The following is a 57,671-nucleotide window of genomic DNA, read 5'->3' as shown; positions in this document are numbered from 1 at the left end:
TTCCCATAGATCCGCCCGATCTAAAAGAGTATTTTCGATTAGTAGAGAAAGGGGAAAAACAGTTACCTGACTTGTTATCTAACATCTTGATCCGGCGCACTCGCAACCACATTTTACGCTGGTACGGCTTTGATGCCAAGACTCATAAACCCGTAGATGCAGACAATTTCAAGGATTATTTAAACGGAAATCAACGCGCTTACGTTATTGTGGGTGGTAAGCATCAGTTTTTTCCCAAAAGAGAACTACAAACCATTGAATATAGTATTGAAGATACCTATCAAGGACTTTACCAAGAACTGCGCCAATATTTAGGGAAATCTCGCCAACAGCAACCAGCTAACCCTCGTAAAAATGAACTTTGCTATGCTCGTTATGTTTTGGGAAATTATGTATTACCAAATAAGCGCAAACAAGAACCATTACTCAGTTTACAAACTGGGGGAGCAAATTTAAGAGGACTGATGCGAGTCCTGTTATTCAAACGCTTTGAATCTAGCGTTTATGCCTTCCAACAAACTGTTAAGAAATTACTGCAAGTCCATCAACGCTTTCGAGAAGCTTTACGCCAAGGAATTATCCCCGCCGGGGAAGAAGCTCAAGCAATTCTCTGTGAACCAAACAATGGGGAAGAACAAGACATTATCGATGCCTTGAGTCAGGCATCTGGGAAGTATGATCTAGCTGATTTTGATGCCCCAAGATTGCAGAAACACCTCGAACATGACATCCAATTGCTAGAGAGAATTTTGCACTTAGTTGAGCCAATTACCCCAGACAAAGATGCGAAATTACAAACCCTTAAAAGCTGGTTGAATAAACCTCCGCTGCAAGATAGCAAGTGCCTCATTTTTACTCAGTATGCTGATACCGCCTCTTACTTATATCAAAACCTCAATCCTAACGGCGATCGAGAGGATATAGAAGTCATCTACAGTGGCGATAAAAATAAGGCGCAGGTAGTGGGAAGATTTGCCCCCAAAGCCAACAAATACTATAAATTGACCCCGGGAGAGTCGGAAATCAAAACTTTAATTGCTACCGATGTTTTAGCCGAAGGTTTAAACCTACAAGATGGCAACCTAATTATTAATTATGACCTGCATTGGAATCCCGTCCGACTCATTCAAAGGTTTGGTCGGATTGATCGGATTGGCAGCGAGAATGATGTGGTTTACGGCTTTAATTTTCTCCCAGAGACGGGATTAGAGCGTAATCTAGGATTACGGCAAAAACTCAAAAACCGCATTCAAGAAATTCATGAAACCATCGGCGAGGATGCGGCAATTCTTGACCCCACAGAACAGCTTAACGAAGAGGCTATGTATGCAATTTATGAAAAAAGTGGTAGTCATCAATTAAGTTTGTTTGAAGATGAGGGAGAATTTCTCGACCTCAATGAAGCGGAAGAAATTCTCAGACAACTCCAGCGAGAAAATCCGGCTGAATACGAACGGATAGCTAACCTGCCTCACGGCATCCGAACGGCTCGCTTTTCTCTCAATAAGGGCATAATTGTCTTCTGTGAAGCTTCTTATCCGAACCGCAAAGATTGGAAGGGCTACCAGCAATTATATTGGCTCGATGAACAGGGAGAGATCATATCAAAAGATACTGCCCGCATTTTAGGAATGCTCAAAACCAACCCAGAAGAAGCAGCACTGCCGCTGCCCAAAAATTACAACCAAGCAGTCATGCAAGTCAAGATTAAATTTGCCCAAGAAGTCCAACACCGCCAATCGGAACGGGAGTACAGCCGTTCTCTGACTCAAGCACAGCGCTACATCTTGCGAGAATTGGGACTGCTGTTCAAAACCACTCAGGATGAAGAAATCCGCAAGCAGGTTAACCTATTAGAACAGGCCTTTCGCCAACCGATTACCACTGTACTCAAGCGCGAGTTAAACCTGATTAAGCGCCGTAGCCTGACAGGAGAAGCTTTGTTTAGCGAACTGAAGAAATTATACAGCCAACATGAGATGCGGGACTGGTTAGATCGCCGTCGCTTGCAAGGTGAGGAGCAACCAATTCCCATCATTATTTGCAGTCAGGCTTTAGTTTAGAAACGGCAATCGGTCAAGGTATAGAATTAAGTTATTGGTTAAAATCCCGCCCGCCTTATCTCTGCAATTGTGAGAAAAAGCTACAATTAATCAATCCTAAAATACCGGGAAAAGTCATGACAGCCCTAGACATGATCCCAGATGTCACCTATCTCCCCACAGATTTATGGAGTGATGAACCACCCTTGGAAAGTGATCTACATCTGCAACAGATCATCATTCTCCTTAGTTGTCTAGAATTATTATGGCGCGAGAGGAGTGATTACTACGCTTCTGGAAATCTAACCATCTACTACAACGAGGAACAACTAAAAAAGCGCAATTTCTGGGGTCCCGATTTTTTTGTGGTTTTAGATACCGAAAAACGTCCCCGCAAAAGTTGGGTGGTTTGGAGAGAACAGGGTAAATATCCGGATGTAATTGTCGAGATTCTCTCCGATTCTACGGCCAATATTGACCGCAATAACAAGAAAATTCTCTACCAAAATACCTTTCGCACTCCTAATTATTTTTGGTTCGATCCCAATAGTTTAGAATTGCAGGGATTTAGACTAATTGAGGGACAATATCAAGCCATTTCTCCCAATGAACAGGGTTATCTGTGGAGTGAACAGTTAGGATTATATTTAGGCATATTTGACCGTAAACTGCGTTATTTTACCGCCGATGGTCAATTAGTCCCCACTCCTCAAGAAGCGGAATTACAGCAACGACAGGCAAAAGAACAGGCTCTTTTAGAAAAAGAGCAGGCTCTTTTAGAGAAAGAAAGGGAACGTCAGGCTAAGGAAAAATTGGCCCAAAAATTGCGAGAATTAGGCATCGATCCCGATACAATTTAGGGGAAATATTATTTTCTAGTAGCTATGGTGACAGCAGCGCCCCTAGTGGGTGTAATTATGGGCAGTGATTCCGACTTACCCACCATGAAAGAAGCGATCGCAGTTTTAGAGGTTTTTCAGATTAGCCACGAAGTCGCCATCGTCTCGGCCCATCGTACCCCCGAAAAAATGTTTGAATACGGCAAAAACGCTCATAATAGGGGAATAAAAGTGATTATCGCCGGAGCCGGCGGGGCAGCCCATTTACCCGGGATGGTGGCATCTTTAACTCCCTTACCCGTGATTGGGGTTCCCGTAGTCACGCGCACTTTACAAGGGTTAGACTCTCTCTATTCAATTGTACAGATGCCCGCAGGCATTCCCGTGGCCACGGTGGCGATCGGTAATGCCAAAAATGCCGGACTTTTAGCGGTTCAAATTCTCGCCACTGGTAATACTGATCTTTTAGAGCAAGTTATCGCCTATCGTCAATCCCTCACCGATTCCGTCCTCGAAAAACAAAGCAATCTTCAACGACTAGGCTATCAAGACTATCTAGGGCAGAGTTCACCTAAGTAGGGTAGATTGAGAAAAGATTAAGTAACAAATTATGAAGTAATTATGCGTTGGATCACCGCTTGTGTATTGAGTCTATTACTCTTTTTTGCCCTACCCATAGCGGCCTATGCCGATAGCCCGACTATTAGCGAAGAACAGATGAGAGAAGGGGAAGTTATCGCTGAAAAAGCCCTAGAAGCTACAGAAAAAGGTGATTACGCCCAGGCCGAAAACTATTGGACCGAATTAGTCGCCAAATTCCCCACTAATCCCGCCGTCTGGAGTAATCGCGGCAATGCCAGAGTCAGCCTCAATAAATTAGAAGATGCGATCGCTGACTTTAACCAAGCAATCGCCATTACCCCCGATGCCCCCGATCCCTACCTCAATCGTGGCACCGCTTTAGAAGGAGAAGGCAAATATCAAGAAGCGATCGCCGATTATAATAAAGTTTTAGAACTGGCCCCCAATGATGCCTTTGCCTATAACAATCGCGGCAACGCTGAGGGCGGTTTAGGGGACTGGGAAGCCGCCGTCAAAGACTATCGCCAAGCCACTCAACTAGCCCCGAATTTTGCCTGGGCGCAAGCTAATCTGGCCCTGGCCCTGTACGAATTGGGCAGATATCCGGAAGCAGTCCAAAAAATGCGGAATATTGCCCGCAAATACCCCATGTTTCCCGATGTCAGAGCCGCCTTAACCGCCGTTTTATGGAGCCAAGGACAACAGGGAGAGGCGGAAAGCAATTGGGTAGCCGCCGTCGGCATGGATACCCGTTATCAAGACCTCGATTGGGTAAAAAGCGTGCGACGTTGGCCGCCGAATATGGTTCTAGCCTTAGATAAGTTTCTTAACTTAAAGTAAAGAATTACTAAATATGGTTGGCTGAATAAATCTAAAAACCTTGTTGGCTAAGACTTTTAGACTTTTTGTCAATCAAAAAGTAGCAAATATGGGAGTGATCGGGGGGAAAATTCAGGGACTTTTTCCCTGAAAATTAGGTAATTGACCCCCTCAAAATCGGTAAAACCCTACACCCTACACCCCACACCCCACACCCCACACCCCACACCCTGTCCCCACGAAAAACTTTTTCAGCAGACCCTAAATAGTAACTTTTCTAGCAGTAGCGGGGCTGAGAGTCCAATTATCCTGAAATCAGCCATTAAGATACAATTGAGGCCTGATAGTTCCATTATCCTCGATCGAATAACCAGGCTCTGGAAAGGAAAAGGAATAGCTAGAACGGGCCAATGGCTCAATGCTATAATCCAATCACAGGGATAGATTGGACTCTATCAGTATCCGCCGCTACTGTACACCTTAAATCTTAGCCAGAATGCCAGATTTACACTTGCTTAATTCTCATCCACAGGCCCTAGAAACCGCCTTCATCGCCACTGCCGACCGGTCTTTTTCCTCCCCTCTATCCCTCGACCTCGCCAGAATTAATCAACGTTTTGACTCCGCTAACGCCGCAGAAATCGTCGCTTGGGCTGCGGCCACCTTTGGGGAAGGTTTGGTGATGAGTACCAGTTTCGGCATTCAAGCGGCGGTGATGTTGCACCTCGTCACCGCAATTATCCCCGATATTCCCATCATTTGGATCGATACCGGCTATCTTCCCCCAGAAACCTATCAATTTGCCGAAGAATTAAGCCAACGCCTCCATTTAAACCTGAAAGTTTATCAATCTCCCCTCAGTCCCGCCCGCATGGAAGCAATCCACGGTAAACTGTGGTCAAATAACGATCTCGACTCCCTCAATCTCTACGACAAAATCCGCAAGGTGGAGCCGATGCAACGGGCCTTGAAGGAATTAAAGGCCACCGCTTGGTTAGCAGGTTTACGTCGCGACCAAACCGACCACCGCAAAACTCTCCAATGGGTCAATCAACAGGGCGAACGTTACAAAATATTACCGATCCTTGACTGGAATGCCAAAACCATCTATGACTATCTGACTAAATACGATCTTCCCTACCATCCCTATTTTGATCTAGGTTATGTCTCCGTCGGCGATTGGCACTCCAGTCGGCCTTTAACCGCCGATGATAGCAACGAACGAGACACCCGTTTCAAGGGTTTAAAACAAGAATGCGGTCTTCATTTGCCCTTAACCCCCGGAGAAGCACAAAGTCTCGACGCAAGCTCCCTTTAACTGCTGGGGTGGAAAATTTGCTGGTGCGATCGGTTCCTAGACGTTAGACAATGGTTAATGATTATTAATCCCCCATTAACCATGGCTATTTTAGAAAATTTTCTCGAAGTCGGCTCTCTCAAGTGGTTTTATCGACAGGTTAACCCCGCTCAACAACCGGATACAACCCCCGTGATCCTACTCCATGGTTTACCCGCCCATGGCTATATTTGGCGGGAATTATTGACCAGTTTAGAAGAATATAACATTAATGCCATTGCCCCCGATTGGATCGGCTCCGGTTTATCCGCTAAACCCGATGCCAGAGATTTCGCCTACACACCTAGCGCTTTTTGTCAAGCCTTGGCCGATTTTATTCAAGCTCTCCAATTGCCGAAAATCTCCCTCATTGTCCAGGGTTTTTTAGCCTCCGTCGGTTTACAATACGCCCTAGAAAATCCTGATAAAATTGAGCGCTTGATCGTTTTAAATACTCCCCTCTCCAGTGATGTCAAATTACCCTGGATAATGAAACAATGGGGGATACCTTTCCTCGGAGATATGGCGACTCAAGACCCCTTATTAGTCGATCGTACTTTAGAAACTGGTAGCGGTTTTGTGATTAGTGATGCAGATCTGGCTATTTTCCGTCAACCTTATCTAAAAACTTCGGCAGTGGGTCGCGCTTTACTGGCCACGATTCGCAATTTAAACCTATCGAAAACTATGGCAGAAATTGAGACAGGTTTAGAGAACTTTGAAAAACCTATCCTTTTTGTCTGGGGAATGGCGGATCCTTGGTTATCTTCTGTCACTGTCGAAAAATTAGCTACTAAATCAGGAGTGGAATTAATCCCCCTCGCGGAAGCGAAACACTATCCCCAAGAACATTGGTCAAAAGAAATTAGTCCCCAGATTATTAATTTTCTCGGACGCAAAACCTAAACCTCGATACTTTCTGGGAATTGATAGCAAAATCTCCCTAGAAAGTATTGATCAAGTTATCCTTAGTATATCACTGTAGTTCTGCACTGGTCAAAGCATCTGGAAACACTAGCTTTAGGAAGGATAAATATAACAAATAATCCCCCAGATATTAATAATTTAACCGATTGGGAGCGAGTTAAATCGATGGGTGATCTAGAAATCGAGGCTAATGCTTTGTCATGCTAAATCTGGTTATTAAAGACTGATTATTTATTCCCCTTTTTGCATGAGTGCATGAGTAGAAAACGGGTTTCTCGGAGAAACCCGTTTTCTGTGCGTTACTCAACGGATTTAGTATAAGCTGCACTGCATTTAAACTGCCTACTGAGGAATTTTAGTACAAAGGCTAGAAATCTCAACCCCAGAAACCTCTCCTCCCCACTTTCCTATACTTTTGAAGTGGAATAAAGTTTTAGCTTAATTAATCTGGCTACAGGCCTGTTTTTGTCGTTTCTAAATACCCCTGATAACTTGACCGGAACTGTTCGATCGATAAGTCCTTTGTCCAATATTCTACCAGAGCATGACCCCAGGCCCAAGCTTCCTTGTCGGCAGTGCTAGAATTCTCTAATAGTATTGGCCAAAGTGCCAATAAATCAAAACTTTTATTCTCTGGATTCAAGAGAGAATAAAGCTCGTAGGCCATCTGTAATTTACCGATCGCTACTGGTAATTGTTCCACAGGAATTTGTTCAGCTAAAAGATAGGCTAAAGTCGGTCTTCCCGTGGCTAAAGTGGAGATAAAACCTAGAATAGGACTTTTTAATAGGGCCGTTAAACCTTGCCCCGTGGCCATCTGTAAAGTATAGCGATCAATTATTTTCGCCGCTGCCAGGGTTCGAGTTTCCAAATCCGCTAAAAAACGGGCTAAACGCAACTGTTTTGCGGGTGAAATTGCCCCCAGTAAAGCGATTGATAACTCCTCATCCCCCCAAGCTTCTCTATCCGGCTGTTGACTGACCATCGGCAAAATGCGATCGCAGAGATCCTCGAATAATTCCGCCCGATACTGCAAGCATTCGCGGATATTGACTTCTTTGGGACTTTCTCCCGTCAGCCAATTATAGGGAGGTTGCCACTCTCGCACTGGACGCAGGCGATCGACTTGGGAAACACACACTATAACTGGTAAATTGTCAATAGTTTGTTGCAAATCTTTAAGAAAAGCCTCATCCATGGCCAGCGCGGGATCGAGGGCGGGGGTGACAAGAATTAATAAATCGGCGTTTTTGGCGTAATTAAGAACTTTTTGCCGATAATCAGCCCGATTTGACTGTTCATAGCCCGGAGTATCCCAGAGGATTAACTCGTCCCCTTCTGGGGTTTGCCAATGGTAGGATTGAATCGCATCGGTACTGGGCAATAGATCCACTTGGGCTAAATCGGCCCGAAAGAGAGTATTAATTAAACTGCTTTTGCCGGCCCCGGTGCGTCCAACCAGCAGAATATTAACCGGTTGGCGATCGATTTCCGTGATCGGTTCAGCTTGGGCGAGGATTTCCTTGAGAGTAGTGGTGGCGATTTTCGTCTTGGTGGGGAGAGTTGGGGCGAGATTGCCGCCACTGTAGAGTAACACCGCTTGGCGAGAGAGGTTTCTTAGGGCATTTTCCCGCAAAACTTGCCCTAAATTGACTAATAATTGCTGATCCGCTTGATCGCTGTATTTTTGACTGGCAACTTTAGCCACAGCCGCAGCGGGATTGATCACCCATTGCGCCCAATTCCAGACTTGCCAAAGTTTCCGGGCTGAGGGTTGCAATTTTTGATAAACTTCGTAGGCCTGATAGGCTTGGCCGATGGTGATTTGATTCAGGGCCGGGGAAAGATTCTGCATCCAGCGATCGCTATCATCGACGGTTCCCCGAATTAAACCGTAGGCCTGGGGAATGTAAATATTTAATAAGGGGTACTTGACATCGGGGTAATATATATGAGCGATGGCACTGACCAAATCCTGACAGCGTTGCCAAAAAGTCGCCCAATCTTCCCAAACCGGGCGATCATTGCGGGCCTCGACGATAATCCTCTCGATAATTTCCTCGACATTGCCCCCGGAATCACCCTCAGGAGGGGTTAATTCTGCCTTAATTTCCCCGATGGCGGCTTCAATTTCCCCGACTGCTGGGCGCGTCCATTTGACCAACAGGAAGCGCCAAGCAACAAAAATCAGGGTAAAAACTGCCCAAATCCAATTCAAACCCCATTGATTGATCTGGAAACTGGCGGCCACGATCAGAAAGATGACCACGGCGGCGATCGGAACTGCTAAAATCAACCCTTGCCAAGTTTTTAACCGTAACATTGCTCGATCTGGTTTTTTTCCATTCTACCGATCTCTGATTCTGGGTTAGAGGGCAGTCCTGATGCCAAAGTCGGCACCGCCAAGCCTGAAAATATTCTGATTGACGAATTGGCGTTATTTCAGCTTCTATTTTCCAGTCAGTGCCTCTCCTGATATGTAGCCTATACTGAATGGATTTAGCGTTACTTCCCACTTGATTCACTCAATCCAAGCTTTTGGGGGGTTCTACCCCCCAAACCCCCCGCGCATTAGTTTTTCGGTGGGATGCTTACACGCAGCTGCTAATACATTGGTAATCATTTAAGAGTCACTCCACTTGCAGGAGTGCCTCTCCTGATATGTAGCTTATACTCAACGGATTTAGTATGATTGACGAATTTGCGTTATTTCAGCTTCTATTTTCCAGTCAGAAATTAGACAGTGGCATCAATTTGGGCGAGGATTGCCGTGGACAACTGACAAAGTTGTTGATGACAAGGACCATTACTAGCCATGATCCCCCCCCATTGCCGCACATCGCCGCGATTATAGCGCACCGGTTGACCGTCAAAATAGGAGAATTTGCCGCCGGCTTCCGTTAAAATCAACTCTGGAGCAGCAAAATCCCAGTCTTTAGCCGCCGATTTCCCCGATAGGGAGATATAAACATCGGATTTTTGTTCGAGGATCGTGGCTATTTTACAGCCCACACTGCCCACATAATTTTTACCGAAGAAGGGTATTTGACTTAATAAATTATCAAAACGTTGGTCGCGATGGGTACGACTAACCACCAGATAGAGGTCGGTAATTTTATCTTTATTGGCAACTTTTACCGGTGTAATATTTCCATCGCTAGTTTCTAGAAAAGTACCTTTTCCTTTTTGGGCAAAATAGAGTTTTTCTTGATCCGGTAGGGCAACCACGGCGATGATCGGTCTTCCTTGATAACATAAGGCGATATGTAGGGCATATTCTCCCGTTTTGTCGATAAAATCGCGGGTTCCGTCCAAAGGATCGATAATCCATACCCAATCTTTCGGGATAGCTTCATTACCCTGATGGGTTTCCTCGCTTAGATAACCAAAGTCGATATCAGAAAAATTGGCTTGTAATTCCCCTAAAATATAATGATTTGCCGCTAAATCCGCCGCCGTCACCGGTCCGCCTTTTTTCTTCTCGTTGACGGCTAAATCCTGTTCACCCCGGTGGTAGGATTGGAGAATTTTAGCACCACCCCAACCCACGGCACGAGTCACAGCTAAAATGCGATCGAGTGTTTCGGTATCTTGACAGGTTAAATTAATCATAAAATAGCCTCAGTTTTTCAGACCTATTATCTACTAAATTGAAAGACTGGCATCTTAGCTTACCATCCCTTGCTTCCTAACTCCTGACTGGCTTAATTTTGCCCTTGCCAAAAATAATCGGCGGGTTTTTTGGTTTCTGCTGGTGATGATTGGGGAGCGTCTCCCAAGAAAACCGAACGCTGCATGACGCGATCGCCTAATCTTCTTTGGACTCGACTGGGAATGCCGTAACCGTAGGCAATATGACCTTTTCCTGCTAGGACGATGATCTGATATTCGGGATGAGCTTGCCAGAATTTAGCGATCGCATCGGCCATGGTTTCATCCCAGAGAACCTGTGCCAAAAAAAAGCGATCGAATCCCTGACTTTTGCCCCCCGTGTGTTGCTGATAAACGGCTAAGATCTGTTGACGGTACTCCTCGTTATCCTGGTTTATTTCGCTTTTAGGGGGAATGTAGGTCATTTCTGAGGTGGAGAGGCTTTCTAAGCCCTCCTGTGCCACTTTTCTAGTGATTTCCGTGGGTGTATTTAGGGCGATCAATGGTAGTTTTTTCGCCTTGGCCAAGCGCAGGATCGGGGCGTAAAATTCCCAATCAAATCCCCAACGTTGGTCGTATTCACTTTTTTCTCTTAACTGATTTTCGCTAATTTTGCCGGCTAAATACTGATCCAAATAGATTTGGTAAGGACGTTGAAACATCTCGAAAGCGATGGCTATTTGGGGATTATTAGCCTGTAAATACTTGATAATAGCTAATTGGGCCTGATGATCGGCTTGACTATCGTGTCTTTCTCCCAGATAAATAATCTCGGCTGTTTTTAAATCTGCCAGAATTTGTTTTTGGCTATTAGTAAAACTCCAGGCCCGGGGCAGCAAAATAAACAGTAAGCAGAGGGCAAGGAAAACAGGAAAAAAGCGTCGGGAGAATTTCATCTTTGTTAAAGGCCTTTTAAAAAACCGATCTTAACCGAAGCCATAACAAAAAAGGTGGGCAATGCCCACCCGAAAAAATTTTCAGGGAACCTTTCTGGTTTAGTAGGTTTCTACGTGCCAGCGATGTTCTTTTTTCAGTTGTTTCTGATAGACAGACCAATCAGCGCCATTTTTAGCAGCAGCACCACTGATAGCATCGTCGATACCATCTTCCATCCCTTTTAGTCCGCACATATAAGCGTGGGTTTTGGGACTTTGGAGTAGATTCCAGATTTCGTCAGCGTGTTCGGCTACCCGGTGTTGAATATACATTCTGCCGCCCTGGGGATTTTGCTGTTCCCGGCTGATGGCATAGGTGAGACGGAAGTTATCGGGGAACTCCGCCGCTATTTGCTCTAATTCTTCTTGATAGAGAATATTGGCCGTTTTGGGAACTCCGAAAATCAACCAAGCTAGACCTTTGAATTTATAATCTTCGTGTTGTTCCTTGAACATCCGCCAGAGGAAAGCTCGGAAGGGAGCGATTCCCGTCCCGGTGGCCATCATAATGATAGTGGCATCTTCATCACCCGGTAGCAGCATTTCTTTACCCACCGGACCAGTAATAGCCACATCGTCCCCCACCCCTATATTACAGAGATGGGTGGAACAAACTCCATAAACGGTTTCCTTGGTTTCTGGGTGCTGGTATTCTAACTGACGCACGCAGAGGGATACGGTTTTATCGTCTAATTTATCACCATGACGGGTGGAGGCGATCGAATAGAGTCTCAATTTATGAGGTTTGCCATTAGCATCGGTACCCGGGGGAATAATACCGATACTTTGCCCTTCTAAATAGCGTAAATCGCCCCCAGAAAGGTCAAAGGTGACGTGTTGTACGATACCGATACCCCCCTCATCAACGAGAGCATAATTCTCGATACATTTGCCGATAAAGGGTTGGTTCGGACGGTAGATATTGACGGGGATATCTGTTTTTTCTTTCGCTTGAGTCATGGCCTTTTTCTTGGTCTGTTCGGGGACGGGCGATGATTGAGCGATTGGCTGTGGTGTGGAGGCACTAGAAACAGTTGCTACGGGGGCAATCCCATTTAAGGGTTTGATGCTGACGATACGACCACCTAAACGGGTAATCCGACGCATTTCTTGATTCATGCGACTGTAGGGAACCGTGAAAAACACGCTTCCACTCTGACGGATTGAATAATCCAAGCTGTCAGTATTGTCGTTTTGATTGAGACCCGCCACTTCGTAAACAAATAAACGGTTTCCCGCTAGTGTACTCGGACTGTACATTAAATATAACTCCCAACTCAAGTCACGATAATCGTTCCATAGTTTAGCCTACCATCGGTACACTACACCTAGGCCTAATTGAGAGTTATCTTAAAAAAACCACAGACATCGCTTTTATCTTTGCCTAAGGATAGGTTAAGTCTCTGGTTAAAATCTGTTACATTTGCAGCATTTTACTTTTTATTAAGATTTATGCTACTTTTTCCCATTTATGCTAAAAATCCCCCTGGTTGGCCTGATGAGGGCAACCAGGGGGACAAATATTAGCGATAATTATTTTATGAACTACTCGGACGCAGCAGCGTTTAAGGGTTTAATGCTGACGATGCGAGCGCCTAAACGGGTAATCCGACGCATTTCTTGATTCATGCGGCTATAGGGAACGGTTAAAAAGACACTGCCACTCTTACGGATAGAATAATCTAGGTTATCAGTATTGTCATTTTGACTCAAACCGACGACTTCATAGACAAAAAGGCGATTTTCTTTGGCACTAGAGAGACTTTGCATCGAAATGGCTCCTACATTGATGTTATAGTTCTCTAGTTTAGCCTAGCAGGGAGACTAGCAATCTAGTTAGGGTTTGCGGCAAAAAGTTTCTCGTGGGGCCAGGGTGTGGGGTGTAGGGTGTAGGGTTTTATTTTAAGGTACTTTTCCCCTGAATTTTCCTCCCGATCCCTCCAATGGCTGGCACTTTTTGATTTTCCAAAAGTCTAAAAGTCTTAACCAACAAGGTTTTTAGATTTATTCAGCCAACCCTAGTTAATGGCCGATTTACGGCCGTTCATTGTACCATGACGCTCGATCGCAATTGTCCACAGGCCGCATCGGTCGCTAAACCTCTCGAATAACGGACAGTAACGGCGACTTTTTCCTGTTCTAAAATAGTTTTAAAAGCCTTAATTCTCTTTTCATCAGGCCGTTGATAATCCACCTCCTGAATAGGATTATAGGGGATTAAATTGACGTGAGATTGAAAACCTTTCACCAGTTTTGCTAATTCCCCTGCGTGTTCGGGTAAATCATTTACTCCCGCTAAAAGAATGTATTCAAATGTCACCCGTCGTCCCGTGATTTGAACGTATTCCTGACAGTCTTGGATCAGATTAGTTAGAGGATAATGGTCGGCACTGGGGATTAATTTAGCTCGAACTTGTTGATTAGAAGCATGGAGACTAACAGCAAAAGTTATTTGCAAATTATGTGCCGCTAATTGCTTGATTTTCTGGGGTAATCCCACGGTAGAAATCGTTAAACAACGCTGACCGATACCCACATCTTGATTCAGGGAATGAATCGCTGTCACCACTTCGGGGATATTTAATAAAGGTTCCCCCATACCCATAAATACCACATGACTAACTCGCTGCTGAAAATCCTCCTGTACTGTTAACACTTGGTCAACGATTTCATACGCTTTTAAATTACGAGTAAACCCCCCTTTTCCCGTGGCACAAAAATCACAGGCCATGGGACAACCCACTTGGGAAGAAACACAGACTGTCAATCTTTTTTCACTGGGAATTCCCACCGCTTCGATGATTAAACCATCGGCCAGTTTTAGCAGATATTTACGAGTGCGATCGGGTGCTACACTGCGATAATGTATAAGGGAACGACCGATAGGATAATCCGCCAGCTTGCTGCGCCATTCTTGGGGGAATACGGAAATATCCGCCAAAGAATGCGCCCCTTTTTCGTATAGCCATTGGTGTAATTGTTTACCCCGATAAGCGGGTTGTCCCTGGTCTTTTACCCAGTCGGTCAGTTCCTCTAAAGATTTCGCTAGTAAAGTCATAAGTAGGTAGGCGTTAAAAATTATCAGACACCCCCGTTATCAAGGGTAGGGTTGATTCATGAATCAACCCTACCTTATTAAGGGGGGATTAAAGGCAAAATCCATTTTTAATTTAATTATAACCAGCTACTTAAACTGAGCCTGACGACAAAAATAAATCTAGTCTTAAGCTTGATCTTTTTTACCTTTCATTTAACTTAACTGTTCAAGGGGAACTGTCAGCGCCATAATGATCGATGGACTTCGATCGAGAACAGAAATTTTATGAGTTGCCAGCAAAAAAAGTCAATATGGGGAAATAAGGAGCTATTCAGTTGTAAAAGCAATATTTAAGCGAAAATTTATGAAAATCGCTATTTTATCGCAAGATGCTTCTCTTTATTCCACCAAGCGACTGAAAGAAGCGGGAGAAGCTCAAGGCCATGAGGTACGAGTGATCAATTATTTGCGCTGTTACATGAACATCACCTCCCATAAACCCACGGTTGTTTATAACGGTAAACCCTTAGAGAGTTTCGATGCGATTATCCCCCGTATTGCCGCCTCAAAAACCTTCTATGGAACCGCAGTAGTCCGACAATTCGAGGTGATGAATGTTTTTACTGCCAACGACTCGCAAGCAATTTCCCGGTCGCGGGATAAATTGCGTTGTCTGCAAATCCTGGCCAGGGAAGGGATAGGTTTACCGGTGACGGGAATTGCTCACGCAACTCAAGATATCGATGGTTTAATCGAAACCGTCGGCGGCACCCCTCTAGTGATTAAATTATTAGAGGGAACCCAAGGTATTGGCGTAGTCTTAGCGGAAACCGACCAAGCAGCCAAGTCAGTTATTGAAGCTTTTCGGCAACTAGAGGCTAATATTCTAGTACAAGAGTATATTAAAGAGGCCAGTGGGGCAGATCTGCGCTGTTTTGTCATCGATGGAAAAGTGGTAGCCTCGATGAAGCGACAGGGGGCCGAAGGGGATTTTCGTTCTAATCTTCACCGCGGTGGCAAAGCAGAAAAGATAAAATTAACCCCAGAGGAACGCAGTACGGCTATACGGGCCACTAAAGCCATGGGTTTACGGGTTGCGGGTGTGGACCTATTGCGGTCTAATCACGGGCCTGTGGTTATCGAGGTGAATTCCTCTCCCGGTTTGGAAGGAATAGAAGCAGCCACCGGTGTGGATGTGGCCAAAAAAATTATCGATTTTGTCGCTAAAAATGCCACCCTAGTCCTCAATCGCGATCGATATCAATATTAGCTGTCAGCCTTGCATCAGTTATCAGTTATCAGTTATCAGTTATCAGTGGGTAAGTTATCAGTCAATAGTATTAAGCGATAAGCTCGGAGCTGCCTTTTTACTAAAAAAAATCTCCCCACACCCCACACCCCACACCCCTTAAACAGGATTTAGTATCAGTTATCAGTCGGCAAATACACGGACGCTATCGGGAATAATTGATAGTTTTACCTTTGTACCGATGTCTAATTGGGTGTTAATCGTTGTTCTAGCGTGGATTTGGCTGCCGGTGGCCGTTAGCAGACAATAACGGTATTCCCGCCCCAAAAATTGGCGATCGCAAATAACCAGATCTCCCGTCTCATCTGGCTTAATTTTGACATCTTCCTCTCTCAGCATCAATTCCCCTTTGTCCAAATCTTGACCATCGGCAATTTCCCAGACTCCTATCTCGGTTTGCCATTGTCCACCCTTCCGTCTAGCGGGGAGAAAGTTAGCTTGGGTGACAAACTCAGCCACAAATCGCGAGGCCGGATGACTATAAATTTCTTCGGGATTGTTAATTTGTTCTAATTTTCCTTGACAAATGACCGCAATTGTGTCACTGATCACCATTGCTTCCTCCTGGTCGTGGGTGACAAAAATGGCCGAGATACCAGTCGCTTTCAGGATATGACGGATCTCGTGCCGTAAGCGTTGCCGGACCTGCACATCGAGATTACTTAAAGGTTCATCTAAGAGGATTAAAGAGGGTTTTGGGGCTAAAGCGCGGGCGAGGGCGACTCTTTGCTGTTGTCCTCCCGATAGCTGATGGGGATAACGTTTTTCTAGTCCTTGCAGTCCGACTAAATCCAAAGTTTCCGCCACCCTAGCGTTAATAGCTCTGCTCGATAATTTCTCCCCAGAATTTTTTAACCCAAAGGCGATATTGTCAGCAATGGTTAAATGGGGAAAAAGAGCGTAATCCTGAAAAACCATGCCCGTATTGCGTTTTTCCGGGGGAATAAAGGTTTTTTCGTCGGCAACTATTCGCCCTCCCAATTCAATCACTCCTTGAGATGGTTTTTCAAATCCCGCAATCATCCGCAGTAGAGTGGTTTTACCGCAACCCGACGGACCCAATAATCCGAGAATTTCGCCCTCTGTTAAACTAAAACTGATATTATCGACAGCTAGAGTAGGAGAAGCGGGAAAACGCTTGTTAACCTCGGATAAACGCAGAATGACAGACTTTTTCATGGTGAGAAAGACAATCGCCCAGTCAGTGGCAGGGCTATTTACTTAAGAATTATTCCTAATTAGTTCACTATTATTGTTTATAACATCTCACTGGACTAATTAGGAAACTTTCTCAAAAATTTCATGCTCACACCTGAAGATATTATTCTCGTTCCCCGGGGGGCCGAGCATAGCTCAATCCGTCGAGGATTAAGGAAAATCGGCGATTTAGCCCCGCAAATTATCCCGATTAACCTTGGCGCTCCAGAATTCCTCGACAGTTCCCCAGTCTCTAGGCAATCTCTAGAATTTCTTAATAAGCTCACAGGAAAAATTGTGCTGATGGGATTAGCGGGCAGTCTCAGCGATCGCTATCGAGTCGGAGATGGGGTAATCTATCAAGGTTGTGGCACAGAAACGGGGAGTTATTGGCAGTGCGAACCAGAAATAACCGCAGAAATCGCCCAATTAACCGGATATAGTCTTGTTAAAGGTTTAACCAGCGATCGCCTGATTAGCCGATCCGAGGAAAAACGACGTTTAGGACAAGGGGGCTATGAAGTGGTAGATATGGAAGGAGCAAGGATTTTAGCGGCTTTACCGGGGCAAAAAGTGGCAATTGTGCGCGTGATTAGCGACGAGGTGACGCAGGATTTACCCGATTTAGCCCCGGCAATTGATAATCAAGGTCAGCTGCTACCATTGCCCCTAACTCGACAAATGTTAATCCGTCCTCTCCCGGCCTTCCATTTGATTCAAGGTTCCCTAAAAGGTTTATCCGTACTAACTCAGGTGGCGCGAAAGTTGTGCGGCAGTAATTTTTAAAAGTTGCTTGCAGATTATTTTTTTTCTGTGCTATAGTGATTAAGCTAAAATCAAGCGGATGTGGTGGAACTGGTAGACACGCACGTTTGAGGGGCGTGTGGCTTACGCCTTGCGAGTTCGAGTCTCGCCATCCGCATAAACTTTTATCTGCCCTCTGACAAGAATTGCCCTTGTCACCTATCGTCAGGGATGGATATTTGGCCATCAAAATTTCCTAACTCATCCTTTCAGGTGGCTTAGGTTTGACTAAGTTTAGTTAAGCGGTTGCGAGGGGCGATTTAGCCAAAGCACTAGGTCGTTTAAGGTTGTAAAATCCAACAAAGCCTCAGCCAAGGACTCTAATTGCTCGATTTCTAAAGCCTGAATTCGGGCAGCCAACACCTCATCCACCGCACCAAAGCGACGTTGCAACAGACGCAAAATCAGGGCAGATTCTCCTTCCAGTCGTCCTTCCAGTCGTCCTTCTTCCTTGGCTTCACGATATACCCTTGTATCTGCCAATTGTAGTCCTAGCATCGCTTCCACCTCCTGCCGACTCAAGTTAGTAAATTTATAAACCATAATTGTGGCAATCATTTCTATTATGGCGCGACTGGCTTCTGTATCTGCAATTTGCTCTTGGGTTCGTGCCAGTAAATAGCGGGCTTTTTCTGGTGCTTGGGTTTCTTCCACAGTAGTGAGTACCATCAAGGCAACTCCTAGGGGTAACTGCTGAATTTCGCCTAATTCTTTCAGATAAATTCGATGCACTTGAGGACAATTGAGCAGCGCCCGGTAGGGATGGGCATTACTTTGTTCTAGGCTACGGGTGGGATAGATGACAACAATTTGCCAATCGGTAAATCGTTCTCGCTGACGATAAAAATACAAAAATGATTCACCAAATACCCGTTCATAGAGTCGTTCGTCTTTTTGAAATTGCACTTCACAAAAATAAATCACCCCATTACTATCAGTATCAGGTGGCAGGAATACGCCATCGATCTCAAATTTGGGTTCTTTGACGGCTACGGAGTCAAAGCGGTATTCGGTGGCATTATCTGGCGGGTTTTCCAGTAAATCGAAGAGAAGGGAGGGGGATTGTTGAAAAAGCCGGTAAAATATCGAGTCTCGTTTCATGATGATCGGGATTGCACCATAGCGATCTTCCCATGAAACCCCAAAAAAATAGAGAGAGGAAACCCGCGTCTCCTCTCCCTTGGGGCATTATTTTCTAGCTTTGCGGACAGCACCCCCTAGCATTAAACCGCCCAGTGTGATAAAACCAAGAAGGCTAGAGGGTTCGGGGACAGTGACTGCTGGAGTCGGAACTGTCAGCACGGAGGAGATGCCATATAACCGGCTGATACCAAAGCGGTTGGAATCGTCCATGGTAATCCACTCAGCTGTAATCGAACTGGCGCGCCCGTATCTTACTTGCCCCAGGGAGCCACCACCAAGTCTTCCATTCTCCGCTGTTCCATTGTTGTTGGTCCCTGTCCAGACTAGCTCATTCAATTGCAGATCGTCAGGAGTGCGATTGATAGCGGTTTGGATGCTGCCATCCCAGAGATCGGCATTATTGTTGGCGACCCGGTTGCCATCTATGAGATAGATCGGAACACCCGTACTCAATGTCGGATTAGTACCCGTATTATCACGGGCATCGACTGAAGCAGTAGAACCGATCGCCTTCCAAGTAATCGTATTCGGGTCAATTCCAGCCGCATTTAAAGCCTGATAGAGAGCCGTATCAGTCGTCCCTGGCAATATAGAGAGCCGTACTTGACTGGTGACAAAGTTATTGTAGTCGTCGATGTCGGTGCTTGTTGCATCCCGTTTGCCTTCAGTGACAAACACTAAACGATACTGAGCGCCGGGAGCCAAGCCAGGTGGGACGACCACCAAAGCAGCTTGTGCTGCACTAGCCGTTCCCAGAGTAGCCAGGGCAACCCCAGCGGAGACAATGCCGAGTTGTAATTTCATAAAAAAGGGTTAATGGTAAATGGTTTGAGTGCGTGACATTTCGATTCGGGTTAAGCAATAGGGCAACCCAAAACAATGACAAGCGAATGCTCAAGGAGAGCACACACACTTACCCCCCCCGTATTGTATTAAAAGCTACAATTTAATAAATATTTACATTCTTCTCCCCCAAGGCTTGCGCCCCTTGTATATTGGAGAAGTGGTAGAGTGTAAGCCTTTTCTTCGAGAGGATTTGCCGATCACCGAGACCCCAAGAGAGCCATCTGATCACTTATAAACTGTTGACTATCTAAATTACTCGTTAAGACTGCATTAGAGGTAAATATTTCATGAGCCAAACCATCACACCTTCTTCCTTAAAAGCTAGTTTAGCCCCCAATCCCACTAGAGCAGCAACGGTGGACGATGGGGGAAATGTGCTAGGGGAATTTCTGCAAGAAACTCTGGCCATGACTAAACGTCTGTTCATCCAATTACAACGTCGTCCTTCAACCCTAATCGCGGGGGTAATTCAGCCCTTTATGTGGCTGATTTTATTCGGGGCATTGTTTTATAAGGCTCCCCAGGGTCTATTCGGCAACGATCTCAGTTATGCTAAATTTCTCGCCCCCGGGGTGATTGTCTTTACCGCTTTTTCTGGGGCCCTCAATGCCGGTTTACCGGTAATGTTCGATCGAGAATTTGGCTTCCTTAACCGTCTCTTGGTGGCACCTTTAACCACTCGTTACTCGATCGTGGCCGCTTCTACCATCTATATTATCGCCCTCAGTTTCATCCAAACCGCCTCGATCGTGGCCGCTAGTGCCTTTTTAGGGGCAGGATTGCCCAGTTTAGCCGGATTAGGTGCGATCGCTTTGATTGTTTTCCTAATAGTTTTGGGTATGACTGCCTTAAGTCTCAGTTTAACCTTTGCTCTACCCGGACATATCGAATTAATCGCCGTCATTTTCGTCACCAATTTACCGCTTTTATTTGCCAGTACCGCCCTCGCTCCCTTAAACTTTATGGCAGATTGGTTACAAGTAATCGCTAGTCTCAACCCTCTTACCTATGCGATCGAACCGATCCGTTATATTTATTTCAATCAGCACTGGTCTTTTGATAGCATAGTCTTACAAACCCCTTGGCTTGACCTCAATTTCTTGACAGTTTTAGGCCTGCTCTTAGCTTTTGATCTGCTAATACTTTTGGCAATTCAGCCCTTACTTCGTCGTCGTTTTGCTTAAATCAGTTATCAGTTATCAGTTACCAGTTATCAGTTATCAGTTTACTGTTCACTGTTCACTGTTCACTGAAAAGCCTACAACTTTCTCACCACCAAAAACTAGATAATTTTCTGAGGAGTTAGTTAGATTATGAATACTCAAAAAATGTTACTCAAATCGTCTTTATTTCTAGCTACTATTTTATTAGTCGGGGCTGATTTTAGTCCGCAAGTGTTAGCTCAAAGCTTGAACCCCAGTCAGCCGGATTATCAAAAAAATGAACGTAGTTCCGATGGCAGGGATGATCTCGGTGGTTTTAATCCTCTAGACTTGATTCATAATAGTAATTTTCGCCGTAGCCGGGACGGATCGGAATTTCAGGAAGACACCCTCAATAATATCAACGAAGCGGCCGAGGAGTTTAAACGCAAGCAAAGGGAACAACTGGAAAATCTGCAAAATCCTGCCCCAGAAACCAAATAAAACCCCTTTTTGATTTGCCTTTTGCTCATCCTAACCAGGAGGTTGATTTTGTCCTATTGCTTAGTATATATGATCGCTAAGTGCAGATGATCTGAGAAAGACCAATGACCGAAGATCATTGGGGGGTTTATCTGACACGAATTTATATTAAACTTAGGATTGGTTTATTGAATTATCGTCTTATTAAAACTGTGGAAGTAATGGAAATCGGGCAAAAAGTCAAGGTCTGTCGCTTACGAGACCGCGTTAACTCGGATGTAGCGGGTAAATTGGGTAAAGTGGGTGTCATCAAAAATTTTAAGATGACCGATGGCAGCGGTGTTGGTGCTGTTGTCCAGTTCGATGATAAGACCGCTACTTGGTTTTTTGAGGATGAACTCAAACTCATCTAAATATAACGCTTAGGAATTAATTATGTCCTTAATTTTGACCTTTTTGGGCAAGGGGGGCAGCGGTCGCAGTACAATAGCGATCGCTTCGGCAAAGAAAATGGCTGGTCTGGGGTCAAAAGTTCTCTTGATCGGTCATGATCCTGGCCCCGCTTGGGGATTACTCCTCAAGGCCTCCCCTAGCTCCTCCGTCACGGAAATTGCCCCCAATCTCTCGGTTGTCCAGCTTAATAGTACGCAGTTACTAGAAAAAAGTTGGGAAGAAGTCAAGGAATTGGAAAAGCAGTATTTGCGTTCTCCTACCTTGAAAAATGTTTATGGTCAAGAGTTGGGCATTTTACCCGGTATGGACCAAGCTCTAGCTTTAAATTTTCTGCGGGAACAGGATAAAAGCGGAAATTACGATGTTATCATCTACGACGGCAGCGGAGATATCAACAGCCTGAGAATGTTGGGGATTCCCGAGGTAGGTGGCTGGTATTTACGGCGTTTTCGGCAGGTTTTTAGTGATTCCGAGATTGGTCGCACCCTTTCTCCCTTTTTCCAACCGATCGCCGCTGCCGTGCTGAATTTCTCCTTTAATCCCGACGGTTTAGGGCAGAAGGCCGATAATAACATTTTAGACGAGGGGCGCTCCGCTTTAGCCGATCCCCGGCGAGTTTTAGCCTATCTAGTCACCAATGATGATCCAATTGCGATCGCAGATGCCAAATATCTTTGGGGTGCGGCGCAGCAAATCGGTTTAAATGTGGGGGGAGTGATTTTTAATCGCTGTCAGAGTGCTACGGAGGATTTTGCCCCGCTGCCGGCGGCGATTTTACCCGACCGTCAAGGAGAAGATTGGCAGGAGTTAATCGCCGAGTTACCCAATTTTCTCACAGTGCAGCCGCCCAAACCGTTAATAATCGATACGGCAGCCGCTCAGGTCAAGGTTTATTTACCCGGATTCGAGAAAAAACAGGTAAAACTGACGCAATCAGGTCCAGAATTAACCATCGAAGCCGGGGATCAACGGCGTAATATTGATGTACCACCGCCCCTAACCGGACGAGCGGTAAAAGGGGCAAAATTCCAAGACGGTTACTTAATTATTTCTTTTTAAGGGATTATGTCGAACACAGAGATCGAAAACAAGGACGAGCGAGGGGCCAAAACTCGCCAATTATTGGGCATGAAAGGGGCCTCATCGGCAGAAACCTCCCTCTGGAAAATCCGCTTACAATTGATGAAGCCGATCACTTGGATTCCCCTAATTTGGGGGGTTGTCTGTGGGGCTGCTTCATCAGGTAATTATACTTGGTCTTTAGAAGATGTCTTAAAAGCAGCCACCTGTATGTTACTTTCCGGTCCGTTGATGACCGGTTATACCCAAACTTTAAATGATTTTTACGATCGAGAAATCGATGCAATTAATGAACCCTATCGTCCGATTCCTTCGGGGGTCATTTCTATTCCGCAAGTGGTCGGCCAGATTTTGGTTTTATTAGCAGCTGGGTTAGGAATATCTTATCTTCTCGATCGCTGGGCTGGTCATGATTTCCCGATCATGCTCTGTTTAACCCTATTTGGTTCTTTTATCGCCTATATTTATTCAGCACCACCTTTAAAATTAAAACAAAATGGTTGGCTAGGAAATTATGCCCTCGGTGCTAGTTATATAGCATTACCTTGGTGGGCAGGTCACGCCCTTTTTGGTCAGTTAAATGGGACAATTATGATCCTAACCCTCATCTATAGTCTGGCGGGTTTAGGCATTGCTGTGGTCAACGACTTTAAAAGTGTGGAAGGTGACGAAAAATTAGGCTTAAAATCCTTGCCAGTTATGTTTGGAATTACGACTGCTGCTTGGATTTGTGTGATTATGATCGATGTTTTTCAAGCAGGAATTGCGGGTTATCTGATTAGTATTCATCAGAATCTTTATGCCGCTATTTTACTGTTATTAATTATCCCTCAGATCACTTTCCAAGATATGTATTTTCTGCGGGATCCGCTCAAAAATGATGTCAAATATCAAGCCAGCGCCCAGCCTTTTCTAGTGTTAGGAATGTTGGTGACAGGTTTGGCTTTAGGTCAGGGGATACTCTGAAGGATTGTAGTTAATAAAAACAGGAAATATCCAGTTTATGGGACATTATCGCCTTGAATCGGGCTTCGGTTTACGGTAACTTGATCCGTCAAGAGGGGTGAAAATAGATTTTCGGTTCGATCCCCCCTTAATCCCCCTTTGATAAGGGGGGTACCGATCCCGCCTTGATAAGGAGGGCATCTGACAATTTTTAATACCTACCTACTTAGCTCGATCCCTAGTCTTTTCGTTACAATCAAGAGGGAATCGATGCCGGGGAGAAGATTACTTTTTTTCTTCCCTCCGATTCGCCATTCTTGACGAACTAATCAAGAATAGTTTCTGTTTAACAAGATTGATTGAGACAAGTATCTCGAACCTAGTCACCATGAGTAATACCAGTAATTTTCGCCAAGCTTTACGCGAGGCTAAAAGCCAAGCACTTATCGGCCCTAATGTTATCCCCAAGGCCCTGCCCTATCTCGGTGGCGGTCTAATTTTGACTGCGGTGGGAACCTATGGCGGTTTAGGTGTGATCCAATCCTATCCCCAGATTTTCTTCCCGACTTTCTTTGTCGCCATAGTTGCCGAGATTATTTTATTTTTTGTCGCGCGTAATAGTGCGGAAAGCGGCAATAAAAGCACTGCTCTGCCCCTCCTGACTCTCTATAGCCTTCTTTCTGGCTATACTCTCAGTGGAATCGTCTATGTGGCCTTAGGTACTTCCGGTGTTGGTTTGCGGGGAGTGGCAATTGCTGCCCTCGGTTGCGGCATCGCTTTTGTGTTGGGACGGAATATCGGCTCGAATCTGTCGGAAAAAGATGGTTTAGCACTGACTCAAACCGTTAGCATCGGTATTCTCGCTCTTTTTATTGTTCTCATTGGTCAGCTAATTTTCTCTATCTTTGGTGGCGGTACTCCCACCTGGTTAGAAATCGCCATTTCTGGCATCGGGGTTTTCTTGTTTGCCGGCTCCGCAGTGGTGGACTTTTACATCTTGCCCCGTACCTACAGAGATGAACAGTATCTCAGTGCTGCTTTATCGATGTATTTGACCTATATCAACCTATTTATCTTTATTCTGCGCCTTTTAATCGCTCTTAACGGTCGAGATTAGGGCAAATAGAGAGGAGTTAGAAATTAGTTACAACCTAACTTCTAACTCCGCTAGAATAGTAAAGAAATGTAAACAGCCCGTAAAGATCATGACTGAACCACAACCGACTCAAACCCCCAAATTAGAAGATCCCAAATTTGGTTTTAATGACTATGCCGAGCGCCTCAACGGTAGGGCCGCTATGATTGGTTTTGTGATCACCCTGTTGATCGAGTATCTAACTGGCCAAGGTCTGTTATCTTGGTTAGGGTTACAGTAGTTTTTTAGGCTTTTTTAGGCATTCTAGGGGAAATACAGTCTTGAGTGTTAGTTAACGCATACAGGCTTGATGATTTTCCCCGTAGAATCCTTGCAGGACCGAATCACCTCGCTGTTGTGGTGTGCCGTGGGAGCGATTGGGAGCTTCAAAATCGCCCACTTCCGAGGCCGCTTCCGCTAGAAGTTTTCCTGCTATTATATAATCCTGTTTGGATAAACTTCTTGCTTCGGTAAATAACCAAGAAAGGGTATCTCCCGCTAGACAATCGGCCTGTAATTCAATGCCGATGCTCATTCCGCCTTCATCGATGCCACCGATACCCCGATTCCACTGAACAGCGTGAGCAGCCTCGTGAGCGACGGCGTAAAGGGGAAATAGGGGATTATCACTAATGCGAGTGACTTGCTGGAGATTGACGTAAACTGTATTATCTACAGTGCAGAAAGCCGCTAGGGAAATTACACCGCAGGGAGTGGTTATCGGGCCATCACTTAACAAATACTTAAAATTGATCTGGTGTAATTGAGCCGTATATTCAATTACCGCTTCTAAGGCATCCGTAATATCGTCTGCTTGCGCTCTCTGGGCTAGAGGGGATAAAATCAAGAGGGAACTACAGGAAACAGCAGATATCAGGGATAATAAACGTTTACGGCCAGAGTTAGGTTTCATGATACTAACAAAGTCGGGAGTAAGGAAGAAGTTTAATTGATCTGAATTAGCCTAGTGCTATGGTCACAATTCTAAAGGCTATATCTAAGACTTCCAGAGAAAATACAGAATTTACGCAGCTTTTGATCGAAGTTTACAGAATTTTTCCTCAAGGTTTAGGAAATTAATTTGGCACGACCACTTAGGGTCTGCTGAAAAAGTTTTTCGTGAGGGTAGGGTGTGGGGTGTGGGGTGTGGGCTTCGGCCGTGAGCTCAGCGTTCGACCGAGCTCACGCCGAGGTCCGAACGGGTGTGGGGTGTGGGGTGTAGGGTGTGGGGTGTAGGGTGTAGGGTGTGGGGTGTGGGAATTATGAATTATGAATTGGAAATTGGGGAGTTTTTTGCTGTGAACTGATAACTGATAACTGATAACTGATTAAAGTACCATTTCTCTGGTGGCTTCTGCATCTATGGGTTTAATCAGATACAATCGCAACAGATCCCCGACGATACCTAGCTGTAAGGGTAACTTACGCATTGTTTTTAGCCATTGAGGAGCGCTACTTTCATCGATCGCTTTTAATTGTAAATTACGTTCGGCACAACGGTTTAAACGGGGAAAAAATTGGGTATGGTCCACATTTAAAATGGTGGGAAAAGCGCGAGCGGAGGTATTATTAGTCTGACGAATTACCTCTTGATCAAAAGCGATCGCATCCATTCCCAAAGCATCATAAAAGTCTGAGCGTTCGCGTACAGTTAAACTGTGGGTAGCAAAGACGGAAAGCAGGAAAAAACGACTCCATAATCTCGATCGCCAATTATTCCACAATTGTGGTTTAGCTCGCAGTAAGGTTTTAAAGATATCTCCGTGGCGATTTTCGTCCTGACACCAACTCTCGAAGTAATTAAAGAGAGGATTAAATTTATACTCTGGATGTTCTTCTAAATGACGATAAATGAGGATATAACGCCAATAACCGATTTTTTCGGAGAGATAGACCGTATATAATACCCATTCAAGGGGGAAAAAGGTGTAGGTGCGGGTTTTAGTAATTTTGGCTAGATCGAGGGAAATATTAAAGTCAGCCATGGCTTTATTGAGAAATCCTGCATGGCGCGCTTCATCTCTAGCCATAAGATGAAATATCTCCCCTAACAAGGGATTACGGCTTTTTAGTTGTCGTGACAGTTCCTTAAATAACAAAAAGCCGGAAAATTCGGAGATACAGGAGCGTTCTAGGTAATCTATAAAAGCATTTCTCGTTTTTTCATCGAGATTATCTTGATAGTTCTCAAATTCTTGCTGACGTTCAAAGTGATGCCGGTTATAATCGGTTCGCATCTCCTCTAACATCGCTTTGATTTCGGTTTCTTGCAAAGAAAGGTCAAAATTAGCGGCAGCCTCAAAATCGGTGGTATAAAAACGAGGGGTGAGGATAGTTTCGCGCAGAACAGCTTTTTTCTGGGAGGGAGGTTCGACGGTAGTGACCATGATGGAAATTACTTGACTACATAGCTATATAAGATTTTAAACATAAATAGGTAAGCCAATGATAATTATTAAGTTTTATCAATATTTTGGGCAGTAGTGAGTAGGGGATAAAGACAAGTTGGCGAGCCGATTAGGGAAATAGGGAGTAGAATAGAAAGGTTGTGAGTCTATAACTATCGTTAAAATACTATGGCTTGTCCCAAGAAGAAAACCTCAAATGCCAAGCGCGACCAACGGAGAGCGCACTGGAGAAAGCAAGCGGCTCGGGAAGCGCAAAAAGCCTTATCTTTGGGTAAATCTGTTCTTTCTGGTCGTTCTAACAGCTTTGTCTATCCCACTAAAGAGGAAGAAGAAGGGGAAGACGAGGAATAACTTGATGGTGGGGAGTGAGGTATAGAAAACCTTTTCGCTCCCTAATATTTTAAGATTTGTTTAGGGTTTTCGTTGTGAGTCTCAACTAATGTTAGGCAAATTCTTTAAAAAACCAGAATCTCCCGATCAAGACCGAGTTCCTCCGGGCCAATATCTCGCTAGTGGTTTTCCTGTGCTTACCTACGGAGATACTCCCCAAATCAAGACCGAGGAATGGTTATTCAAGGTTTGGGGAAAGGTGGCCACGACTAAAATTTTTAACTGGTCGGATTTTATGGTCTTACCGCAGTCGGAATTTACTAAGGATTTTCACTGTGTCACCCGTTGGTCAAAATTAGATGTGACTTGGACAGGAATTAAGGTATCGGATTTTATGGCCTTAATTGACCTGTTGCCGGAAGCTACCCACGTCATGCAACACTGTTATGGTGGTTATACCACTAACCTCACCCTAGAGGAATTCCTGCACGAGGATAATTTTTTCGCTTTTCAACTGTTTGGTCAACCTTTACCCCCCGACCACGGTGGTCCGCTGCGCTTAGTTGTTCCCCATCTCTACGCTTGGAAAAGTTCTAAATGGATTAATGGCTTAGAATTTCTCGATCAAGAGCAATTGGGTTTCTGGGAACTTAATGGCTACCATCGACGAGGCGATCCATGGTTGGAGGAACGTTATGGCGGTTTTTGACGATTTTTGTCTTAAAATAGGGTGATATCAGCAAACGGAAGTTACCCCCCCCACAAAAGAGCATTCGGGTTTCCTTTTCTTGTACCCATGTAATTGAAGTTTTCTTAAGGTTTATAGGGATAGACAGAGTACCTCATAGAAATTACCCCGAAGACTGGTTGTAGTCATTGATCACTGATAACTGAAATAATGGCTCTCTTAGGTTTGGTGGGTAAAATGTATTCTAAGATACAGTCTTACGAGCAAGTGAGTGGAACGAACCACTCCAGACACAAAGGACACAAAGACCGATCGCTACTATATAAGTTAAACTTATCACACAAAGAATAAGAGAGCCAAATAACCGACTAATGAAAAAGAGGATATTGACTTTACTATTAGCTTTGCTTTTAGTTGCTAACATGAATAGCCAAGGGGTTTTAGCAGTGACGATCGATTTTCAATGGTTGGGAAATCAGGGTTATACAGCTAAAGGTTCTTTTAGTTATGATGAAAAAACGGCCCCGACTATCTTTTCAGAAAAAGGTTCGGGAAAGATGCAAGTTTTAGAAGATTTTCAGGTATCTTTTTATGATAACAGTGGTCAAGAGATCGCTAAATACGATAATGTCAGCGAGGGAATTTCCTCGGCTAATTATTTTCAGTTTAATTTTAATACCAAAACCGGTCAAGTTTTTGGCTCGATCGATCTTGGGGGTGAAGGGATGGGGGAAATCTATCTTCAAGGGGTGGTTAACGATAATTTGGCACTCTTGCGGGTGGAGTCGGTAGATCTGGTCATGGATGAGGATGATTCACCGGAAATTATTACTCAGTTTTGACTAAATTGATCGGGAAAATAGGGATTATCCTAGCCTAATTTTTCCGCTAATTCTAACCAGCGATCGGTTAAATTATCAATTTTTTGACTCAATTGAGCTAATTCTTCGGTCAGAGCGGTTATTTTGGTAAAATCTTCTAGGGGTTCTCCATAAAGTACCTGTTCAATTTCAGCTTTTTTTGATTCTAAAATTGGTATTTGTTTTTCGATGTCTTCGTATTCTTTTTTCTCTTTAAAAGAGATTTTCTTATTGACGGGTGACGGAGAAGCTTTAACAGTTTTTGGGGTGACTTTTTTTTCTTTGGGTTCCTCCTCCTCTTTTTTCTGATCGAGATAAAGGGAATAATTACCCGGATATTGACGGATATTACCCCCGGTTTCAAAGGAAAAAATAGTATCAACTACTCGATCGAGAAAATAGCGATCATGGGAAACAACGATCACACAACCGTTAAAGTCCTCTAAATATTCTTCTAAAATTGCTAAAGTCTGCACATCGAGATCATTGGTGGGTTCATCTAAGATTAAAACATTAGGCGCACTCATCAAAACTCGTAGTAAAAATAAGCGTCGTCTTTCTCCCCCAGAAAGTTTATAAATTGGTGCATACTGTTGATCGGGAGGAAAGAGAAATTTTTCTAACATCTGGGAAGCGGTAATCACGCTGCCGTCTAGGGTTTTGACTAATTCGGCCACACTTTTCAGATATTCGATTACTCTTTGATTTTCGTTAATATTGAGATCATCGGATTGTTGATCGAAGTAACCAATATGAATAGTGGAACCGATGTCAACTGTGCCTGAATCGGGGAGAATTTTCCCGGTAATAATATCCATGAGAGTAGATTTTCCTACCCCGTTACTGCCAATAATACCGATGCGATCTTCGGGGGTAAAAATATAGGTAAAATCTTTAATTAAAGTATGATCTCCGTAAGCTTTCGAGATTTTTTCTACTTCGATAACTTTTTTGCCGATGCGTCTTCCTGCGGTGGCAATATCGACTTTTCCCTCCACCTGTTTAAATTCCTTATTACCCATTGCCTGAATGCGATCGATCCGCGCTTTTTGTTTGGTACTGCGCGCTTTTGGCCCCCGGGATAACCATTCTAATTCCCGTCGCAAAACTCCCGCGTGTTTGCGTTGACTACTGGCGATCGATTCTTCCGCTAAAGCTTTTTTTTCTAGATAATAGGCATAATTACCGGAATAAGTAGATAAATCTCCCCGATCGATTTCAATGATGCGATTAGTCACTCGATCGAGAAAATAGCGATCGTGAGTAATTAATAATAATCCTCCCCGAAAACGGGACAAATAACTCTGTAACCACTCCACGGAAAGCGCGTCTAAATGGTTTGTGGGTTCATCCATCAATAAACAGTCAGGATCGGCTAAAAGTGCGGTAGCGATGGCGATTCTTTTGCGATATCCCCCCGATAAATCTCCCACGCGAGCATTAAAATTATCGATACCCAGTTTACTTAAAATAACTTTAGCATTGGTTTCTAAATCCCAGGCGGCAAGTTTATCAATTTGTTGCGAAACCCTTGACAAACGTTCCATAATAGTATCCAGATTTTCTGGCTCATGGACAAGGCGATCGGACAATTCCTCGTATTCCTTAATTAAAGTCATGCTCTCGCCACTATCTGCGAAAACCTGCTCTAAAACCGTTTTATCGTCGTCTAGCTCCGGTTGCTGGGGTAAATAGACGATTTTCATCCCGGAATTGATTTGAATTTCGCCACCATCGATCGCTTCTAACCCGGCGATCATTTTCAATAGGGTCGATTTTCCCGATCCATTCGTACCGATCAGGCCGACTTTATCGCGATCATCGAGGCTAAAACTGGCATCTTTGAGAATTTCCTTGATACCGAAGTCTTTTTTGAGCGATCGAACCGTCAGCAGTGTCATGATTTCTGGGAATAATCCTTCTTTTCTAGTTTGACATACTCCCACCGTCAAGCTAGGCTGTGACGGGGGATTCTTTCTACATTGTTGTTAGAAATTCCGGCGTTCCTGATTTGAGGTATGAATCTTCTTTGGTAGAATTTCTTAAAACCTAGACCCAAACTAACTTTTGCACGGGAACCTGAACAGTTGGCATTCATACCTTGATTCAGCAACGCCCTGCTGAAAAAGTTTTTCCCGAGGAAAAAAAACCTGTCCCTAATGCCGACGATAACCAGAAAAGGGACAGATTGGCTCAATGGAATGAGATTATTTTCAAGGGCCAGACGGCATCAGGAATTACATCATGCCCATGCCGCCCATGCCGCCCATGCCGCCCATATCAGGGGCTGCGGCTTCTTTAACGGGTTTTTCGACCACGAGGGCTTCGGTCGTTAGGACCATACCGGCGATAGAAGCGGCGTTTTGAACGGCTGACCGCACCACTTTAGCCGGATCGATAATTCCGGCGGCGATTAAGTCTTCGTACTTGCCGGTGAGGACATTGTAACCGACGCTAAAAGCGGTTTCGCGCACACCTTCCACGATCACATCCCCTTCCACACCGGCGTTATTAGCTAACTGACGCAGGGGGGCTTCTAGGGCTTTAGCGACGATATCGGCGGCGACTTTTTCCTCATCGTTAGTGAGAGAAGCTTTGAAAGCCTTCACCTTAGAAGCCAGATGAATCAAGGTTGTACCACCGCCCGGGACGATACCTTCTTCCACGGCGGCTTTGGTGGCATTGAGGGCATCTTCGATGCGGAGTTTGCGATCCTTGAGTTCGGTTTCTGTGGCTGCCCCGACTTTAATCACGGCCACACCGCCGGCTAATTTAGCGATGCGTTCCTGTAATTTTTCCTTATCGAATTCAGAATCGGTTTCTTCTAACTGTTTTTTCAGTTGGGCGAGACGTTTCTGCACATCGGCCTTATTGCGGCTGTCCCCGGAGGCGACAATAATTGTATTGTCTTTTTCTAGGGTAATTTTTGCCGCTTGCCCTAGCAGATCGAGGCTAACCGTGTCAAGACTTAAGCCCACTTCTTCGGAAATCAGACGACCGCCGGTGAGGATGGCGATATCTTGTAAAACCGCCTTGCGACGTTCCCCAAAACTGGGGGCTTTGATAGCGACGACATTTAAGACTCCCCGGGCCTTGTTGACCACTAGAGTGGCTAAGGCTTCGCCGTCCACATCTTCGGCGATAATTAATAGGGGACGACCTTGACGAGCAACGGCTTCGAGGACGGGGACTAATTCAGCGATCGCACTGATTTTTTTATCGGTAATCAGGATCAGGGGGTTGTCGTACTCGACGATCTGTCTCTCTTGATCGGTGATGAAATAGGGAGAGATATAACCGCGATCGATCTGCATCCCTTCCACTACTTCTAATTCCGTGGTTAGGGATTTCGATTCTTCCACGGTGATTACGCCATCGGTGGTGACTTTTTCCATGGCGGTGGCGATCATTTGTCCCACTTCTTCATCGTTGCCGGAAGAAACGGTGGCCACTTGAGCGATCGCATCTCCAGCGATCGGTTTAGCGACGGCGGCGATTTCTTCCACCAGATAAGCGATGGTTTTGTCTAGTCCGCGTCTTAAAGCGACGGGATTGGCCCCGGCGGTAACGTTTTTCAGACCTTCTTTAATTAAAGCCTGGGCGATGATGGTGGCGGTAGTGGTGCCATCTCCCGCTAAATCTTTGGTTTTTGCCGCTACTTCCTGAATTAATCTCGCCCCGGTGTTTTCGAGGGGATCGGACAATTCGATTTCTTTGGCCACGGTGATGCCGTCATTAACGATCTGGGGGGCGCCGTATTTCTTTTCTAACAAGACATTGCGTCCTTTCGGACCGAGGGTGATTTTTACCGCATCGGCCAAGGCGTTGACACCTCTTTCTAGGGCGCGACGGGATTCATCTTTAAAGGCAATGATTTTGGACATGGTATCGCTGTTGTGATAGGACTCCTTATAGTTAATTTAGCACTCTTAGGGCTTGAGTGCTAATCCAGGTGTGCGGTCATTGAGGAGATCAGGGTGTTATCTCCCCACGGCAGACTGAATTGAGTTAAAAAAATAAAAATTTATCAAGATTTATGAATAATTGCAGAAAATCAATGATAACTATTGTAGCATCGGGGAGATAATCGAATTTTAGCCCATTTTCGCCTTTTTTTAGGAGAAGACAATCATGATTAATCTTAATCCTGCTATCGAACAAAAAATTAATGAATTTATTCTGAAAGTTAAATTAGCTCACCAAAAAGAAGCCACAGATATCATTCAAGAAACGAAGAATTTAAAAGATGAACTTATTCAAAAACTAGGTGGATTAACTTTTTCAGACCCTTTACCTAGCAGAGAAGAATTAGAAAAACAAATAATAGCTCATACAGAGCAGCTTGTGGAGACAATCAACCTTTTATCTACTGGCAAAAGTTCAGAAACTCCTCTTGATACTTTCAGCCAAGAAACTGATAGTTTAGTTGCAACAATTACGACTCTATTCGATGCTAATGCTAACGATGCAAACTTGCCAAAACTCAAGGAAAAGCTAACTGCTTGGCAAACAAAAGTTAAAGATACTTTGGTTAAATTTTCCGCCACTGTGGAATTACAAAAGAAAAATGAGTCTTTGATTGCTGAACTGAAGGATAACTTAGGCAAATATAGTTCAATTCCTGAAGTAGATGAACCCTTTGAAAAGTTAGTCAAGGAATTTAAAGATAATTTTGCACAACTACAAGAAGCAAGTGTTTTATTTCAAACTTTAGACGATTTAATCAATGAAATTAAAGCTAGAGATGAGGTGATCAAACTAAATAAAAGAATTGATATTTTACTGGGAAAAACCCAAGAACAAGTAGCGGGATTCACTCAAGAATTAGACCGGGAAGTACAGGGAGAATTAGCCAAATTAATTAAAATACTAGGGATGGCACAGGTGGAACTCAAGAACATTTCCAAACCTTGTGATATCATGCAAGTAAAGTCGGTGGTAGATGCCGGGGAAATGGCGATTAAATCTTTAACAGGTCAACCTAATATTATTTTGGCACAAAAATTACGCTATGCTGCAACAACGGGATTAAGAGAAATCCAAAAAGGTTCTTGGTTTAGTGGTTTAGCAAACTTCAGAGATAATCTTTTCCATTCTTGCAAAATACCTACAAAAGTTTTAATTGGATTAGTGTTCGCTTTACCTGTAAATTGGTTTATTATGAACTTCTCTCCGGTGAAAGAGTTACTCTCCTTACCTCCAATCATAAAATCTAGTAACCAAAATACTCAGGGAGAAGGTAACCAAAATACTCCAGGAGAAGGTAACCAAAATGCTCAGGGAGAAAGTAGCCAAAATACTCAGGGAGAAGGTAACCAAAATGCTCAGGGAGAAAGTAGCCAAAATACTCAGGGAGAAGGTAACCAAAATACTCAGGGAGAAGGTAACCAAAATACTCAGGGAAAAAATAGCTCAAATACCGAGGACGGAGTAATAACAATTATACGTTTGATGTGGATAACAGGCACTTTAGGGGGAGGAGTTAGTCTTCTAACTCGTTTGCAAGATTTTGATAATCCCAAAAATCAAAAATATGACGATGACCTCTTGCCATTGTTAATTGGTTTAACCAAACCCATTTTAGGGGGAAGTTTCGCTTTCTTTATTCTGCTAATTATTAACTCTAACATTTTTCCCATAGATATTCGGCGTAGCACTGAAGATAAGGGGAATGACACCTATTTATATGGACTTTTGGCAATGGCTTTTGTGGCTGGATTTAGCGAACGTCTTATTCCCGATTTAATTAGTCAAGTAGAGAAAAAAGTAATTGTAGAGGCTAGTTCTACTGGACAGGGACTACCTCCAGCGATTTTGATCGCTCCGCCTAGCCAAAATTTAGCATTAAATAAAATCCAGGAATTTAGCATTAATCCCGTTGGTAACTACACCATCACAATCTCACCGCCAGACAGCGGTAAAATTGATAAAAATACCACTGATGCCAAATTTACCTACACTGCACCTGCACAAGGAAATCCTGGGGATACAATTACTATTACTGCCACTTCTGATTCCGGACAAACTGCCAAGGCTACGATCACTTTAACTGCATAAAAAAAGACCGAGAGAGCCTTCTAGTTTGACAAAAAAAGTATAACTCCCATTTACCCCGATTTCGGGTTAATGGGAATGGCCAAGGCTTGAACTTGAATTTTTTTTAACTCGGAAACTAATCGAATCGCCTGCTGTTCGTAGAGGGGGGAGCCGAGAGTCGCTGGCAAATTTTCCATGAGATCGCTGGCGGTTTTCAGGGGACAATTAGAAAAACGACTGATCACGGTGGGTGCTTCTGCGGCAATATTGCGGTTAAAGGCTTTTTCCACCCGCACGCGCCAAGTTTTGGGAGTGCGACGACCCTGTTCCACCCGTCGCAGTCCGTTGATGGTGGCCAGCACCACAATGCGATCGCCGATGCGTAAATTGAGATAATCTTCGGGCATTAATTTCGGGGCTTGCCGTTCTCGTTGGTGTAGGATCGGCACGACTCGATAACCGTAGGCAATATCCCCGATCGAGCTACCATTGAGAGTATCCCCGGCTTCGATCTCGTATTCTGTCACCAGAATCGTTTTTTGCGCCCAACGGAACAGATAGATGATATTTTCTCCGAAAGCCGCTCCCGTAAAGGCTTCTGCCGCTACGGTGTTGGTTCCTAAAATGTGAGATTGGGGCAGAATTTGACTTAATTGTTGACTAAGGTTGTCGTCGGTGGTGCGGATGACTAAGTAGCTTTGGGGGTTGAGTTTGCGGGTGGTTAGGGCCACTTCTAAATTGAGGATTTCGTCATCGGTAACAATCGCTATACTTTTAGCCCTATCTAAATTGACATTTTTTAAAGATTCTTCGATATTTCCCGTCATCAGGGGCATTTTTGGCAGGATAGTCGCATCAAAATCCCTATTTAAGCTGACCCCGACGATCGCCTGTTGCATTTCTAGTAATAAATTAGCCACTTCTTTGCCGACTCGACCTAAGCCCACAATAACGATATGATTCTGTTGGGGAACTGGGGGACGGTTGGGGATAAATTGAAATCTTGATGATAATAAAGTTTCTGTCAAAATGGCATAGAGAACCCCGATAAAAGCGGTTCCAGCTAAGGTTAAAAAGAGACTAAATAGCTGCATCCACCAGGGAACTGCATTTAAATCTTCGGGGTTAGAGCCACCGAAAACATCGCCGTAACCACCTAATAAAAGGATCGCTGTTCCTGAAAGAGAGGAAATAAAGGAAGCTCTCGGAGCGTAGAGATGGAAAAGAAAAGTCCCGATCATTACCAGCAGGATAATGATAAATACTGACAGGAAAGCCACCTGGTGAATTTGCTGCTGAAAACTCAATTGCCAGAATTGTTGGATTTCTTTGAGCAATTTCTGCCAAAAATCCCGCAACTTCTGGGGAGAATTTGACGGTTTCTGGCGGACAGCATCGATGTTTTGATAGGTAGTTTCGATGGTGGTAATGGTATCACCTGCCCCGATAGTGGTGGTGGGGGACCATTGATAAAATCCGGCCCTTAAAGGTTCATCGGGGGCTGTGTGTGCTAACAGACGACGGGTGGGGGTATTTAAATCACCTAAAAAGCGATCGAGTAAACCATCTTCGGGGCTAATTTGTCTCTGGATAATCCGCAATTTCTGACCGTCGAGATGCAAAAAACCGAGGGTTTCCGTGCCTAATGTGGCTAAAGCAAAGGCATTGGCGGGTAGTTGGGTGGGTTCATAGGCGATAAAATTGCCTAAACGTTCCTTAAGTAGCTGATTGAGATTATCTTTAGAAGAACGCACCACTAAGCGGGTAAGAGGATTTAATTGCCGAATAATTAGGGCGGTGGTGGCATTAATTCGCTCATCACTGGTGACAATTAAAGCAGCCCGACAGCGATCGATTCCCGCTCTTGCTAAAATGTTTTTTTGACGACAATCACCGATAATTATTTCCTCTAATAAATCGGGAAAATCATTAATTTCCCAACTGGGAGGCTGTATTAGTTCGATACCGACAACGCTAACCCCAAACTCTTTTAAAGACTTGACGCAGTGTTGTCCGAGACTACCCAATCCACACACTAAAAAGCGATCGGCTGACTTGACATTCCCATGGACAAAGCTGAGAGATTCTTGGTTCATAGATTCTGCTTGTCTTAAAAAATAGAATGCTTTTTCAAACTTCTGATCCCCCCTGCTCCCCTTGATAAGGCGGGTGCTGATCTCCCCTTAATCTAGCCTTAATTTTTTCTTAATAAGAAGGGTGTCTGACAATTTTTAACACCCACCTAATTATAACATACCAGCATTTTTATTGCGTACTCGTTGATACATTTCTTCCATATTTAATTGGGAAGCAACGAAGTAATAAACTCCAGCAATATATTTACAGGGATTTTGTCAATCGGGACAGGAATAATTAGTTCAGCTTTTTTCTGAGGGAAAAACCTAAATAGTGATTTCAGCTTTCATCGACCTGACTTTTAAACTAACTTCGGGATGAGCTTGCTTTAATCTCGCTTGATAAACCTGAACATTGGTTCCAGCTTTTGGTACTCTAGAAGCGACAATATAGCATTCTTTTTTAGATTTTTTATGTCTTTCTTGTAAGTAAGAATGATTTAGAGTTGACAATAATTGATCATAAGCTTGTTCAATATTTTTACCCTTGAGTTCAATATAAAGAGCCAAGCTACAGGGACTATCAATTTCTAAAAGCCAGTCGCATCTTTTTCCCTCGATGATTAAACAATTATCTATTTTTATCTTAGTAATTAATTTCTGACTATTATTATTGACGATGAATTCTTTCCCATTTTCCTTAACTTTGACTATTTTATTATTATTGCATTCAGAACAGTGACTAATATTCATTATTGTTGAGCCTTTCTTTCTAAGATTTCTTCAAACTCTTGACTAAGTTCATCGGAGACAGCATCGAGGTTATTGATACCAATCAAGTTCACCTCTGTATCTAAGATACTTTGAGTTTGTCCATTGCTAATTGTGTAGGCTGACACATCTTGAAATTGAATAGTATTTTTATAACCTAAAGATTTTTCCGCTTTGACAGGCTCAACGTTAGCCGCCATGATTTTATTATTCAAAGCTGTGAGAATGTAGGGACTATGGGTAGTGAGAAAAAAACGACAATTTTTATTAGCATAAAGTAAGGTAAATAGTTCTACCATATCTCTTTGAGCGGAGGGAAAAAGATGGGTTTCAGGTTCCTCAATAAAAAATTGGTTGGATTCGGAATCAGGAAAAAACGAGAAAACTAAGAGAATTAATAACATTGGTAAAGCTTCTTGCTGTCCGCTTGAAGCATCAATTAAGTTAATCTTTCTCCCATCGGCATGATAAAGCCAATCTTGATCTTTCACGCGCGCATAGCTGCCTGATAGAATCTTTTCGCTAATTAATTTAATTTGATTATAAAGTTTTTTATCATCTTTTTTATCTTGGAATAAACTTTCTGATTCATTAATTATTCTGTATAGGCGTTGAGCATTTTCATAATTAGAGCCAAAGTTGATAATCAGAGGATCAAGATCAAAATTATTGGCCAAAAAGGCAAAAATATTATTGGTAAAGTATTTAACAAACAGAGTGCGACTAGCTGGTACAAATAAAATCTTTGTAGAAAAAATTTTTTCATTGCCTTGAAAAAAATCAGCAATATTTTTGACCACACAATCATTCATATCTGAATAAATATCTTGAGTGACTATATTGTTATTGCTTTTGGCAATTTTACTCACTTGTCTAATTGTTGTATTGTAAAACTTTTTAAAATTATCTGAATAGGTAAATTGTAGTTTAAAATAGCCAGATTTGTCCTTATATCTTTCAATCAAAAAGTTCATGTCATCCAAACGATAAACTATTTTAAATACTTGCTCTTTCCATGCGTATTTAGGAAATAATTCCTCAAATCGCTTCTGTAGGTGCCTTTTGAGTCCTTGCTGATCTTGAAGATTAGTGACTAATAATTTAACTTGATAAAACAAAAATCTCTGAAATAAAAAAACTAATTTAGCAATAATACTTTTACCAGTGGACTGTTCACCGATGATAACATTAATTTTTTTTATCTCTATTTCCGCATACTTAATAATCAGAAAATTTTCAATAGTTAAGGATTCCATTGTATCTCTCTTATCCCCAGTCTCATAACAATACTAGCAGGTTAGGGGTAGATTTTCAATTACTGTCAGTTGTTGACCTGTTTATTCTAATCTACCCTCCTATGGATAGATACCTAAGTCAAAAAGTCAGCAATTTAGCTACAGCGTTTCTCATCAAGATAAAGTGTAACCTAATTTGGCATCGACTCCTGACTCCCCAAAAGGAAAACTTATATTTTTTTAAAGTATCCCTGCATTTTTATTGCGTACCCGTTCATACATTTCTTCCATTACCTCGATAAAGGAAGTATCCTTATCCCAAAATGCCGGATAATCACCAGCTTTTTTAATGACAATTGCGGGAATAGTTGCGGATTTAACTAACTGAGGATTTTCGGGTAAACGGTGATGAGAGTGCCAAAATTCTTTGAGATCAATTGTTTCTACTGCTGGTATAGTTTCGGGTTTAGTGTGATAGGAAGTGACAGGGTTAAGAGGAATTTTTTCCTCTTGGATGGAGGAGGAAAGCAGCTTACCGAGGGGAGTTTTTGCTAACTCTTGCAGTAATTTTTGACGAGAGATACCCCGTAATTCAAATAAGAGGAAAGGATCCTGATCTAATTGGGAAGCAACGAGGTAATAAACTCCAGCAATATGTTTACAGGGATTTTCCCAATCGGGACAGGAACAATTGGTGATAAAATCCTTTTGACTGTGGGGTAATAAGTGCAGATTCAGATCGCTAAATGCTTCATCAATATTATCGGGAACTTCTTTGAGCAGCAGTTTAGAGATCATACTCGCTCTTGAACCAAGATTATATAAAGCTTGTGACCACTCTGCTTTAGTAATTGGTTTAATCTCGATACTCACCTTATACAAAGGTTCTTTGTAAACTCCAAAGTAGGGATTAATGGAACCTCGCACCTGAGCAGTAATTAAATTACCGTCAATTGTATAATTCTTGACTTTATCATTTTTAGCGTAGGAACGTCCTCGACTCAAGCGCGCTGAGTCGGTAAATTCTTCTAATGCTTCTATGAAGCGTTGTCCCCACCAAGTTTTACTAAATTTATTCATAGGTTTACCTCGATTAAATAATTGTCTGTTTATTCAATGCGATTAACTGACGAAAACTTTCGTTATCTAATTCCGTTAACCAGGATTCATCATTACTAACAATAGCATTAGCTACCTTTTTCTTTTCCTCGATCATTTCATCAATTCTTTCCTCTAAGGTTCCCAAAGTGACAAATTTATGCACGAAAACATTTTTTTGTTGACCAATTCTAAAAGCGCGATCAGTTGCTTGATTTTCCACCGCAGGATTCCACCAACGATCGAAATGAAAAACATGATTTGCTTTGGTTAAAGTAATCCCCACTCCCCCAGCTTTTAGGGATAAAATAAATACGGAAGGTTCTGTTTCGGGATGTTGAAATTCTTCGATCATTTGTTCTCGTTTTGGTTGAGAAGTCCCCCCGTGAAGATAATAGGTATTATAGCGAAAAGTTTGTTTGAGGTACTTTTGTAAGGAGTCACCGATTTCAGTAAATTGAGTGAAAATTAGCAGACTATCTCCCTCTAAAATTACTTCTTCTAGCATTTCTCCCAAACGCTCTAACTTATGCGATCGCTCAGGAGTAAAAGCACTGTTATCCTGTAAAAATTGACGCGGGTGATTACAAATTTGTTTCAAGCGCATCAGGGTAGATAAAATTAATCCTTTGCGTTTTATTCCCTCCGCTTCTTCTAATTGTTTTTCCACTTCTTTGATGACAACTTCGTAGAGAGAAGCTTGTTCTTTAGTTAAATTACAATACTGTTTGTGTTCCACTTTATCCGGTAAATCTTTAATTATCTGCTTATCGGTTTTTACCCGACGCAGAATAAAAGGTTCCACTAATTTTTTGAGAACCGTGGACTGGAGACGATCATTTTGTTTTTGGATTGGCACTTCAAAAGCTTTACGAAATTGAGTTTCTTTACCTAAATAACCAGGGTTAAGGAAGTTAAAAATTGACCATAAATCAAGCAGTCTATTTTCTACTGGAGTTCCCGTTAATGCGAGACGATGTTGTGCAGATAAACTCAAGATTGCTTTAGTTTGTGCCGCTTTAGGATTTTTGATATTTTGTGCTTCATCAATTACTAAACGTTGCCAGGATTGCGAGTTAAATAATTTCAAATCCTTGCGAACTAAGGTAAAAGAAGTAATGACGATATCCTTGTGACTAGCTACTGTCTGAAATTCGTTCTCATTTTGATAGCGCTTACTACCATGGTGAATTAAAACCTGAAGATGGGGGGCAAATTTTTCAATTTCTTTTGCCCAATTTCCCACCACAGAAGTGGGTGCGACTAGCAGAGTTGGTAAAACATTATTATCTCCCTCTCTTTCCCCAATCAATCTAGCAATTACCTGTAGGGTTTTTCCTAATCCCATATCGTCAGCAAGACAACCATTTAACCCCAATTGTTCTAGGTATTGAATCCAGGCAACTCCGCGCTTTTGGTACTCCCGCAGCGTTCCTTGTAATTGGGGAGGATTTTCGATCGGTTCTAGTTGACTAGGATTTTGTAATTTCTCTAGCATAAAACCCAAAAATTCATCGGTTTTAACAATAATCTCCTCTGGGGATTCGGCAGCTTTTTTCATTAATTCAATCAGATTCATCTCAGGATTTTCCTGCTGATATTTCTGCCAAAAATCCAGCATTTGCTGCATTTTATTTTGTTCTAATTCTACCCATTGGCCTCGAAATTTAACTAAGGGTGTTTTGGTGTTAATTAATTGTTGCCATTCCTCTTGACTAATAGTTTCTTCACCGATGGCTAATTCATATTGATATTCAATGATGTTTTCGAGGCTAAAAATCCCTTTACTAACGGGGGTAGATTTGCCTGATTTAGAAGTGGTTTTTAGCCGAACTTTAGCGCGTTGACGACCTTGGGGAGTCCACCAAGCGGGAATAATTACCTTATATCCCGCATCTTCTAAAATCCAAGCAGTTTCTTTCAAGAAAGTAAAAGCTTCTGCAAGGTTGAGATAAAATCCCGTCGGTTTATCCGTTTCTAATCCTTGCCAAATGGGGGGATAAATACGGGCAGCATAACCCAAACTTAGTAAAATATTTTTGTCTAAATCTTGACCAAAATGCGCTCGTATGCTTGTTCTAATTTCGGGGACTGCATACCAATATTCGTCTAATTCTAATCGCAGGGAGGGGTCTTGTTTAGAGATGAGGATAAAGGTAATTTGCCACTGTTCAATATTATTTTCTGGCGCTTCCGTTAGTTTAAAACCAAGGCTAAAACTAGATATATTTTGGTCTCCTAGTAATTGCTGTCTCCAAGTTTGCCACTGTTGATATTTTTCTAAGGCAGCGGCAGTTTGCAGAAATCCAGCAGCCTTAGTCACAGAGAAGCAATCACCTATAATTGTCTCGCTAATTTTTTTCTCAAAACTGGCAGGAATTGCCGTATTAGTGACAAATTCATTGAGGAGACATTCGGAGAAGTGCCGGAGTAGGGTTTTGGGATCGTATAATTGTGGTGAAGCATGGGGATTTTCAGCACCAGCAAGACAAATGCGGGGAAGATATTCGAGATAGCGATCGAGATTGGTTTCGTAGGTTGCTGATATAATTTCCCAAAGAGGGTAGATGGCAAAGTTAGCGGTTTTCTTGTTATTTGTGGTTAATTCTCGATATTTAAAGGCAGGAATATAGTTATCTTTGAGAATTATTTCTTTAAAAGCTTGACTGTAGTGATACCAAAAAAGTAGATCTGCACCTAACTGAATCTCTGAGGAGTTGTAAAGACAGATAAAGTGCAGATCATTGAGCAGTTTAAGTACAGGATTAAGGGGATAACAATCAATTTGCCAAGATTGCCATTGGCTATTTTCTGGGGGTTCTTTTTCTAGATAACGCAGTAATTCTAAGGAGGGTAAAGGTTGATTCTCGTGACTAGGTAAAAGAAAGTAGCGGGGGACAAATTGCCGACTAAGAGGATTATAATTCGATTGAACTATTCCTAATTCTCCGGTGAGAAAGCTAGTTAATTCTTCTTTGCTTAACTGAAAAGGATGATAATTATTAGCAGTGGTGCGACTCTTTTTCGGGGTGCTAGTTTCTCCCCAAAGATAAAAGCTGCCCTTCTGAATAAATTCGTCCGTTAATTCAGGAATCCAAGTACCGTGAAGAATTTTCATGGTTTTTAATTAGTACAAAAGAACTTGAATGAGAGCAAGACTTAGCCTCTAGAAAAATTGTAGCGATTATGGGAGGATTCTCCACACTTTCCTGTTCTTATCCCTTTGGGAACCCAAAAGTCCTCTGGATCAGAGAAAAATATGATCAGCAAACTGAAAACTCAGATCTGATAAGCTGTTCGTAATTTAAATTGCTTGTTGAGACGAGGCAAGAGGCAAAAGGCAACAGTAAAGGGATTGGGGGAGGTTCGGCTAATCTAAGAATAAGCGGTTTAAATGCGTCTTAGCTTAACTGATACAGCCTTTCTGATCATCCCCGATGAAGTGTAACCTAATTTGGTATCGACGACCGACTCCCAAAAACCAGAGACTTTGTACCTCACCATTAAGATAACTGCTATCAAAACGCGGATATCACTGCCAATAGAGTTCGGTTTTACCGTTATGGGATGAGCATTAACGGGGGTACTATTCTAGGTAAGGAATTTGTATCTAGTCAGTGATGAAGACGATGTTAAAGGGGTCTTTACCGAAATTAAGCGATATTTTCCCGCCGACTGACCATCAGGACCGGGAAACTTTCACCCCCAATGCTTTTTATCCTAATTTATCGGAATGGCTCAAGCGCTCGCAACTGAAAGCGGAAAGTGAATGGTTCGCAGCGATCGCATCTTTAGAAAATATCTTATTACAAAACCCAAATAATGCCGCCAGTCGGGGTTTAATTCTCTCCGGTCCGACGGCTTTAGTCAGAGAAAGCAAGGCTTTAACGGGTTTTAAATTCGGTGTTTTTACTGTTAAAGCTTTAAAACATTTACAATGGCCGGGTTTTCAATTGCCTTCTCAGGAAAAATCCGCCGCCGATGTTTCCCCGACGGAGATTCATGAATTGCCTCTCTTGCCAACGGATCCGATTGCTAATGAAAGATTTTGTCTGGTTTTTAGCGAAAGTTTCGCTCTTTTGCTGGTTTTAGGCGAGGATCAGTGGGGTTTGTCCTCTTTTCAATTTTCCTTTGATCCCGTCCTCACTCAGCAAGCTTGGCAGCAGTTGCGGCAACGATTAGTTAATCTGCGTTATCCGCAAATCGAGACTTTAGAGGCAATTATCGAGGCTAATGGCAGTCCCTCGCCGGATTATCGTCTAGTTAGCCAATTTAGTCGCCAATTACTACAAAATTTACCCAACCAGTCTAACTTAGACCTGAAAAAAACGAAATCGTCTATCAATGCCGAAATCACTCCCCCAAAGGAAGATAATTCTAATTTAGAATCGGGTTGTGATTTGGAATTATTGCGCGCTTTAACCCACGAAATTCGCACCCCTTTAACCACCATTCGCACCATTACCCGATTATTATTAAAACGGGCAAAAGTAACGGAAGATGTGCAGAAATATCTAGAAACAATCGATTTAGAATGTAGTGAACAAATTCAGCGCATGGAATTAATTTTCCGAGCGGCAGAATTGGGTATTAATCCTCTGGGGGATAAACCGATTCAATTAATTCCAATTGCTCTAGAAAAAGTCTTTCAAGATAGTATTCCCCGGTGGCAAAAACAAGCTAAACGGCGCAATGTCAATTTAGAAGTTAATGTACCGAAAAAATTGCCTTCGGTAATTAGCGACCCGAATTTATTGGATCAAATGTTAAATGGAGTCGTGGAAAAATGTACTCGCAGTATGGCTAGTGGTGGCCTGTTGCAAGTACATATATCAACGGCAGGAAATCAATTAAAAATGCAGTTCCAAACTCAGGTAAAATCGCCTAATCTTACTCTCAAAGCTTTAGGAAAAGTCCTAATGTTTCAACCAGAAACCGGTAGTTTAAGTCTGAATATGAAGGTGACTAAAAACCTTTTTCAAGCTTTGGGAGGTAAATTTATTGTGCGTGAAAAACCCGAAGAAGGTGAGATTTTAACCATTTTCTTGCCCCTCGGACGCATTAAATAAGTTGGGATTATTCTGAATTTTTCATCTTTAAAAATAGGCAAACTTGCCAAGAGTATGCTATACTAGGGCAACAAATATTATTGATAGTTGCCATGGAAAAAACTGTTTTAATTTTAGGTGGCACTGGTCGCATTGGTCAAAGTGTCGCCCTAGATATTATTAATCATACTGCAGCTAAAATTATTATCACAGGACGCAAGGAAAAATCCATTAAATTACTGCCAAGAATGCAGTTTTTGGCTTTAGATTTAGAAGAAATAGACAAGCTTAGACAGGCAATTAAAAATAGTGATTTAGTTATTCATTGTGCCGGTCCCTTTCATTATCGCGATGGCAGGGTAGTAAAAATTTGCATCGAAGAAAAAGTCAATTATATTGATGTTAGTGATCATCGTTCTTTTTATCAAAAGTTAATCCCCTATCGAGAATTAGCGATAAAAGCGGGAATAACTGCTGTGGTTAATACGGGAATTTTTCCCGGTATTTCTAATAGTATAGTGCGGGAGGGAGTCGAACAGTTAGATAGGGTAGAAACGATCCGTTTAAATTATGCCGTAGCCGGTTCAGGAGGTGCGGGATTAACCGTGATGCGGACTACTTTTCTCGGCTTAAAAAAGCCTTTTTTAGCTTGGATTGAGGGACAATGGCAAGAGATTAAACCCTATACTGCTAGAGAAGTAATTGACTTTCCCGCTCCTTTGGGTAAAACTGGTGTTTATTGGTTTGATATGCCAGAAACCTATACTTTTGCTGAATCTTTTCAAGCGCAAAATGTGATCACAAAATTTGGTTCTATTCCCGATTTTTATAATCATTTAACTTGGATTACTGCCCATGTTTTTCCCGATGCTTGGGTAGAAAGTTCTCGGGGAATTGAGTTTTTTTCCCAAGTTAGTTATCGCATGACAGAAGTAACCGATAAATTTTCGGGAATTGGGGTAGCAATGTTAGCAAAAGTCGCCGGATGGCAAGGGCAGCAAAAAGCAGTTTATCAAGCAACTATGGTTCACGAAAACACTGCCCAAGCAGCGGGCTGGGGAACTGGCAGCGTGGCAGAATTAATCTTAGCGGCAAAACTCCAAAAAGCCGGGATTTATCCCGTGGAACAGGTGTTATCCACAGAACTATTCCATGCTACGATGAAAAAAAGAGGTATTAAACTCGATCGCTCCTGTGCAATTGTGGCTTAGAAGATGAAAAAAATCTGGCGTTACCTAGGGCTGTTTTGTTTAGTTTTGTTACTGACTTTATCCCCTATCTTCATGATAGCGGCCCAGAATAATCCTGCTAAACAAGGACAGGAAACACCCCTGGAAACTTTGGGAGAAGTTTTTCCCGTCATGCTTGATAATCAAGAACTTTTTACGATTCGGCAAGGAATAGGTTCTTTTTCAGCGCAAGAAAGAGCGAAATCGATTACAACCAGAATTGAAAAAATTGCCGATGACGATGCTCTTTCTCCTGAAGATTTAACGATAAAAATTGATCCTGAAGACAAAAACCCTTCGATTATTTTGGGAGATACAGTTATTGCTACTATTACTTCTAAAGATGCCAAATTACACTCAGTAAGTCAAGAAGTATTGGCCGAACGAGCTTTGGCAAAGATTAAAGCAGCCATTGTCCGTTATCGTCAAGAACGTCAACCAGATAACCTCTTAAAAGATGCAGCTTTGACGGTAAGTGCCACCTTGTCCACGGTCTTAATTTTCTGGGTAATAATTTTTATATCTTCGCGGGTTTTTCCCCAGATTCAGAGATTAATCACCTCCCTAGTTCCTGGGGTCGTATTCCAAAATTTTGAGATTATTAGTTCTAGGACAATAGGAATTTTTTCCCTAAGAGTTTTGCAATTTATCCGAACTCTAATTATTTTAACTATTCTCTATTTTTATTTAACTTTTGTCCTTCGTCTTTTTCCCTGGACTAGAAAATTTGGTGATGGTTTTCTGCAATACTTTTTTAGTGCTTTGGAAGTTATTTCCCAAGAGATAGCAAAATATTTACCCAATATTTTTATTATACTGATAATTGTTTTTATAACTCACTATCTGTTGAGAGCAATTAAACCATTTTTCACTGGATTGGAAAGAGAAAATTTAGTAATTAATGGTTTCTATCCCGATTGGGCAAAACCAACCTATAATTTACTGTCACTGCTGATAATTGCCTTAGCTATAGTCATCGCTTTTCCCTATCTACCCGGATTTAATTCTCCTGCTTTTCAGGGGGTGTCGGTATTTTTAGGGGTACTATTTTCCTTGGGTTCCACCTCTGCTATCGCTAACGTGGTGGGGGGAATTATCCTCATCTATACCCGCTCTTTTCAACTAGGAGATAAAATTTCTATTGGTGATGTTATTGGAGATGTGATTGAAAAAGGATTATTAGTCACCCGTATTCGCACACCGTCTAATAGAATTATCACGATTCCTAATTCATCGCTGTTAAACACTAATGTGATTAACTTTACTGTCTCTCAACGGGAATTCAAACAGCCTTTAATTTTGCAAACCACAGTCACTCTCGGTTATGATTTACCTTGGCGTAAGGTTCACGCAACCCTGAAAGAAGCAGCCTTAGCCACCCAATTTATTGTCTCAGAACCTGCTCCTTTTGTCTTGCAAACCAGTCTCGATGATTTTTATGTCAGCTATCAGCTAAATGCCTACACCGATCATCCTAGCAAAATGGTGTATATTTATTCTGAATTACATCAAAATATTCAGGATAAATGTAACGAAGTCGGTATCGAAATTATGTCTCCTCACTACAAGGCTCTCCGGGATGGCAATCACAGCACTATTCCTGAAAATTATCTGCCGGAAGATTATCAAAGTCCTGCTTTTGGTATTCAGTCAAATTCTCAGAAGTAATAATTTTCCTAATAGCTTTAATCCCATTTGTCAAGCACTTTTGAGTTATTGTTGATAATTCTTCACCAAATTCACAGTTAATAGCAGGAATAAATATTCCCCAGGCCCTGGGACTTTGTTGATAAATTGCTTGAGTTAATGCTAATAAAGAAGCAGGACTTTCTGCATGACCGAAATTATTCCATTCCGTAACTGCCGCTAATTTTTCTATCTGGATATCAGTTTGATTAGATAATACCGCATCAACAAAAATAACTAGGGAAGCATCAGCTATATCGGCTGCTAACTCAGGAGTCAATTGATGGGTAGCGATGACTTGCACATGAGGCAAATTCTCCTCAGCGATAATTTCGGCTATTCTCACTCCCACTCCGTCATCATTTCTTAAAGTATTACCATAGCCGATGAGCAGTATTTTAAAATTATTCATGGTTATAGCAGTTATCTTAATGATGAGGTAAACAGTTCTCGTTTTGGGGAGTCGGTGGTCGATATCAAATTAGATTACACTTCATCTTGATGAGAAACGCTGTAAAATAAGTATAGGATATCTGGGATGATCTCGATACACAGCTTGACCTAATCGATAAATTAACTGAGTCTGGTAAGAAAACTTAAGCCTTGATAGTAGTTTCTTGATGAGAAAAAATTATGCTAAGGAAGGGTCATGAAGACTATCTCTTTTCTCTCACCCAGAAATCATCTTTAGGCGAACCAGAAAATACTGATATTCAATTAAGTCTAGAATTTAGTCTAGCTATGGGGAGAATTGCCTATTTAAGCGACTTTTTTCCCTAAAATGACTACATCAGCCAGAAAATCGTCTAGTTCGGCAATTTGAGGTAAATAACCCCATCGTTGAAAGCCGAATTTTTCAAAGAGACGAATACTGGCCTGATTGTGGGCAAAAATAATACAGATAAGATTAGATATACCCAATTTTGGACAGCAATTCAGGGCATATTCTACTAATAATTTACCGATTCCACGACCTTGATAATCGGGGGAAATATATAAACTAACCTCTGCCGTTTTTTGGTAAGCGACACGACCATAAAACATCTGTAAACTCAGCCAACCCACCACCCGACCTTCGAGCACTATTACCCAGATGGGATACTGTTCAGGATCGTGCTTTTTAAACCATTCTCGCCGACTTTCGAGGGAAATAGGCTTTAAATCTGCGGTTGCCTTGCGAGTGGGAACAGCAGCATTATAAATCTCGATAATTGTTGGTAAATCTGTTTCTTTAGCCTCGCGAATAATCATAGAATATCAAGTAAGATGAAGTATAACCTAATTTTGCCTTGTCTCCTAACTTCTGAACTCTCCTATATCTCTCAATCTTACCTTAAAATTGGGTTTGATAGCGGACGGTAAACTCATTCAAATTATAATCGTAGGAGAAGCGGATAAAAGACTGGGAATTAACTCGATAGACGGTTTCCAAATTGGGAAGAATATTAAAATCCGTTGCTCCGATCGCATTACTAACCGCATTCTCCACATCATACACGACTCCTTGAGCTAAGAGGGGAATTGCCAACTGAACCACTCCAAACTGAATTAATTGTTCTGTATTTTTTCCCTGTAAACCATTAAAAACCGACAGCAATTGTTCCCCCAACAGTCGAACGATTTCCCCTTGGCTGCGGGGGGGAGTGCTAGTTAATTTAACTAGAGGAGTATTAAGCAATCCCTCATCTTCACCTCTAGCAAAAGCCAATGCTTGTAAACAATTAGCGACTTTTTGTAATTCTGCATTTGTATAGTTTTCCTCTAGGGGAAAAGGTGGACTATCGGGACGAATTTGGCACACTTCATTGATGTTACGACCTAAATTTGGTAGCAAGCGATTTAATTCCCCTTCAACGCTGAGGGTGACATCGATCCTTTGAATGCGATTGAGGCTATCATCGGGAATTTCATTACTAGGAAAATCCCCCCCCGGACGGGAAATAGCAAAATCGCGAGATTGAGAAAATTCGCTGAGAATTGTTCGCAGTTGAATATCAACAAAGGGATTAAAAAGTCCCAACCCGCGACTAGAATCGAAAACAATAACATTTTGATTGCGTCGGTTAAGAAGAAAACGAGTATCGATGTAGCTAACTCGTCCTCGATCGAGATTAATTACTCCGTTGGTTTGTAATTTCTCTACTGGAGTGAGCGGACCGTTCAAGGTTAAAGCACCACTAAAATCAAATTGATACAAAGGTTCTTGTTCAATTGATAATCCTGCTAAAGACACTTGAAAATTATTTAAAACTGGAGTGATATTTGTCGTCTGAGGAATGTTGAGAGGCTGCAGCCAGCGACTCACTGGTTTATCTGTTTCTTGATTAATTTCTGCTGTGCGGGGAAGAAAAACTTTACCCCTAGAAAGACGCACATTACCCCCGATAATTGGTTGCTGAATTGTTCCCGTTATCATAGCATTCCCAGCAATTAATCCTCGATAAAGGCCATTAATTGCTATATCTCCCTCTTGAATATTAATTGTTAAGGGATTAGGATTATTTTTGAAGGCTTGAAAGAAAGGTAAAACTCCCACCACAGAAATTTGTCTGTCAGCGATCAAGCCTTGTAATTCCTCTACTGTTAAGTTTTCAGGGGTTAACCCAATGCGGCCATTTACGGTTAAAATCTCTGGAAAAGCAACACTGCGGATAGCGGCATTATCGAGAGTAACTATACCATTTGCTTCTAAATCTTTGATTTTTAAACCCTCTTTTATATCTAATCTTCCCGTCGCTGAAAGAAGTACCTCTCCCTCACCGTTAACCCATTCAATGGTGTTTTGACTGATAGCTTCAATTAATTTGAGTGCATCGGTTCCCAATTTTGCTTGGATTTTTAATTGATCATTACCCGGTAGGGGAGGATAGGGAATGCTGGCATAAAGTTGGATTGATTCCGAGGAGGTTGTCCGCAAATCAAAACGATACTGATTATAGGTAAATAAACCAATTATATCCTGATTAATATTTTGGGCATTAATTGCACCGTCAATAAAGGCAAAGTTACCCTGAATACGAGGATTTAATAAAGTTCCTGTAATTTGTCCTTGAGTTTTTAGACTACCGGATACATCCAAGGGAAACTGGACGAAATTTCTCAAGAGATCGAGAGAAAGATTTTCCACAGCAAAAGTTCCCTCTACTTTTTTTAAGGAAAAATCACCCGCTAAAAATACGGAAGAATCTCGTGATTTTAATCTAATCGGTTCTATCCTGAGCAACTGACGATTTAAGTTAAGATTAATTGTTACTTCATCAATCGGAATTAATTGGGTATCGGTGGTGACAATTCCCAGAGGGTTAACAATATTTACCGTCGGTCTTTGTGGTCGCCATTCCCATCGATTGCCCTGAAATTGTACGCTAAGATCGGGATTTCGTAAAGTCCCAATTAAGGCTATATTTGCTTGATAACGGCCGCGAAAATCTAGTTCAGAAGGTATCCCGACTACCCCTCTTTTACCTGCTAATTGCTGGATTATTTCTTCAATTTTTGCCCGCAAATTTACCTGTTGTGCTAGGGACGCTTCGGGATTACCTACTCCTAGTGTACTAAGTTGAATAGTCTGGTTATTCTCCGAGGAGAAAAGGTTGATTAAACTGGTTAAATCATAGATACTAGCAACTGATAATAAATCTTGAATATAACCTTGATCTACCCTGAGTTTAGCTTCTATTGCTTGGGTTTGCCAATTAAATAAACCTTGCAGATTATATTGACTTGCACCCGCTTGTAAACTCCCCGCTTGCAGTTGGACTATGGAATCCCGATAAACCAAATTTGCCGTTAATTTTTCCCCAATTAAGTTACCTAAACTAGGTTGATTAATCTCTAGTTGTCCTTGTCCCTGTAAGTTAAATAAATTGATGTCTAGATTAGCATTCATCTGTCCAGCAATAATCCCTGGAATATTATAGGCTGCCGTTGGAGATATTTTCAGGATTTCTAGGGGAAAATTGGCAATCTGAACATTTAAATTTTCTCCGCTTCGTTTAGCTGTTGCTAGAAAAGGAGTCTTATTTCCAAAAGCTTGGCGAATATTTATCCCTAAGGGAAGATAGGGCAGCAGACAATTCTTTTGTTGACAAGGATCGAAAGTTAGGTCAATAATGTCCTGATTTCCCCGCAGATTTAAACTAATATTTTGACCAATTCCTGCTTGCATACTTCCTTTTAAGATAGGTTCAAAGGGTCGATCATTAATGCTAAAGTTAGCTAAATTTATATCTCCTTTGATTTGTATATTTCCCACTTTTTGCCACGCAGTTAAGAGATTTTTTCCTGTGATTTTTCCTTGAAATTCTCCGAACCCTGTCAGTGTCGATTCTCTGGGTTTCAAACGAGGATCGATCGGTAAAAGCGATATAATCTGATCTAAGGGTATAGTAGAAAAGTCAGTTTTTGCCTGTAGATTTAAGTTAACCTCAGCGATATCAGGTTGACTGGTAAGATTAGCTAAAAGAATATTTCCGCGCACATCAAAGCTATTTTCTCCCCACTGTGCCGAAAGATTATTAACCTGAATCGGTGTTACTCCCTGCCAAATTTCTTGAATGTTTCCCGCTAAATTGGCCTTAAAATCTAAGTGAGGAATCGAGATTGATTTTATTCCTGGTAATTGTCCTAGTACGGCAGCGGGATTAAGATTAGCGGCAATAATATCACTTTGCCATAAATTATTATTCAGTTGTCCCTTAGCTTTAATTTCTCCTTTAGCTACATTAATACGAGAGTTAAAAACTGCTTTGATACTGCTTAAGTTGAGTCGTTTTTCTAGCAGGGAGTCGAAAATAGTTTGGGCATTTCCTGTTGCTTGAAACCTGGTTTGGTAAATATTCAAAGGTATGGGAATATTAGTCTGAAAATTCTCTAAACTACTGAGAATATTAAAAATCCCGTTGTTTAACTGAATATCAGTATTAATCGTATTATTATCCACTAACAACCGAGTATTTACCCTAGCATTGACGGTGGACAAATTAGGGATTTTTCCCGCTAGTAAATTATTGATTGCACCAGTGAAATTGACTTGTGTTTTTCCTAGACTAACAGGAATATTTATCTTGGGTAAAAACGGATTTAAGTTAATGCCTGCCGTATTAACTATACCACTTAAAATACCTTGTTCCAGTTGGGCTGTCGTTCTTAGAGATTGACTATTGACAAATAACTGTATATCTCCTTCTCCGCGCCAAGTTTGTAAATCCGTTAAAGTACCGCTAATCAGAGAATTTATTCTACCAGCAAAGTTAATTTTTGTCTTGCCTAAACTGACGGGAACTGTTAAATTTTCCACTAGAGGATTGAGACTAATTCCCCCAGTGTTAACTGTTCCTGTCAGGAAACCTCGATTCAGTTTAGCTGTGGCAATTAAAGGATTATTATCTACTAATAACTCCATATTCCCTTGACCTTGCCAACTGCTGAAAATATTATTTTTATTATTCAGTAATTCCCCTAAATAACCCTGTAAATTAATTTGTGATCGCGTTAATTTAACCTGGGTTGGTAAGTTAGGCAATAGGGAATTAATCGGCAATCCCGCTAAGAAAGCGTTAGCCTGAAGATTTCCTTGCAATACTTGACTATTGACGAAAATTGTGCCTTGTTTACCGCTAATTCCTAAGTTAGCAATTCCGTTTAAAGTATTAATATTAAGTTGGTCAATTTTGCCACTAAATTGAATATTAGCTGTCTCTAAATTTAAGGGTTCTAAGGTTTCTAGGTAGGGGCAAATACTATCTAAATATTGACAAACAAGAGGCACAAAAGGAGTCAATAAAAAGTTATTGCCCGTGATTTTTGCCTGGACTAATTTGCTGGTAAAATCACCATTACCATTAACCTGTAGTTTGCCGCCATTTGTTTTAATGACCGTATCGGTTAAATTTATTTTGTTGCCCCCTAAAAATACTTTACCCTCCCCGGCAACATTGAGTAATCCTGACTGATTAACCGTGGGTATTTGCCAATTAATTAATAATTGTGGCAGTCCTAAACTACCCCTAGCTTTAATATTAGCTTGCAGATCATTTATATTAATTTTAGCGGGAATTGTCGCGAATTGAGATAAGATTTTTCTCGTGGGAAAATGCGCTTGTAAATTCAAATTAATCGGCATTTTTGTCCCGTCAAGAGGTTGATTTTTTTGCAGGGATTGCAGAATATTTAACTGCAATTTTCCTTCCCCTTTAATTTCTCCACCTGCGACGGGTTTAATTTTAATTTTATCTAAATTAAGATTATTGAGATTTGTTTGAAAATTACTGGTTATTGATTTAATAGGAATTTGCTCAAAAATAATCGGTTTGCTGCTGCTAACGGTTCCTTTAATTAGAGGTTGATCTAATTTTCCCGTCACTTGAAAAGTAGAGCGTGCTTCTCCCCGTAAATCTAGAGGTGATTGCAGATAAATAATTCTTAAAAGCTGTTGTAAATCCACCGATTCTAGAGCGACATTGAGATGATAACCAGTTTGCCAATTTACTTCTCCTCTCACCTCAGTTTTAATCTTGCCAATAGTTGCGCTCGCCTGTTCAACTAATACTTTGTCTCCCTGTAAATTTAACTTAGTTGTTAGCTTAATTGGATACTGAAAAGGTTGGAATTTTCCCGCTACTTCCGTCACCTGAAAATTGCCATTACCTTGACTTTGATTTAGCTTTGCCCAACTGGGAATATTGAGAGCAATATTAGCATTTACTTGTCCTTGATTTAATTGAAAATTGCGATTAGGAATTAAAGTTAATAGTTGACTTAAGTTTAAACGGTCGATCTGAAGATTAGTTAGGCTTTCACCCGTTTTTAACGCCGTTTCTCCTTGAATTTTTACTTGACTTTTGAGGATTTCTGCGCTAAAATCGTAGGTGAGAGGCTGCCTTTGATTATCAATAAATCTTCCTTGACCATCGGCCTTAATTTCTATCGGTTTTTTCAGGGCATAGGGTTGGATAGTAATAGCTCCCTTCTCCACCTGAAAACCCAGATTTAACCTAATGGGTGCCTCCCGATCAAAGTTACTAGCTATTTTTTCTAAATTATCGAGCCATTGACCATTTTTATCCTGATCGAGATAAATACTGGGATTAATTAACTTGACATCAACCGGCAGCGGCAGACCTAAAAGTAAGGGCAGCGGATTTAATCCCAATTCGATCGCATCAATAGATAAACTATCGGCAGAATTGGCCGTAGCTGGAATTGCCGATTTACCGATACGAATGCGATTAAAATAAAAGCCCTCTATCTTACCTACCCTGACGGGTCTGTGCAGCATTTCACTGAAGATATTGTCTAAAATTGGGGTGAGACGTTCATAAACTAAATAACGAGTCGTAAAATAGCCAAGGGAGGTAATTCCTAGGAGAGTAATTCCCCCGACAATTAAAGTAGAAGGCCGGCGGACAAATCGACCGATACTCAGAAAAAGATTAGGACGAGGAGAAGGATCGCCGGGGGAATTACTCATAATTGTTTACCTCACACACACCAAAGAAAGGGCAATGGCTCACCAGAGCTAATGAACTATGTTGACATCTTCACCGCAGCACTGATAGTCCTCAATCGATTAATTGCAATTTTTTAGGCAATTATTGGGTTTAAATCCTGTGAGGAAGTCAAGGGATGCGGCCAATTAAAAGCCTCTCTCCCCATCTTAGCCTAAGACTGAAATGGCTGGCTAAAATTTTCGACAATCCGCCAAAATCTCGCCACTTTCAACAGCCAACCGAATGAATATTGATCACCCCACCAGTTCAAGCAGAATATTGCTCGGATCAATAGGTTCGGAAATTGAAGATAGAGAGAAAACTTGTGCGGACAGACAACAATCCGGCGCAGTCTGGAACAACAACTGGAAGCATTCAGTCTTAGAATATTGGGATTAGCACGTCTATTATTTTTACTGCAAAAATCGTCTTATAGATAAAGATCATGAAAGCCAGATTATCGATCGCCCTAACCGCCCTAATGACCTTGGGCATAACTGCCACACCAGCGGCCAACTTTGACGAACAGGACATCGAGCAGAGCCAGATAGTAGCGATCGCTCGTCCCTACGGAGGTAATAAATTTGACCTGCTAGTATTGGAACAAATCCAGGGAAAACAGAAGTGTTGGAGCGAAAGCGGCTCAAATCCCGTCATGATCGACCCGCTGCTTCTCAACTTTGACTTTACCGGCATTTGTCGCCGCGCCACCGATAGTAATGGTTATTCTATCCGTCTCGATGGCCGGGATTTTGGGCTAGATTACATCCTGCGTATTGTGGAACGCAATGGCGAATTATACTTAGTGGGAACTCCCCGGGATGCCCGCAGACCGGAATTAGTGGTGGGAAGAACCCGAGGAATGCAAACAGGATTTATGAAAATTATCCTCGAACCGGGTTGGAGATTCAGCCGTCGTACTTTCCAAGGCAAAAGTTTAGGCCACTTCTACTTTAGCGGCAAAGAAACGGAAGTTCTCGCAGCCACCGGCAGACCTCCCGTCAGCGAAACCACTCCTCCCCCCACTTCTGGGGCCAGTTTTCAGGATATTAGCGGCGATATCTATAAAACTGAGATTGAAAAAGCGATCGCGCTTGGGGTAGTGGCTGGTTTTAAAGAAGATAACACCTTCCGCCCCGAAAATCCCGTCACCAGGGAACAATTCGTCTCGATGATTATTGAGGGGATGGGAACTGTCACCAAAATTAACCTAGAAGATATTCCCCCCGGCAGCGGCAGTTTTAACGACGTAGAAGCGACGCGCTGGAGTGCCAAAAAAATCCAATGGGCCCGGGCCAATGGTATTGTTGCCGGCAAAGCTAACGGCGAATTCCGTCCCACCGACCCCATCACTAGGGCCGAATTGATGGCGATTCTCAAACAGGCCGCCACCTACCTGAAAACTCAACAACAACAAGCCCCCGATTTAGCCCAAACTAAAACCCCCACCAATTTTTCCGATACTTCTGGTCATTGGGCCGCCAGTTTAATTACCCAGATGTCGGGATTTTGCGCTGTGGCCTCTCCCTTGAACGAACAGGGTAGTGCTTTTGTACCAAATGATCCCGCCCGTCGTAACTACGCAGCAGCCGCCATCGTCCGTACCCTCGATTGTGTTAAAACCGCCAAAAAATAAGTAGGGTTTGCGGCAAAAAGTTTTTCCTAGGGGTAGGTTGTGGGGTTTCAGCCATTTTTAGGGGGTCAATTACCTAATTTTCAGGGCAAAAGTCCCCCAATTTTCCCCCCGCTCACTCCCAGTCCCAGAACTTTTTGATCTCAAAAAGGCCTAAAGATAAGTAGGTAGGCGTTAAAAGTTGTCAGATGCCCCCCTTATTAAGGGGGGATTAAGGGGGGATCCCCCCGCCTATCGGCACCCCCCTTATCAAGCTATCCATTAGTCACATCTTTCTTAACATAAAATTTGACAAAAAGAGAAAAGTGTGCAAGATGGCTCAAGGGGGTTCTATGGGGGGACTAATTTGATGAGATAGTTTCCAAGTCTGGCTGATATC

45 protein-coding genes and 1 tRNA gene (1 of these 46 running past the window's edge) are annotated in these 57,671 nt (G+C 42.4%); 25 read left to right on the top strand and 21 right to left on the bottom strand.

Translation table 11 applies throughout. From position 1 onward, the window contains the following. From ACOCD9_RS10875 to ACOCD9_RS10850, 6 genes are all read left to right on the top strand, one after another. Window positions 1-2,063, top strand: the 3' portion of a protein-coding gene (locus tag ACOCD9_RS10875) for a helicase-related protein (RefSeq protein ID WP_287704127.1). 1,297 nt of this gene lie to the left of the window's left edge; the window shows 2,063 of its 3,360 coding nt (coding positions 1,298-3,360); its start codon lies off the left edge, out of view; the stop codon is at window positions 2,061-2,063. 116 nt (window positions 2,064-2,179) lie between these two features. Continuing rightward, entirely contained in the window at window positions 2,180-2,902 is a 723-nt protein-coding gene (locus tag ACOCD9_RS10870; RefSeq protein WP_419547449.1) for a Uma2 family endonuclease, read from the top strand. Window positions 2,903-2,926: 24 nt separating this feature from the next. Further along, entirely contained in the window at window positions 2,927-3,460 is a 534-nt protein-coding gene (gene purE / locus ACOCD9_RS10865) for a 5-(carboxyamino)imidazole ribonucleotide mutase (protein WP_419547429.1), read from the top strand. A gap of 42 nt (window positions 3,461-3,502) precedes the next feature. Then, window positions 3,503-4,303 (top strand): tetratricopeptide repeat protein, encoded by an 801-nt coding sequence (locus ACOCD9_RS10860; RefSeq protein ID WP_287703414.1) that lies wholly within the window; start codon window positions 3,503-3,505, stop codon window positions 4,301-4,303. Between the two features lie 475 nt (window positions 4,304-4,778). Then, window positions 4,779-5,600 carry a phosphoadenosine phosphosulfate reductase gene (gene cysH, locus ACOCD9_RS10855; protein ID WP_103111908.1) on the top strand — a complete coding sequence of 274 codons (822 nt, stop codon included), beginning with the start codon at window positions 4,779-4,781 and terminating at the stop codon, window positions 5,598-5,600. A gap of 57 nt (window positions 5,601-5,657) precedes the next feature. After that, on the top strand, window positions 5,658-6,524 hold the full coding sequence (locus ACOCD9_RS10850) for an alpha/beta fold hydrolase (RefSeq protein WP_419547428.1): 867 nt from the start codon (window positions 5,658-5,660) through the stop codon (window positions 6,522-6,524). A 472-nt stretch (window positions 6,525-6,996) separates the two neighbouring features. Here the strand turns inward: ACOCD9_RS10850 and ACOCD9_RS10845 are convergent, their stop codons facing one another. The 6 genes from ACOCD9_RS10845 to rlmN all read right to left on the bottom strand — a co-directional run bounded on the left by ACOCD9_RS10845 (window position 6,997) and on the right by rlmN (window position 14,189). Continuing rightward, window positions 6,997-8,868 carry a GTPase family protein gene (locus ACOCD9_RS10845; protein WP_419547426.1) on the bottom strand — a complete coding sequence of 624 codons (1,872 nt, stop codon included), beginning with the start codon at window positions 8,866-8,868 and terminating at the stop codon, window positions 6,997-6,999. A gap of 413 nt (window positions 8,869-9,281) precedes the next feature. Beyond that, the gene (locus tag ACOCD9_RS10840; protein WP_419547424.1) at window positions 9,282-10,157 is read right to left on the bottom strand and encodes a 3'(2'),5'-bisphosphate nucleotidase CysQ family protein; all 876 of its coding nucleotides are present in this window, start codon (window positions 10,155-10,157) and stop codon (window positions 9,282-9,284) included. A gap of 92 nt (window positions 10,158-10,249) precedes the next feature. After that, a complete protein-coding gene (locus tag ACOCD9_RS10835) occupies window positions 10,250-11,092 on the bottom strand; it encodes a ChaN family lipoprotein (protein WP_419547422.1) in 843 nt (280 codons plus the stop codon). A gap of 99 nt (window positions 11,093-11,191) precedes the next feature. Beyond that, window positions 11,192-12,391: a ferredoxin--NADP reductase gene (gene petH, locus ACOCD9_RS10830; protein ID WP_287701786.1), complete on the bottom strand. Its 1,200-nt coding sequence runs from the start codon at window positions 12,389-12,391 to the stop codon at window positions 11,192-11,194. 285 nt (window positions 12,392-12,676) lie between these two features. Beyond that, on the bottom strand, window positions 12,677-12,901 hold the full coding sequence (locus ACOCD9_RS10825; protein ID WP_287701784.1) for a phycobilisome linker polypeptide: 225 nt from the start codon (window positions 12,899-12,901) through the stop codon (window positions 12,677-12,679). A 274-nt stretch (window positions 12,902-13,175) separates the two neighbouring features. Further along, window positions 13,176-14,189, bottom strand: a complete 1,014-nt coding sequence (rlmN, locus tag ACOCD9_RS10820; protein ID WP_419547419.1) for a 23S rRNA (adenine(2503)-C(2))-methyltransferase RlmN — start codon at window positions 14,187-14,189, stop codon at window positions 13,176-13,178. A gap of 343 nt (window positions 14,190-14,532) precedes the next feature. On the opposite strand from rlmN, the gene rimK reads away from it, so the two are divergent. After that, window positions 14,533-15,438 carry a 30S ribosomal protein S6--L-glutamate ligase gene (gene rimK, locus ACOCD9_RS10815; RefSeq protein ID WP_002776181.1) on the top strand — a complete coding sequence of 302 codons (906 nt, stop codon included), beginning with the start codon at window positions 14,533-14,535 and terminating at the stop codon, window positions 15,436-15,438. A 162-nt stretch (window positions 15,439-15,600) separates the two neighbouring features. Here rimK and ACOCD9_RS10810 read toward each other — a convergent pair whose 3' ends face one another. Next, window positions 15,601-16,656, bottom strand: coding sequence for an ABC transporter ATP-binding protein (locus ACOCD9_RS10810; protein WP_419547417.1), 1,056 nt, complete (start codon window positions 16,654-16,656; stop codon window positions 15,601-15,603). Window positions 16,657-16,779: 123 nt separating this feature from the next. On the opposite strand from ACOCD9_RS10810, the gene ACOCD9_RS10805 reads away from it, so the two are divergent. After that, window positions 16,780-17,460 carry a hypothetical protein gene (locus ACOCD9_RS10805; RefSeq protein ID WP_287701778.1) on the top strand — a complete coding sequence of 227 codons (681 nt, stop codon included), beginning with the start codon at window positions 16,780-16,782 and terminating at the stop codon, window positions 17,458-17,460. A 54-nt stretch (window positions 17,461-17,514) separates the two neighbouring features. Beyond that, window positions 17,515-17,596: transfer RNA gene (locus tag ACOCD9_RS10800), tRNA-Leu, on the top strand. Window positions 17,597-17,712: 116 nt separating this feature from the next. On the opposite strand, the gene ACOCD9_RS10795 is transcribed toward ACOCD9_RS10800, so the two are convergent. Together ACOCD9_RS10795 and ACOCD9_RS10790 are read right to left on the bottom strand one after the other, a co-directional pair. Then, window positions 17,713-18,579 (bottom strand): Rpn family recombination-promoting nuclease/putative transposase, encoded by an 867-nt coding sequence (locus tag ACOCD9_RS10795; RefSeq protein WP_287967696.1) that lies wholly within the window; start codon window positions 18,577-18,579, stop codon window positions 17,713-17,715. Window positions 18,580-18,666: 87 nt separating this feature from the next. Then, the gene (locus ACOCD9_RS10790) at window positions 18,667-19,425 is read right to left on the bottom strand and encodes a PEP-CTERM sorting domain-containing protein (protein ID WP_287701774.1); all 759 of its coding nucleotides are present in this window, start codon (window positions 19,423-19,425) and stop codon (window positions 18,667-18,669) included. Window positions 19,426-19,754: 329 nt separating this feature from the next. On the opposite strand from ACOCD9_RS10790, the gene ACOCD9_RS10785 reads away from it, so the two are divergent. The 7 genes from ACOCD9_RS10785 to ACOCD9_RS10755 all read left to right on the top strand — a co-directional run bounded on the left by ACOCD9_RS10785 (window position 19,755) and on the right by ACOCD9_RS10755 (window position 24,946). Continuing rightward, window positions 19,755-20,651, top strand: a complete 897-nt coding sequence (locus ACOCD9_RS10785) for an ABC transporter permease (RefSeq protein ID WP_002799574.1) — start codon at window positions 19,755-19,757, stop codon at window positions 20,649-20,651. Window positions 20,652-20,780: 129 nt separating this feature from the next. Continuing rightward, window positions 20,781-21,113 carry a hypothetical protein gene (locus tag ACOCD9_RS10780; RefSeq protein ID WP_002781903.1) on the top strand — a complete coding sequence of 111 codons (333 nt, stop codon included), beginning with the start codon at window positions 20,781-20,783 and terminating at the stop codon, window positions 21,111-21,113. Window positions 21,114-21,313: 200 nt separating this feature from the next. Next, window positions 21,314-21,505, top strand: a complete 192-nt coding sequence (locus ACOCD9_RS10775; RefSeq protein ID WP_002742483.1) for a DUF2862 domain-containing protein — start codon at window positions 21,314-21,316, stop codon at window positions 21,503-21,505. 22 nt (window positions 21,506-21,527) lie between these two features. Further along, window positions 21,528-22,604, top strand: a complete 1,077-nt coding sequence (locus ACOCD9_RS10770) for an ArsA family ATPase (protein WP_419547414.1) — start codon at window positions 21,528-21,530, stop codon at window positions 22,602-22,604. A 6-nt stretch (window positions 22,605-22,610) separates the two neighbouring features. Further along, a complete protein-coding gene (gene chlG / locus ACOCD9_RS10765; protein WP_066029547.1) occupies window positions 22,611-23,591 on the top strand; it encodes a chlorophyll synthase ChlG in 981 nt (326 codons plus the stop codon). A 367-nt stretch (window positions 23,592-23,958) separates the two neighbouring features. Continuing rightward, the gene (locus ACOCD9_RS10760) at window positions 23,959-24,687 is read left to right on the top strand and encodes a Bax inhibitor-1 family protein (RefSeq protein WP_287701769.1); all 729 of its coding nucleotides are present in this window, start codon (window positions 23,959-23,961) and stop codon (window positions 24,685-24,687) included. Window positions 24,688-24,775: 88 nt separating this feature from the next. Then, window positions 24,776-24,946 (top strand): high light inducible protein, encoded by a 171-nt coding sequence (locus ACOCD9_RS10755; protein ID WP_002742489.1) that lies wholly within the window; start codon window positions 24,776-24,778, stop codon window positions 24,944-24,946. Window positions 24,947-24,997: 51 nt separating this feature from the next. Here ACOCD9_RS10755 and ACOCD9_RS10750 read toward each other — a convergent pair whose 3' ends face one another. Together ACOCD9_RS10750 and acsF are read right to left on the bottom strand one after the other, a co-directional pair. Then, window positions 24,998-25,618 carry a metalloprotease gene (locus ACOCD9_RS10750; RefSeq protein ID WP_287657734.1) on the bottom strand — a complete coding sequence of 207 codons (621 nt, stop codon included), beginning with the start codon at window positions 25,616-25,618 and terminating at the stop codon, window positions 24,998-25,000. A 415-nt stretch (window positions 25,619-26,033) separates the two neighbouring features. Further along, window positions 26,034-27,092, bottom strand: coding sequence for a magnesium-protoporphyrin IX monomethyl ester (oxidative) cyclase (gene acsF / locus ACOCD9_RS10745; protein ID WP_419547412.1), 1,059 nt, complete (start codon window positions 27,090-27,092; stop codon window positions 26,034-26,036). 189 nt (window positions 27,093-27,281) lie between these two features. Between acsF and rpmF the strand changes: the two genes are divergently transcribed. From rpmF to ACOCD9_RS10730, 3 genes are all read left to right on the top strand, one after another. Beyond that, window positions 27,282-27,464, top strand: coding sequence for a 50S ribosomal protein L32 (gene rpmF / locus ACOCD9_RS10740; protein ID WP_002742494.1), 183 nt, complete (start codon window positions 27,282-27,284; stop codon window positions 27,462-27,464). Window positions 27,465-27,552: 88 nt separating this feature from the next. Next, a complete protein-coding gene (locus ACOCD9_RS10735) occupies window positions 27,553-28,152 on the top strand; it encodes a sulfite oxidase-like oxidoreductase (protein WP_287701767.1) in 600 nt (199 codons plus the stop codon). 350 nt (window positions 28,153-28,502) lie between these two features. After that, a complete protein-coding gene (locus tag ACOCD9_RS10730) occupies window positions 28,503-28,973 on the top strand; it encodes a hypothetical protein (RefSeq protein WP_287701765.1) in 471 nt (156 codons plus the stop codon). 29 nt (window positions 28,974-29,002) lie between these two features. Here ACOCD9_RS10730 and ACOCD9_RS10725 read toward each other — a convergent pair whose 3' ends face one another. Then, complete coding sequence (locus tag ACOCD9_RS10725; protein WP_419547410.1) at window positions 29,003-30,892, bottom strand: ABC-F family ATP-binding cassette domain-containing protein; 1,890 nt, start codon at window positions 30,890-30,892, stop codon at window positions 29,003-29,005. Between the two features lie 336 nt (window positions 30,893-31,228). Beyond that, window positions 31,229-32,875 carry a chaperonin GroEL gene (gene groL / locus ACOCD9_RS10720; protein WP_419547409.1) on the bottom strand — a complete coding sequence of 549 codons (1,647 nt, stop codon included), beginning with the start codon at window positions 32,873-32,875 and terminating at the stop codon, window positions 31,229-31,231. Window positions 32,876-33,122: 247 nt separating this feature from the next. On the opposite strand from groL, the gene ACOCD9_RS10715 reads away from it, so the two are divergent. Continuing rightward, window positions 33,123-35,048 carry a hypothetical protein gene (locus tag ACOCD9_RS10715; RefSeq protein WP_419547408.1) on the top strand — a complete coding sequence of 642 codons (1,926 nt, stop codon included), beginning with the start codon at window positions 33,123-33,125 and terminating at the stop codon, window positions 35,046-35,048. A 50-nt stretch (window positions 35,049-35,098) separates the two neighbouring features. Here ACOCD9_RS10715 and ACOCD9_RS10710 read toward each other — a convergent pair whose 3' ends face one another. The 5 genes from ACOCD9_RS10710 to ACOCD9_RS10690 all read right to left on the bottom strand — a co-directional run bounded on the left by ACOCD9_RS10710 (window position 35,099) and on the right by ACOCD9_RS10690 (window position 43,324). Further along, on the bottom strand, window positions 35,099-37,123 hold the full coding sequence (locus ACOCD9_RS10710) for a potassium channel family protein (protein ID WP_419547406.1): 2,025 nt from the start codon (window positions 37,121-37,123) through the stop codon (window positions 35,099-35,101). A gap of 306 nt (window positions 37,124-37,429) precedes the next feature. After that, on the bottom strand, window positions 37,430-37,855 hold the full coding sequence (locus tag ACOCD9_RS10705) for a hypothetical protein (protein WP_287701757.1): 426 nt from the start codon (window positions 37,853-37,855) through the stop codon (window positions 37,430-37,432). Further along, window positions 37,855-39,129 (bottom strand): AAA family ATPase, encoded by a 1,275-nt coding sequence (locus tag ACOCD9_RS10700; RefSeq protein WP_419547404.1) that lies wholly within the window; start codon window positions 39,127-39,129, stop codon window positions 37,855-37,857. Before ACOCD9_RS10700 ends, ACOCD9_RS10705 begins: the two co-directional genes overlap by 1 nt. A 219-nt stretch (window positions 39,130-39,348) precedes the next feature. Beyond that, window positions 39,349-40,188, bottom strand: a complete 840-nt coding sequence (locus ACOCD9_RS10695) for an SWIM zinc finger family protein (RefSeq protein ID WP_419547403.1) — start codon at window positions 40,186-40,188, stop codon at window positions 39,349-39,351. Between the two features lie 13 nt (window positions 40,189-40,201). Then, the gene (locus ACOCD9_RS10690; RefSeq protein ID WP_419547401.1) at window positions 40,202-43,324 is read right to left on the bottom strand and encodes a DEAD/DEAH box helicase; all 3,123 of its coding nucleotides are present in this window, start codon (window positions 43,322-43,324) and stop codon (window positions 40,202-40,204) included. Window positions 43,325-43,835: 511 nt separating this feature from the next. Here ACOCD9_RS10690 and ACOCD9_RS10685 point away from each other — a divergent pair. From ACOCD9_RS10685 to ACOCD9_RS10675, 3 genes are all read left to right on the top strand, one after another. Continuing rightward, complete coding sequence (locus ACOCD9_RS10685) at window positions 43,836-45,275, top strand: sensor histidine kinase (protein ID WP_419547447.1); 1,440 nt, start codon at window positions 43,836-43,838, stop codon at window positions 45,273-45,275. Between the two features lie 92 nt (window positions 45,276-45,367). Beyond that, window positions 45,368-46,465, top strand: a complete 1,098-nt coding sequence (locus ACOCD9_RS10680) for a saccharopine dehydrogenase family protein (RefSeq protein WP_419547399.1) — start codon at window positions 45,368-45,370, stop codon at window positions 46,463-46,465. 3 nt (window positions 46,466-46,468) lie between these two features. Beyond that, window positions 46,469-48,151 (top strand): mechanosensitive ion channel family protein, encoded by a 1,683-nt coding sequence (locus tag ACOCD9_RS10675; protein WP_287701745.1) that lies wholly within the window; start codon window positions 46,469-46,471, stop codon window positions 48,149-48,151. Here ACOCD9_RS10675 and ACOCD9_RS10670 read toward each other — a convergent pair. Then, window positions 48,078-48,581, bottom strand: coding sequence for a hydrogenase maturation protease (locus tag ACOCD9_RS10670; RefSeq protein WP_287701744.1), 504 nt, complete (start codon window positions 48,579-48,581; stop codon window positions 48,078-48,080). The genes ACOCD9_RS10675 and ACOCD9_RS10670 overlap by 74 nt on opposite strands. A gap of 221 nt (window positions 48,582-48,802) precedes the next feature. Here ACOCD9_RS10670 and ACOCD9_RS10665 point away from each other — a divergent pair, with 221 nt between their 5' ends. Next, window positions 48,803-48,949, top strand: a complete 147-nt coding sequence (locus ACOCD9_RS10665) for a hypothetical protein (protein WP_287701742.1) — start codon at window positions 48,803-48,805, stop codon at window positions 48,947-48,949. Here ACOCD9_RS10665 and ACOCD9_RS10660 read toward each other — a convergent pair. Both ACOCD9_RS10660 and ACOCD9_RS10655 read right to left on the bottom strand, forming a co-directional pair. Further along, the gene (locus ACOCD9_RS10660) at window positions 48,929-49,420 is read right to left on the bottom strand and encodes a GNAT family N-acetyltransferase (RefSeq protein WP_287701740.1); all 492 of its coding nucleotides are present in this window, start codon (window positions 49,418-49,420) and stop codon (window positions 48,929-48,931) included. The genes ACOCD9_RS10665 and ACOCD9_RS10660 overlap by 21 nt on opposite strands. 82 nt (window positions 49,421-49,502) lie before the next feature. After that, entirely contained in the window at window positions 49,503-55,640 is a 6,138-nt protein-coding gene (locus ACOCD9_RS10655) for a translocation/assembly module TamB domain-containing protein (protein WP_419547397.1), read from the bottom strand. A gap of 464 nt (window positions 55,641-56,104) precedes the next feature. On the opposite strand from ACOCD9_RS10655, the gene ACOCD9_RS10650 reads away from it, so the two are divergent. Continuing rightward, a complete protein-coding gene (locus tag ACOCD9_RS10650; protein ID WP_419547395.1) occupies window positions 56,105-57,295 on the top strand; it encodes a DUF3747 domain-containing protein in 1,191 nt (396 codons plus the stop codon). Window positions 57,296-57,671 lie beyond the last annotated feature (376 nt).

The sequence above is a fragment of the Microcystis sp. genome (assembly GCF_048564745.1).
Lineage (GTDB): Bacteria > Cyanobacteriota > Cyanobacteriia > Cyanobacteriales > Microcystaceae > Microcystis > Microcystis ichthyoblabe_A.
The sequence above is the reverse complement of the archived record's forward strand: the minus strand, read 5'-3'. Positions and strand labels throughout refer to the sequence as shown.

Coding starts and splice junctions, on each gene's coding strand:
- ACOCD9_RS10860 (WP_287703414.1), top strand. CDS start 3,503: ATGCGTTGGATCACCGCTTGTGTATTGAGTCTATTACTCTTTTTTGCC.
- ACOCD9_RS10750 (WP_287657734.1), bottom strand. CDS start 25,618: ATGAAACCTAACTCTGGCCGTAAACGTTTATTATCCCTGATATCTGCT.
- ACOCD9_RS10665 (WP_287701742.1), top strand. CDS start 48,803: ATGCTAAGGAAGGGTCATGAAGACTATCTCTTTTCTCTCACCCAGAAA.
- ACOCD9_RS10825 (WP_287701784.1), bottom strand. CDS start 12,901: ATGCAAAGTCTCTCTAGTGCCAAAGAAAATCGCCTTTTTGTCTATGAA.
- groL (WP_419547409.1), bottom strand. CDS start 32,875: ATGTCCAAAATCATTGCCTTTAAAGATGAATCCCGTCGCGCCCTAGAA.
- ACOCD9_RS10755 (WP_002742489.1), top strand. CDS start 24,776: ATGACTGAACCACAACCGACTCAAACCCCCAAATTAGAAGATCCCAAA.
- cysH (WP_103111908.1), top strand. CDS start 4,779: ATGCCAGATTTACACTTGCTTAATTCTCATCCACAGGCCCTAGAAACC.
- ACOCD9_RS10700 (WP_419547404.1), bottom strand. CDS start 39,129: ATGGAATCCTTAACTATTGAAAATTTTCTGATTATTAAGTATGCGGAA.
- ACOCD9_RS10730 (WP_287701765.1), top strand. CDS start 28,503: ATGAAAAAGAGGATATTGACTTTACTATTAGCTTTGCTTTTAGTTGCT.
- ACOCD9_RS10795 (WP_287967696.1), bottom strand. CDS start 18,579: ATGAAACGAGACTCGATATTTTACCGGCTTTTTCAACAATCCCCCTCC.
- rlmN (WP_419547419.1), bottom strand. CDS start 14,189: ATGACTTTACTAGCGAAATCTTTAGAGGAACTGACCGACTGGGTAAAA.
- ACOCD9_RS10840 (WP_419547424.1), bottom strand. CDS start 10,157: ATGATTAATTTAACCTGTCAAGATACCGAAACACTCGATCGCATTTTA.
- ACOCD9_RS10680 (WP_419547399.1), top strand. CDS start 45,368: ATGGAAAAAACTGTTTTAATTTTAGGTGGCACTGGTCGCATTGGTCAA.
- ACOCD9_RS10810 (WP_419547417.1), bottom strand. CDS start 16,656: ATGAAAAAGTCTGTCATTCTGCGTTTATCCGAGGTTAACAAGCGTTTT.
- ACOCD9_RS10660 (WP_287701740.1), bottom strand. CDS start 49,420: ATGATTATTCGCGAGGCTAAAGAAACAGATTTACCAACAATTATCGAG.
- ACOCD9_RS10695 (WP_419547403.1), bottom strand. CDS start 40,188: ATGAATAAATTTAGTAAAACTTGGTGGGGACAACGCTTCATAGAAGCA.
- purE (WP_419547429.1), top strand. CDS start 2,927: ATGGTGACAGCAGCGCCCCTAGTGGGTGTAATTATGGGCAGTGATTCC.
- ACOCD9_RS10650 (WP_419547395.1), top strand. CDS start 56,105: ATGAAAGCCAGATTATCGATCGCCCTAACCGCCCTAATGACCTTGGGC.
- ACOCD9_RS10735 (WP_287701767.1), top strand. CDS start 27,553: ATGTTAGGCAAATTCTTTAAAAAACCAGAATCTCCCGATCAAGACCGA.
- ACOCD9_RS10845 (WP_419547426.1), bottom strand. CDS start 8,868: ATGTTACGGTTAAAAACTTGGCAAGGGTTGATTTTAGCAGTTCCGATC.
- ACOCD9_RS10785 (WP_002799574.1), top strand. CDS start 19,755: ATGAGCCAAACCATCACACCTTCTTCCTTAAAAGCTAGTTTAGCCCCC.
- ACOCD9_RS10835 (WP_419547422.1), bottom strand. CDS start 11,092: ATGAAATTCTCCCGACGCTTTTTTCCTGTTTTCCTTGCCCTCTGCTTA.
- acsF (WP_419547412.1), bottom strand. CDS start 27,092: ATGGTCACTACCGTCGAACCTCCCTCCCAGAAAAAAGCTGTTCTGCGC.
- rpmF (WP_002742494.1), top strand. CDS start 27,282: ATGGCTTGTCCCAAGAAGAAAACCTCAAATGCCAAGCGCGACCAACGG.
- ACOCD9_RS10775 (WP_002742483.1), top strand. CDS start 21,314: ATGGAAATCGGGCAAAAAGTCAAGGTCTGTCGCTTACGAGACCGCGTT.
- ACOCD9_RS10685 (WP_419547447.1), top strand. CDS start 43,836: ATGTTAAAGGGGTCTTTACCGAAATTAAGCGATATTTTCCCGCCGACT.
- ACOCD9_RS10770 (WP_419547414.1), top strand. CDS start 21,528: ATGTCCTTAATTTTGACCTTTTTGGGCAAGGGGGGCAGCGGTCGCAGT.
- ACOCD9_RS10675 (WP_287701745.1), top strand. CDS start 46,469: ATGAAAAAAATCTGGCGTTACCTAGGGCTGTTTTGTTTAGTTTTGTTA.
- ACOCD9_RS10710 (WP_419547406.1), bottom strand. CDS start 37,123: ATGAACCAAGAATCTCTCAGCTTTGTCCATGGGAATGTCAAGTCAGCC.
- ACOCD9_RS10725 (WP_419547410.1), bottom strand. CDS start 30,892: ATGACACTGCTGACGGTTCGATCGCTCAAAAAAGACTTCGGTATCAAG.
- ACOCD9_RS10705 (WP_287701757.1), bottom strand. CDS start 37,855: ATGAATATTAGTCACTGTTCTGAATGCAATAATAATAAAATAGTCAAA.
- ACOCD9_RS10715 (WP_419547408.1), top strand. CDS start 33,123: ATGATTAATCTTAATCCTGCTATCGAACAAAAAATTAATGAATTTATT.
- rimK (WP_002776181.1), top strand. CDS start 14,533: ATGAAAATCGCTATTTTATCGCAAGATGCTTCTCTTTATTCCACCAAG.
- ACOCD9_RS10850 (WP_419547428.1), top strand. CDS start 5,658: ATGATTATTAATCCCCCATTAACCATGGCTATTTTAGAAAATTTTCTC.
- ACOCD9_RS10760 (WP_287701769.1), top strand. CDS start 23,959: ATGAGTAATACCAGTAATTTTCGCCAAGCTTTACGCGAGGCTAAAAGC.
- ACOCD9_RS10690 (WP_419547401.1), bottom strand. CDS start 43,324: ATGAAAATTCTTCACGGTACTTGGATTCCTGAATTAACGGACGAATTT.
- ACOCD9_RS10805 (WP_287701778.1), top strand. CDS start 16,780: ATGCTCACACCTGAAGATATTATTCTCGTTCCCCGGGGGGCCGAGCAT.
- chlG (WP_066029547.1), top strand. CDS start 22,611: ATGTCGAACACAGAGATCGAAAACAAGGACGAGCGAGGGGCCAAAACT.
- ACOCD9_RS10870 (WP_419547449.1), top strand. CDS start 2,180: ATGACAGCCCTAGACATGATCCCAGATGTCACCTATCTCCCCACAGAT.
- ACOCD9_RS10655 (WP_419547397.1), bottom strand. CDS start 55,640: ATGAGTAATTCCCCCGGCGATCCTTCTCCTCGTCCTAATCTTTTTCTG.
- petH (WP_287701786.1), bottom strand. CDS start 12,391: ATGTACAGTCCGAGTACACTAGCGGGAAACCGTTTATTTGTTTACGAA.
- ACOCD9_RS10790 (WP_287701774.1), bottom strand. CDS start 19,425: ATGAAATTACAACTCGGCATTGTCTCCGCTGGGGTTGCCCTGGCTACT.
- ACOCD9_RS10780 (WP_002781903.1), top strand. CDS start 20,781: ATGAATACTCAAAAAATGTTACTCAAATCGTCTTTATTTCTAGCTACT.
- ACOCD9_RS10670 (WP_287701744.1), bottom strand. CDS start 48,581: ATGAATAATTTTAAAATACTGCTCATCGGCTATGGTAATACTTTAAGA.